This is a genomic window from Yoonia sp. D2-7, from assembly GCF_055809435.1.
Window position 1 is genome coordinate 2,291,270 of sequence record NZ_CM147912.1, and the last position, 57,296, is coordinate 2,348,565.

The 57,296-nt window shown below is 55.8% G+C and carries 55 protein-coding genes, 1 tRNA gene and 1 riboswitch (2 of these 57 running past the window's edge); of the genes, 13 read left to right on the forward strand and 43 right to left on the reverse strand.

Features of this window, described 5'->3' with window-relative positions; all coding sequences use genetic code 11:
- The 5 genes from urtE to urtA form a co-directional block, all read right to left on the reverse strand.
- Positions 1-679 carry the 5' portion of an urea ABC transporter ATP-binding subunit UrtE gene (gene urtE / locus AC0L7R_RS11215; RefSeq protein ID WP_247126817.1) on the reverse strand. Its footprint begins 17 nt before the window's first position, so only the first 679 of its 696 coding nucleotides appear in the window; the start codon lies at positions 677-679; the stop codon falls past the left edge of the window.
- A 2-nt stretch (positions 680-681) separates the two neighbouring features.
- Entirely contained in the window at positions 682-1,422 is a 741-nt protein-coding gene (urtD, locus tag AC0L7R_RS11220; protein ID WP_348107753.1) for an urea ABC transporter ATP-binding protein UrtD, read from the reverse strand.
- Positions 1,419-2,594, reverse strand: coding sequence for an urea ABC transporter permease subunit UrtC (gene urtC, locus AC0L7R_RS11225; protein WP_473656962.1), 1,176 nt, complete (start codon positions 2,592-2,594; stop codon positions 1,419-1,421). Before urtC ends, urtD begins: the two co-directional genes overlap by 4 nt.
- Positions 2,595-2,596: 2 nt before the next feature.
- Entirely contained in the window at positions 2,597-4,522 is a 1,926-nt protein-coding gene (gene urtB / locus AC0L7R_RS11230; RefSeq protein ID WP_473656964.1) for an urea ABC transporter permease subunit UrtB, read from the reverse strand.
- A 72-nt stretch (positions 4,523-4,594) separates the two neighbouring features.
- Positions 4,595-5,875, reverse strand: a complete 1,281-nt coding sequence (gene urtA / locus AC0L7R_RS11235; protein WP_473656965.1) for an urea ABC transporter substrate-binding protein — start codon at positions 5,873-5,875, stop codon at positions 4,595-4,597.
- 137 nt (positions 5,876-6,012) lie between these two features.
- Between urtA and AC0L7R_RS11240 the strand changes: the two genes are divergently transcribed.
- Positions 6,013-6,237, forward strand: a complete 225-nt coding sequence (locus AC0L7R_RS11240; RefSeq protein WP_473656966.1) for a hypothetical protein — start codon at positions 6,013-6,015, stop codon at positions 6,235-6,237.
- 508 nt (positions 6,238-6,745) lie between these two features.
- Here the strand turns inward: AC0L7R_RS11240 and AC0L7R_RS11245 are convergent.
- From AC0L7R_RS11245 to AC0L7R_RS11285, 9 genes are all read right to left on the reverse strand, one after another.
- Positions 6,746-7,756, reverse strand: a complete 1,011-nt coding sequence (locus AC0L7R_RS11245) for an XdhC family protein (RefSeq protein ID WP_473656968.1) — start codon at positions 7,754-7,756, stop codon at positions 6,746-6,748.
- Positions 7,749-8,201 carry a CoxG family protein gene (locus tag AC0L7R_RS11250; protein WP_348107757.1) on the reverse strand — a complete coding sequence of 151 codons (453 nt, stop codon included), beginning with the start codon at positions 8,199-8,201 and terminating at the stop codon, positions 7,749-7,751. The genes AC0L7R_RS11245 and AC0L7R_RS11250 overlap by 8 nt, the downstream gene beginning before the upstream one ends.
- 137 nt (positions 8,202-8,338) lie before the next feature.
- A complete protein-coding gene (locus AC0L7R_RS11255) occupies positions 8,339-9,121 on the reverse strand; it encodes an XdhC family protein (protein ID WP_473656969.1) in 783 nt (260 codons plus the stop codon).
- Positions 9,118-10,299 (reverse strand): VWA domain-containing protein, encoded by a 1,182-nt coding sequence (locus AC0L7R_RS11260; protein ID WP_473656970.1) that lies wholly within the window; start codon positions 10,297-10,299, stop codon positions 9,118-9,120. The genes AC0L7R_RS11255 and AC0L7R_RS11260 overlap by 4 nt, the downstream gene beginning before the upstream one ends.
- On the reverse strand, positions 10,296-11,171 hold the full coding sequence (locus tag AC0L7R_RS11265; RefSeq protein WP_473656971.1) for an AAA family ATPase: 876 nt from the start codon (positions 11,169-11,171) through the stop codon (positions 10,296-10,298). The genes AC0L7R_RS11260 and AC0L7R_RS11265 overlap by 4 nt, the downstream gene beginning before the upstream one ends.
- Positions 11,172-11,216: 45 nt before the next feature.
- Complete coding sequence (locus AC0L7R_RS11270; RefSeq protein ID WP_473656972.1) at positions 11,217-13,643, reverse strand: aerobic carbon-monoxide dehydrogenase large subunit; 2,427 nt, start codon at positions 13,641-13,643, stop codon at positions 11,217-11,219.
- Entirely contained in the window at positions 13,640-14,134 is a 495-nt protein-coding gene (locus AC0L7R_RS11275) for a 2Fe-2S iron-sulfur cluster-binding protein (RefSeq protein ID WP_473656973.1), read from the reverse strand. Before AC0L7R_RS11275 ends, AC0L7R_RS11270 begins: the two co-directional genes overlap by 4 nt.
- Positions 14,135-14,145: 11 nt before the next feature.
- Entirely contained in the window at positions 14,146-15,000 is an 855-nt protein-coding gene (locus AC0L7R_RS11280; protein ID WP_473656974.1) for an FAD binding domain-containing protein, read from the reverse strand.
- A gap of 135 nt (positions 15,001-15,135) precedes the next feature.
- The gene (locus tag AC0L7R_RS11285; protein ID WP_473660402.1) at positions 15,136-16,233 is read right to left on the reverse strand and encodes an MHYT domain-containing protein; all 1,098 of its coding nucleotides are present in this window, start codon (positions 16,231-16,233) and stop codon (positions 15,136-15,138) included.
- A gap of 314 nt (positions 16,234-16,547) precedes the next feature.
- Between AC0L7R_RS11285 and AC0L7R_RS11290 the strand changes: the two genes are divergently transcribed.
- Positions 16,548-16,964 (forward strand): c-type cytochrome, encoded by a 417-nt coding sequence (locus AC0L7R_RS11290; protein WP_473656975.1) that lies wholly within the window; start codon positions 16,548-16,550, stop codon positions 16,962-16,964.
- 70 nt (positions 16,965-17,034) lie between these two features.
- Here the strand turns inward: AC0L7R_RS11290 and AC0L7R_RS11295 are convergent, their stop codons facing one another.
- A complete protein-coding gene (locus AC0L7R_RS11295) occupies positions 17,035-17,364 on the reverse strand; it encodes a phasin family protein (RefSeq protein WP_473656977.1) in 330 nt (109 codons plus the stop codon).
- A 156-nt stretch (positions 17,365-17,520) separates the two neighbouring features.
- Between AC0L7R_RS11295 and AC0L7R_RS11300 the strand changes: the two genes are divergently transcribed.
- Entirely contained in the window at positions 17,521-18,234 is a 714-nt protein-coding gene (locus AC0L7R_RS11300; RefSeq protein ID WP_473656978.1) for a VIT1/CCC1 transporter family protein, read from the forward strand.
- Between the two features lie 2 nt (positions 18,235-18,236).
- Here the strand turns inward: AC0L7R_RS11300 and AC0L7R_RS11305 are convergent, their stop codons facing one another.
- The gene (locus AC0L7R_RS11305; protein ID WP_473656979.1) at positions 18,237-19,253 is read right to left on the reverse strand and encodes a substrate-binding domain-containing protein; all 1,017 of its coding nucleotides are present in this window, start codon (positions 19,251-19,253) and stop codon (positions 18,237-18,239) included.
- Between the two features lie 265 nt (positions 19,254-19,518).
- On the opposite strand from AC0L7R_RS11305, the gene hisD reads away from it, so the two are divergent.
- From hisD to AC0L7R_RS11335, 6 genes are read left to right on the forward strand one after another with little or no spacing between them, the layout of a single operon-like run.
- Positions 19,519-20,826: a histidinol dehydrogenase gene (gene hisD / locus AC0L7R_RS11310; protein WP_473656980.1), complete on the forward strand. Its 1,308-nt coding sequence runs from the start codon at positions 19,519-19,521 to the stop codon at positions 20,824-20,826.
- Positions 20,819-21,580, forward strand: coding sequence for an SDR family oxidoreductase (locus AC0L7R_RS11315; RefSeq protein WP_473656981.1), 762 nt, complete (start codon positions 20,819-20,821; stop codon positions 21,578-21,580). Before hisD ends, AC0L7R_RS11315 begins: the two co-directional genes overlap by 8 nt.
- Positions 21,577-22,557 carry an alcohol dehydrogenase catalytic domain-containing protein gene (locus AC0L7R_RS11320; RefSeq protein ID WP_473656982.1) on the forward strand — a complete coding sequence of 327 codons (981 nt, stop codon included), beginning with the start codon at positions 21,577-21,579 and terminating at the stop codon, positions 22,555-22,557. Before AC0L7R_RS11315 ends, AC0L7R_RS11320 begins: the two co-directional genes overlap by 4 nt.
- 59 nt (positions 22,558-22,616) lie before the next feature.
- Complete coding sequence (gene comD, locus AC0L7R_RS11325) at positions 22,617-23,123, forward strand: sulfopyruvate decarboxylase subunit alpha (protein ID WP_247126778.1); 507 nt, start codon at positions 22,617-22,619, stop codon at positions 23,121-23,123.
- Positions 23,120-23,674, forward strand: coding sequence for a sulfopyruvate decarboxylase subunit beta (comE, locus tag AC0L7R_RS11330; RefSeq protein WP_473656983.1), 555 nt, complete (start codon positions 23,120-23,122; stop codon positions 23,672-23,674). Before comD ends, comE begins: the two co-directional genes overlap by 4 nt.
- Positions 23,674-24,777 (forward strand): alpha-hydroxy-acid oxidizing protein, encoded by a 1,104-nt coding sequence (locus AC0L7R_RS11335; protein WP_473656984.1) that lies wholly within the window; start codon positions 23,674-23,676, stop codon positions 24,775-24,777. Before comE ends, AC0L7R_RS11335 begins: the two co-directional genes overlap by 1 nt.
- 31 nt (positions 24,778-24,808) lie before the next feature.
- Here AC0L7R_RS11335 and AC0L7R_RS11340 read toward each other — a convergent pair whose 3' ends face one another.
- The 10 genes from AC0L7R_RS11340 to AC0L7R_RS11385 form a co-directional block, all read right to left on the reverse strand.
- Positions 24,809-25,921, reverse strand: a complete 1,113-nt coding sequence (locus AC0L7R_RS11340) for a M24 family metallopeptidase (protein WP_473656985.1) — start codon at positions 25,919-25,921, stop codon at positions 24,809-24,811.
- Positions 25,922-25,947: 26 nt separating this feature from the next.
- Positions 25,948-26,508, reverse strand: coding sequence for a cupin domain-containing protein (locus tag AC0L7R_RS11345; protein ID WP_473656986.1), 561 nt, complete (start codon positions 26,506-26,508; stop codon positions 25,948-25,950).
- Positions 26,509-26,553: 45 nt separating this feature from the next.
- The gene (locus AC0L7R_RS11350; RefSeq protein ID WP_473656987.1) at positions 26,554-28,245 is read right to left on the reverse strand and encodes a dipeptide ABC transporter ATP-binding protein; all 1,692 of its coding nucleotides are present in this window, start codon (positions 28,243-28,245) and stop codon (positions 26,554-26,556) included.
- Positions 28,242-29,192, reverse strand: coding sequence for an ABC transporter permease subunit (locus AC0L7R_RS11355; protein ID WP_473656989.1), 951 nt, complete (start codon positions 29,190-29,192; stop codon positions 28,242-28,244). The genes AC0L7R_RS11350 and AC0L7R_RS11355 overlap by 4 nt, the downstream gene beginning before the upstream one ends.
- Positions 29,189-30,160, reverse strand: a complete 972-nt coding sequence (locus AC0L7R_RS11360) for an ABC transporter permease (RefSeq protein ID WP_247126764.1) — start codon at positions 30,158-30,160, stop codon at positions 29,189-29,191. Before AC0L7R_RS11360 ends, AC0L7R_RS11355 begins: the two co-directional genes overlap by 4 nt.
- Positions 30,161-30,303: 143 nt before the next feature.
- Positions 30,304-31,884 (reverse strand): ABC transporter substrate-binding protein, encoded by a 1,581-nt coding sequence (locus AC0L7R_RS11365; RefSeq protein WP_473656991.1) that lies wholly within the window; start codon positions 31,882-31,884, stop codon positions 30,304-30,306.
- A 334-nt stretch (positions 31,885-32,218) separates the two neighbouring features.
- Positions 32,219-32,980: an ATP-binding cassette domain-containing protein gene (locus tag AC0L7R_RS11370; RefSeq protein ID WP_473656992.1), complete on the reverse strand. Its 762-nt coding sequence runs from the start codon at positions 32,978-32,980 to the stop codon at positions 32,219-32,221.
- Positions 32,977-33,921 carry an iron chelate uptake ABC transporter family permease subunit gene (locus tag AC0L7R_RS11375; RefSeq protein ID WP_473656993.1) on the reverse strand — a complete coding sequence of 315 codons (945 nt, stop codon included), beginning with the start codon at positions 33,919-33,921 and terminating at the stop codon, positions 32,977-32,979. Before AC0L7R_RS11375 ends, AC0L7R_RS11370 begins: the two co-directional genes overlap by 4 nt.
- Positions 33,914-34,858, reverse strand: a complete 945-nt coding sequence (locus AC0L7R_RS11380) for an iron chelate uptake ABC transporter family permease subunit (RefSeq protein ID WP_473656995.1) — start codon at positions 34,856-34,858, stop codon at positions 33,914-33,916. Before AC0L7R_RS11380 ends, AC0L7R_RS11375 begins: the two co-directional genes overlap by 8 nt.
- A 9-nt stretch (positions 34,859-34,867) precedes the next feature.
- The gene (locus AC0L7R_RS11385; RefSeq protein WP_473656997.1) at positions 34,868-35,770 is read right to left on the reverse strand and encodes an ABC transporter substrate-binding protein; all 903 of its coding nucleotides are present in this window, start codon (positions 35,768-35,770) and stop codon (positions 34,868-34,870) included.
- Between the two features lie 100 nt (positions 35,771-35,870).
- Here AC0L7R_RS11385 and AC0L7R_RS11390 point away from each other — a divergent pair, with 100 nt between their 5' ends.
- A complete protein-coding gene (locus AC0L7R_RS11390; RefSeq protein WP_473656998.1) occupies positions 35,871-36,173 on the forward strand; it encodes a DUF2218 domain-containing protein in 303 nt (100 codons plus the stop codon).
- Positions 36,174-36,221: 48 nt separating this feature from the next.
- Here the strand turns inward: AC0L7R_RS11390 and AC0L7R_RS11395 are convergent, their stop codons facing one another.
- The 11 genes from AC0L7R_RS11395 to AC0L7R_RS11445 form a co-directional block, all read right to left on the reverse strand.
- Complete coding sequence (locus AC0L7R_RS11395) at positions 36,222-37,076, reverse strand: ABC transporter permease subunit (protein ID WP_473656999.1); 855 nt, start codon at positions 37,074-37,076, stop codon at positions 36,222-36,224.
- Positions 37,073-37,939, reverse strand: coding sequence for an ABC transporter permease subunit (locus AC0L7R_RS11400; protein WP_473657001.1), 867 nt, complete (start codon positions 37,937-37,939; stop codon positions 37,073-37,075). The genes AC0L7R_RS11395 and AC0L7R_RS11400 overlap by 4 nt, the downstream gene beginning before the upstream one ends.
- A gap of 3 nt (positions 37,940-37,942) precedes the next feature.
- Positions 37,943-39,037 (reverse strand): ATP-binding cassette domain-containing protein, encoded by a 1,095-nt coding sequence (locus AC0L7R_RS11405; RefSeq protein ID WP_473657002.1) that lies wholly within the window; start codon positions 39,035-39,037, stop codon positions 37,943-37,945.
- Between the two features lie 64 nt (positions 39,038-39,101).
- Positions 39,102-40,163, reverse strand: a complete 1,062-nt coding sequence (locus AC0L7R_RS11410) for an extracellular solute-binding protein (RefSeq protein ID WP_473657003.1) — start codon at positions 40,161-40,163, stop codon at positions 39,102-39,104.
- A gap of 79 nt (positions 40,164-40,242) precedes the next feature.
- Entirely contained in the window at positions 40,243-41,388 is a 1,146-nt protein-coding gene (locus tag AC0L7R_RS11415) for an iron-containing alcohol dehydrogenase (RefSeq protein ID WP_473657004.1), read from the reverse strand.
- A 3-nt stretch (positions 41,389-41,391) separates the two neighbouring features.
- Positions 41,392-42,759, reverse strand: a complete 1,368-nt coding sequence (locus AC0L7R_RS11420) for an aldehyde dehydrogenase family protein (RefSeq protein ID WP_473657006.1) — start codon at positions 42,757-42,759, stop codon at positions 41,392-41,394.
- Between the two features lies 1 nt (position 42,760).
- The gene (locus AC0L7R_RS11425; RefSeq protein WP_473657007.1) at positions 42,761-44,125 is read right to left on the reverse strand and encodes a glutamine synthetase family protein; all 1,365 of its coding nucleotides are present in this window, start codon (positions 44,123-44,125) and stop codon (positions 42,761-42,763) included.
- Positions 44,126-44,196: 71 nt separating this feature from the next.
- Positions 44,197-45,234 carry a TRAP transporter substrate-binding protein DctP gene (locus tag AC0L7R_RS11430; protein WP_473657008.1) on the reverse strand — a complete coding sequence of 346 codons (1,038 nt, stop codon included), beginning with the start codon at positions 45,232-45,234 and terminating at the stop codon, positions 44,197-44,199.
- Positions 45,235-45,280: 46 nt separating this feature from the next.
- A complete protein-coding gene (locus AC0L7R_RS11435) occupies positions 45,281-46,606 on the reverse strand; it encodes a TRAP transporter large permease subunit (RefSeq protein ID WP_473657010.1) in 1,326 nt (441 codons plus the stop codon).
- On the reverse strand, positions 46,606-47,175 hold the full coding sequence (locus AC0L7R_RS11440) for a TRAP transporter small permease subunit (RefSeq protein WP_473657011.1): 570 nt from the start codon (positions 47,173-47,175) through the stop codon (positions 46,606-46,608). Before AC0L7R_RS11440 ends, AC0L7R_RS11435 begins: the two co-directional genes overlap by 1 nt.
- A complete protein-coding gene (locus AC0L7R_RS11445) occupies positions 47,163-47,918 on the reverse strand; it encodes an N-formylglutamate amidohydrolase (protein ID WP_473657013.1) in 756 nt (251 codons plus the stop codon). The genes AC0L7R_RS11440 and AC0L7R_RS11445 overlap by 13 nt, the downstream gene beginning before the upstream one ends.
- 114 nt (positions 47,919-48,032) lie before the next feature.
- Between AC0L7R_RS11445 and AC0L7R_RS11450 the strand changes: the two genes are divergently transcribed.
- Positions 48,033-48,905 carry a MurR/RpiR family transcriptional regulator gene (locus tag AC0L7R_RS11450; RefSeq protein WP_348107625.1) on the forward strand — a complete coding sequence of 291 codons (873 nt, stop codon included), beginning with the start codon at positions 48,033-48,035 and terminating at the stop codon, positions 48,903-48,905.
- Positions 48,906-48,966: 61 nt separating this feature from the next.
- Here the strand turns inward: AC0L7R_RS11450 and gcvP are convergent, their stop codons facing one another.
- From gcvP to AC0L7R_RS11475, 5 genes are all read right to left on the reverse strand, one after another.
- Positions 48,967-51,810: an aminomethyl-transferring glycine dehydrogenase gene (gene gcvP / locus AC0L7R_RS11455; protein WP_473657014.1), complete on the reverse strand. Its 2,844-nt coding sequence runs from the start codon at positions 51,808-51,810 to the stop codon at positions 48,967-48,969.
- Between the two features lie 16 nt (positions 51,811-51,826).
- Positions 51,827-52,186, reverse strand: a complete 360-nt coding sequence (gcvH, locus tag AC0L7R_RS11460) for a glycine cleavage system protein GcvH (protein ID WP_473657015.1) — start codon at positions 52,184-52,186, stop codon at positions 51,827-51,829.
- 18 nt (positions 52,187-52,204) lie between these two features.
- Positions 52,205-53,326: a glycine cleavage system aminomethyltransferase GcvT gene (gene gcvT / locus AC0L7R_RS11465; protein ID WP_473657016.1), complete on the reverse strand. Its 1,122-nt coding sequence runs from the start codon at positions 53,324-53,326 to the stop codon at positions 52,205-52,207.
- Positions 53,327-53,487: 161 nt separating this feature from the next.
- A riboswitch (glycine riboswitch) is annotated at positions 53,488-53,573 on the reverse strand.
- A 412-nt stretch (positions 53,574-53,985) separates the two neighbouring features.
- Positions 53,986-54,061, reverse strand: a tRNA-Thr gene (locus AC0L7R_RS11470).
- Between the two features lie 27 nt (positions 54,062-54,088).
- A complete protein-coding gene (locus tag AC0L7R_RS11475; protein WP_473657018.1) occupies positions 54,089-55,759 on the reverse strand; it encodes an ABC transporter permease subunit in 1,671 nt (556 codons plus the stop codon).
- Positions 55,760-55,841: 82 nt separating this feature from the next.
- Here AC0L7R_RS11475 and AC0L7R_RS11480 point away from each other — a divergent pair, with 82 nt between their 5' ends.
- On the forward strand, positions 55,842-56,717 hold the full coding sequence (locus tag AC0L7R_RS11480) for a hypothetical protein (protein ID WP_473657020.1): 876 nt from the start codon (positions 55,842-55,844) through the stop codon (positions 56,715-56,717).
- 11 nt (positions 56,718-56,728) lie between these two features.
- On the opposite strand, the gene AC0L7R_RS11485 is transcribed toward AC0L7R_RS11480, so the two are convergent.
- Positions 56,729-56,986 carry a DUF2312 domain-containing protein gene (locus tag AC0L7R_RS11485; RefSeq protein WP_183529531.1) on the reverse strand — a complete coding sequence of 86 codons (258 nt, stop codon included), beginning with the start codon at positions 56,984-56,986 and terminating at the stop codon, positions 56,729-56,731.
- Between the two features lie 129 nt (positions 56,987-57,115).
- Here AC0L7R_RS11485 and AC0L7R_RS11490 point away from each other — a divergent pair, with 129 nt between their 5' ends.
- Positions 57,116-57,296: the 5' portion of a hypothetical protein gene (locus AC0L7R_RS11490; RefSeq protein ID WP_247126717.1), read on the forward strand. The gene runs 35 nt beyond the window's last position; 181 of the gene's 216 nt are visible here — the first part of the coding sequence; its start codon is at positions 57,116-57,118; its stop codon lies off the right edge, out of view.

Consider the following 57,296-nt stretch of genomic DNA (forward strand, 5'->3'; position numbering starts at 1 on the left):
GATACAGCTCTTCGCGGGTCAGCGCATCTTTGCGTTTGTTAAAGATCACCTCGCCCCGTTGCAGAACAAGAAATTCCGCGCCGAGATCGTGCGCAAAATCGAAGAATTGCTCGACCAGAATGATCGCCATATCGCCTTCTTCGCACAGGATCTTGATGACGTTCCCGATCTGCTGGATGATGTTCGGCTGAATGCCTTCGGTCGGCTCGTCCAACAGCAAAACGCGTGGTTTTGAGATCAAAGCACGCGCAATCGCAAGTTGTTGCTGTTGACCACCGGACAGATCGCCGCCGCGCCTGTCGATCATGTCTTTCAGCACCGGAAATAGTTCAAAAATACGGTCCGGCACTTGGTGTTCACTGCTTGGCAAGCACGCAAATCCGGTCTGCAAATTTTCGCCAACGGTCATCATCGGAAAGACCTCGCGCCCCTGTGGGACGTAGGCGATACCAGCGCGCGCTGCATCGTAAGCGCTAGGATGATCCAACGTTTGACCGTCCAATGTGATCGTCCCGTCCGCGTAGGGATGCCGCCCAGCAATTGCACGCAAAAGGCTCGTTTTACCGACGCCATTGGTGCCCATCACGGTGGTCACTTCACCAACCTTTGCGGTAAGATCAATGCCGTTCAGAATTTGGCTTTGTCCGTATTTCAGGGTCAGGCCTTTTATTTCTAACATTCTTAGCGTCCCAAATAGACGTCGATAACGTCTTGGTTTTGTGTCACGTGGTCCAACGATCCTTCAGCAAGCACCGATCCCTGATGCAGCACCGTGACTTTGCAATTCAGGCGGCGCACGAATTCCATGTCGTGTTCGACGACAACGACTGCCCGCGTTTTCGCAGCCCGCACCAATAGGTCTGTCGTATGTTCACGTTCGGCAGGCGTCATGCCCGCGGCGGGTTCGTCAACGAGCAGCAGGCGTGGGTCTTGTGCAAGCAGCATCCCGATTTCAAGCCATTGTTTTTGACCATGGCTTAGGTCACCCGATGTTCGGTCCAGCGCGTCGGTCAAGCCGATCTCGTCACTGATTTCCAGCACACGTTCAGCGCGTGAATCTTCACCGCGCTTGAACAGAACTTCAAACGGTCCACGCGGATTTTTCAGAGCCATCGTAATGTTCTGCCGCACTGTTTGGGCTTCGAAAACCGTCGGCTTCTGGAACTTACGCCCAATGCCTTCGCCCGCGATTTCGCTTTCATTCATGCCGACCAAGGACACAGACTTTTCGCCCCACAGGACGTGTCCTTCGTCAGGCTTGGTCTTTCCTGTCACGATGTCCATGAACGTCGTTTTACCCGCACCATTTGGCCCGATCACGGCACGCAATTCGGGTTCAGCAATCTGGATCGACAGGTTGTTGATGGCTTTGAACCCGTCAAAACTGACGCTGACACCGGATACTTCAAGAAGTGTATTCATTGCGCTTCTCCTTTCTTGGACGGCAGCAGATCAAACAATCCGCCGATGCCTTTGGGGAAGAACAATGTGACAGCGACGAAAGTCACACCCAGCAGGACAAGCCACCAGTCGGTCCATTTAATCTCGTAGAAACCAAGGTTAACGTTTGGCGCGCTGCCCCCCGTGAACCACGATGACATCAGCGATACGACAGCCGCCCCGATGACCGCGCCATACAGGCGGCCCCTGCCCCCGATCGCGACCCAAACCGCCAAATAGATCGACGCAATCGGCGCAATTTCGGCGGGGTTAATGATACCTGCCTGCGGGTAATACAGCGCCCCCGCAATGCCCGCGACCATCGCCGTGACCGTGAAAACGAACAGTTTGTAGCTTTCGACGTGATAGCCCAAGAACCGCACACGTGATTCATTGTCGCGGATCGCGTGAATGACCGATCCGATCTTACCGGATGTGATCCACGCAAAGAAAACATACCCTAATGCCAGCGCCAGCGCAGATGCCCAAAAGAACCACAGCGATAGCGTCGCTTGCGATACCTCGGTCAAGCCGGGAATGTTCTGCAGACCGGATAGCCCGTTATTGCCGCGCAGACCCGTGTCGTTCTGGAAGAAATACAGTGACAGCGCCAGTGTCATCGCCTGTGTCAGGATCGACAGATAGACGCCCGTTACGCGACTGCGAAAGGCGAGCCAACCAAAGACCAGCGCCAGCAAACCCGGCACTAAAACCACCGCCAGCAATTGCAGCGTCAGCGAATGCGAGAACGCCCAGATCGCAGGGAATTCGGAACTACCTACGACACCAAAGATTTGCGTGCCGACGGCTTCGGTGATTTCGTCCGGCGTTGGTGGGATCACGCCTGTCTCCAACGACGTTACGACGATGTCGCGCGTCCGTTCATACATCAGCCACATGCCGATTGCGTAACCGCCGATGCCGAAAAACGCGAAATGCCCTAGGCTTAGGATGCCGCAGTAGCCCCAAACCACGTCCATCGCGATGGCGACAAGACACAGGCACAGCGTTTTACCCAGCGTTTTCAGGAACGATGTTGAGACGATAGACGCCCCAAAAGCTTCGGACATGACGGTCACGCCAAGCGTGAAAAGCGCAAGCGCCAGAAGGAACCAAAGGACAGATGGGTTGCGTGCGATAAATGACTTTTCCATGATCAATCTCCTGCCGCCCGACCTTTGAGGGCGACAATGCCCTTGGGTCTGAATTGAATGAACAGGATCACAAACAGGATCATGTAGGTTTGCGCGGCCAGCGTGTTGGATGGGTTGAACCATTCAATGCCTTTTTGACCAAAGCCGATCATCGCAGCACCTGCCAGTGTGCCCCAGACGTTACCGACACCGCCAACGACCACGGTCATGAAGCTTTGCACGATGTAATCTGATCCCATCTCAGACGTCACCTTGGCATAAAGCCCGATGGCGACACCTGCGATACCCGCGATGCCTGATCCCAAGCCAAAGGTCAGCATGTTGATCTTGGCGGGATTGATCCCCATCGACGCTGCCATGCCTGGGTTTTGCGTCACGGCACGAACCTCAAGGCCCAATCGCGTGCGTTTCAGGATATAAAGGATCAGTCCGAGGAAAATCAGCGCGAGCACGAAGATCGCGATACGGATGTAGCTGATTTGGATCACGTCATTGACGACCCAAGCACCAGCAAGCCAGTCAGGCGACGTCAGCGGACGCGCCTGTGTACCGAAGATGTTCTTGGCAAGCTGTTGCAGCGCCACTGAGATACCGAAGGTCGCCAGCAGTGTTTCCAACGGACGGTCGTAAAGCCAGCGGATCACCAGCCGTTCCATCGCCACGCCTGCGGCGAAGGTCACAGCAAAAGCCACCGGAAGCGCCACAATGATCGACACCGTGTAATTCGGAATGAATAACTGTACGACGTAACCTGTATAAGCCCCCATCATGATGAATTCACCGTGGGCCATGTTGATGACGCCCATCACGCCAAACGTAATCGCAAGGCCAATGGCGGCCAGAAAGAAGATCGAGGCCAACGACAGCGCGTCCAACGTAAGGTCGGCCACTTGAGCAGTGCCAACGCGGGTTTCTACAGAAGCTAACGCTGCCTGCGCAGCATCGGTTATGCCGGCGTCATCTTCGTCGTAGGCTTCGTAAAACACATGTGAATTCAGCGCGACGTCGCGGGTCAGATCTGTGATCAATGTCGGGGCAATGCCCGCCGTCGACAACGCAGCATAGGCTCTTTCGCGCAACGCGGGGTCCGACAATTGCGCCAATGGCACACCACCCACGCGGCCGTCGGTGATGTTCGCCTCTAGCGTTTGACGAATTTCTGCAGGGGTTTGCTTGGCCGGTGCCAACCCAGCATCGACCAAGATCGCATACGACTCTTCCGGTGCATCAAACGGATCGATGATCGTCGCAATATTAACGTCGGGCGCCTCTGCAGCAACGCCCGTCTTGCTGCTTAGAATTTGGTTGAGGACAGCACGCGCTTCGACTGTTGTGTCTTTCGACAGGCTTTCAATTGCAGCGATACGCACATCGGTATCATCAGCAAACCGGGCCTGCATGAAATTAGCGACTTGGACTTTGCGTGCTTTCAAAACCGCGTCCGCTTCACCTTCTATCGACGCAAGTAACGGGGCCAATTGGCTGGCATCAGGTCTGCGGGCGATGGAGGCGACGGCTGCAGTCCGGCGGTCGAGATCAGGATCGCTCAGTTGGAACTGGACAAGTGCTGTCCCGATCAAGCGACGCACGCCACCGTTTGGTTTAATCTGGCTGTAATTATCGGCGGGCGCGGTACCGGTGTCATCGGTATCCACGGACGCCCAAGTCAGAACATCATCGTCTTCAGCACCGAAATAGAACAGACCATCTTGGCCCTGCCAAACTTCCTTTTCAGCCCATTTTTCAAGGAACACTGTGACCTGCGGCAATCCGCTGGCGGCCAAATCATCCAAAACCACACTCACCGAATTACGGGACGGTTTGGCGACTTCTTCGGCGTGCGTTTGGAGGATGGATTGAAGGTCTTGCGCGGTAGCGACGCTAGCAAAAGAGACGAACATCAAGACTGCGGTCAGAAAACTGCGCATGATCAACTTTCGGAAATTCAGGGGGGTATTACGAAAAATGCAGGCGGGATGTCCCCGCCTGCATTGGTCAACTTAGTAGTTGGATGTCAGCTGAACACAGGTCTCTGTTTCAGTGTTGTACATGCCGCATTCCAGATCTTTCCAATCGGATTTCAGAACAGCGGATGCTGGCAAGAAATCTGTCCAAGCATCGCCTGGGACTTCAGCAGTCTGGCTGATGATGTCGAACTGACCGTCTGCTTGGATTTCACCAATCAGAACTGGTTTTGCGAGGTGGTGGTTTGGCAACATCACCGCTGTACCGCCAGTCAGGTTCGGGAATTCTTGACCGTACATGGCTGTGCGAACCGCATCCACGTCAGTTGTTTCTGCCGCTTCAACCGCGTTCACCCACATGTTGAAACCGATGTAGTGGGCTTCCATTGGGTCGTTTGTCACACGCTCTTCACCAGCAAAAGCTTTCCATGCTGCGATGAATTCTTCGTTCGCGTCGCTTTCTGCAGACTGGAAGTAGTTCCATGCAGCCAAGTGACCAACAAGGTTAGATGTGTCCAAACCGGACAGCTCTTCTTCACCAACAGAGAACGCGACAACAGGGATATCGTCTGCAGAGATACCAGCAGCGGCCAGTTCTTTGTAGAAGCCGATGTTTGCGTCGCCGTTGATTGTGGAAATTACGCCAACCTGCTTACCGTCTTCGCCAAGTGCGACAACGTCAGCAACGATCGTGGTCCAGTCAGACTGACCAAATGGTGTGTAGTTTACAAAGATGTCTTCAGCAGCGATGCCTTTATCCATCAGGTAAGATTCAAGGATGTTGTTTGTTGTACGCGGATACACATAGTCAGTGCCCAACAGCGCGAATTTTTCAACACCAAGCTCTTCGAGGAAATAGTCAGTCGCTGGGATCGCCTGCTGGTTTGGCGCAGCGCCTGTGTAGAATACGTTTTTGGAAGACTCTTCGCCTTCGTACTGAACTGGGTAGAACAGCAGGCCATTCAGTTCTTCGATCACAGGAAGAACGGATTTACGGGAAACAGATGTCCAGTTGCCGAAGATTACGTCAACTTCGTTCACTGTCAAAAGCTCACGTGCTTTTTCAGCAAACAGTGGCCAGTCGGATGCAGGGTCAACAACAACCGCTTCCAGTTCACAACCCAACAGACCGCCTGCAGCGTTTTGCTGGTCGATCAGCATCAACATCGCGTCTTTCAATGTTGTCTCGGAAATCGCCATGGAGCCGGACAAAGAGTGCAGAACGCCAACCTTGATGGGATCTGCACATTCAGCAGCAGCCGCACCAGCAAGGCCCAGCACGGAAATGGATGTGAGCAGAGTATTTCGAATAGTCAAAGGATTAACCCCCAAGTTGTTTCGCTACGCTCGAGCCTTCCATCGCTAGGCAATGGTGGATCAGAGTGATAGTCAGGGACCGCAGCTCTTTTGTTGCAGCCATGCGAAGGTCGTTATCTGCCAGGATGCACCTTCGCGTGGCACTGAATGCCCTTTCGGACATCGAGACCTTCACCATTGGTTCCGCGAAAATGAAGATGATCCTGCGTGAACGGGTAGCAATTCGCGGCGCTTTGCTGAAAATTTCACCAACGTTAACCTTATCGGCTAAAAAAAGTGCACAAATCCATCATGCAGATAAAGCGCCTGCGCCTAAAATTACCGCAGTTTCGAATGCGATCGCACTGCTTCGCAGCATTTAATGTTTCCGCATCGCCAGTGATTTCACTGCTCCAACCCCCTCATTGCGGCCTTCGGATCATGGGACGGTAAAGGAACCTTGGCTTCAGGCATTAAAACCGCAAATCAGCTGACCCTAAAGTTAACCAGCTATCCCTTCGCGCGGGAAACTATCTATTCGCGGTGTTTAAAATCGCCGCGCATCTGCGATGTTAAGGACATGAGCCAATAAGTAGTTTCGGAGAATTCGCCCCAAAGCGATCACATCAATAAGGACCTAGAATCGACGCAGACACATAGGTTTCTAGGGACCTGTTTGATAGTATCTCCAACGTTACCCCGCCAGAAGCAGCGGGGACCGGAAGAAATGAACAACAACTCACACGCAGACGTCATAACCAAGGGACGGGGGATCGACGTTTGATAGGAACAAGAGCGGGGACGACACCCTCTTGATCCACGAGGAAGGGCACGATTGACGCAGGTACCGGCGTGGATCGTGCCCTTACCTATTTTCAGCACATTGGTTTGTTAAGCGTCGACACTGTCGGCCCGCGCGACCACTTGCGCGGCCCTGTCAGGGGCAACCCCAAAACCAGCGTCGTCATCGCACGTCAAACACCGCTCTACAGCGGCAGGCCTATGTGCCACGACTTGCGCCAACGCTGAAACAGCAATCAACGGCGCTTCGCGTAGTGACGGCACAAGCCCGATTGGCCCCTGAACGCGGTGCGCATCGACAGCAATCACGCCCATCGCAATAAGGCGTTCGATACGCGCCTCATGTGTTCGTCTGCTGCCAAGGCTACCAATGAAGCAGGCCGATGACCTCAACGCGGCCTGCAACAGCGCAGGTTCCCAATCGTGGTCGTGGAACAGCGTTAGAAAGGCCGCGTATGGGTCCAACCAGTCAGTCCGCACCGCAGCCTGTGTCGATTTCAAATGAACACCGTCTGCGCCAGCGATTGTCGCCAAGGCATCCAGATCCTCTTCGTCAGGAGACATAAGCCGGACCTGAAAACCGGAAGCCACACCAAGCTCAGCCATCGCGCGGAAAACCGCGCCGCGTCCGGCCAGCACCAATCGAAACTGCGGTGCATACCGGAACGACAGCGTCGGTGCCCCATCGACCGGCAAGGTAATCCGCAAAACTGTCGGGCGACGGTTTTCAAGATCGCGATGTGCCGCACTAAGTGCGGCAATGTCTGGCGTCGGATCAATCAAGACATCCAAAGCGCCACCGCATGGCAGAGACAGGTCCGCAAACTGCGACCCCTTACCATACCGAACCAGTTTCTTTTCGGACGTGCGCAGCGCCTCTATTGCCTGAAACTGGATATCTTTGTCGATACAGCCGTTCGACAGATAACCAACCATTGCGCCCGTCTCGTCGACAAGCGCTAATGATCCTTCATCGCGTGCCGCCCCACCTTCGATCCCCACCGATGTGATCAGGGCAAACGCCCTGCCCTGTGCCGTTAAGCGTGCGGCATGGGCGATCACATCGCTAGGGTGTTCGATATATGAAATGGCGTTAGGCAACGGGTTCTTGATCCATCACATCAGCAAAGGATTTAAAGAACTTTGCGGCCAGTTTCTTGGCAGTGCTTTGGATCAGGCGGCTCCCCAATTGGGCAAGCTTACCGCCGATTTCAGCCTTTGCTTCGTAGCGTAGAATTGTGGTGTCACCATCCGCCGTCAGCGTCACATCCGCGCCGCCCTTTGCGTGGCCCGCAGCACCACCGTTGCCTTTGCCCGTCAATGAAAACGCATCAGGCGCGCCGGTTGTATCAAGCACAACATCGCCGCTGAATTTCGCCTTCACGGGGCCGACTTTCAGCACAACTTTGGCTTCGAGTTCATTGTCGGAATGCTTGATCAGCTCTTCGCAGCCCGGAATGCATTGCTGCAGAATCTCTGGGTCATTCAGCGCGGCATATACGCGGTCTTTTGGGGCGTTGATGACGATCTCATCGGCGAGTTCCATGTTTATATCCTATTCTAACAACAAGGGAATTTGATTTGAGCAAGCTGTTCGACCTGCTCTGGTGTCGGGGCCGCGCGTGCACGGAGACGGGTCAGCTTTTTCCAAAATCTCTTCATTTCAAAACCTCCGGTTTGCCGCTAAACAGCATAAGCTTTGACGGACCTGCGCCGTACGCTGACCAACTCTGCCAAGATTGACAGCGCGATTTCTTCGGGGGTCACTGCCCCGATATCCAGACCAGCGGGGGCTTTGACCGCGTCAATCGTTGACCTGTTCAGCCCTGCCGCCTCAAGCTTGTCGGCCAATGTCGCAAATTTGCGTTTGCTGCCGACAAAAGCCACGTGCTGCGGATCCGCCTGCAAGGCATCAGTCAGCGCGTTCATGTCACCTTGGCCTTGCGTGGCAATGACCACGACCTTCTGCCGCGCTGTGGTGGACCCATCAGTGATCTCGGCGACTGGCGTCCAATGAAATTGCGGCGCGATCCGGATCAACGCCTCGGCCACAGGTGATCCGCCCAGCACAACCAATTGCGGCATTGGCAGGCACGGCTCAATAAAGATGTCGACAGTGCCGCGCGACGGGCAGCCGTTGCGCGCAAATTTGGTCCCGTCAACTTCATCACCTGCCGCCACACCGCGTTCTTCAAGCAGGTCTTCGGGGGCTACAGACACAAGCTGCGGTTTGCCCGAATGAAGGGCATCCACCGCGGCGCGTTTCACCGCGCCGCGCGTACAGCCGCCGCCCAACCAGCCATGTAGGATTGTCCCATCGGCACCCAACAACGCCTTCGCACCCGGCTTTGCAGCGGTCGCGCCAGCCGTCCGCACGATCGTCGCAAACGCAAAAGGTTCGTCATTCGCCCGCAGTTTTTGGGCGACATCGGCAAGGTCCACAGATTGGATTTCGGCAGGTGTCATATTCTCGTCAACTCCTGTTCCAGTGCCGCGAGATCGGCCAAGGTATTTGCAGGCGCGAACAGGTCCAGATGGTGCAGCGCGGCTGCCATCCCTTCGGCCACCGGCGCGTAATCACGCCATGCCTTCAACGGGTTGAGCCAGATAACCCTGCATCCACGCTTTTTGATTTTCGCCAAGGCTGCATCCATAATTTCAGGCGCAGAGGTGTCATAGCCATCCGACAAAATCAGCACGACGGACCGACCGTCAACGAACCGTTTCGCATAGGTATCCGCGAAAAGACCCAGCGACGGTCCGATCTTTGATCCCCCGCCAAAACCATCGGCCATCAACGACATCCGCCCAATTGCGCGCATCGCGTCCTTGTCGCGCAACGCTTCGGTTATCCGCACAAGACGGGTATGAAACAGGTACGCATCAGCCGCCGTATCCGCCCGCATCAACCCCGACAAAAACGCGAGAAAGACCTGCGCATAGACCGTCATTGATCCGGATACATCGCAAAGCGCCACGATCTTGCGAGTCCGGTCGGGGCGTTTCTTGCGCAGCAAACGCACAGGTTCGCCGCCCGTCGCAAGGCTATGCCGGATGGTTTTGCGGAAATGTAGCCGGTCACCTTTACGGGCCGCGATCCGTCGCCGCGACCGTCTATCGCGAAGTGCGGCACCCAACCGCCGCGCCACTGCTTCCGCCTCTGCAATATCCTCTGGCCGCACAAGATCACGCAGGTCCTTGCGAGACATGTTCCGCAGTTCCGTCGCGATCAGCTTTCCCGTCCCATCGCTATTCGCATCGCCCTGCCCGTCATCCGGCGCAGTGGCCGTCCCGCTGGCACTTGCATCTTCGCACTGCCCGTCGCGCGATGAATGCACATCGTCACAGGCCGTCGCAGTCGGTGTTTTGATAACTTTCTGCTTCACCCGCCCCGCGTCCATCCAGTAGGCATCAAACAACGCGTCAAAACGTGTCGCTTCATCCTTGCAACCCGTGCAAACAGCCCGCAACGCGCGACGCGTTTCTTCGGGCACCGCTGCGTTCACATGCGTAAGCGCCGCCAGCGACAAATCTGCTTCGGCCACCCCCAACCGCAGCCCGTTTTCACGCAAATGCGCAATAAAGCCCGACACACGGGCCGCGGGCCCCGGATCACGTCCTGCAAAGCGCGTTACACGGGTCATGCGGCGCGTCCTGCGATGCGACCTGCAACTTCTTTCGTGATCTGGGCTTGGTCGTTTTGTGTCTTCAACAAGGTCGTCAGTGTCGATTGCAATACCACCGGATTATCAGTCAAATCCGCAATGCCAAGCCCCATCAAGGCCGCAGCAAAGTCGAGCATTTCCGCCACGCCTGGTGTCTTGTCCAATTCTTCTTCACGCAGCTTTTGCACAAACCCGATCACTTGGCGCGCAAGGTGGTCCTCAACATCGGGGCACCGCGCCTTCAGGATCGCAAGCTCCGTTTCGCGGTCGGGGTAGTCAACATACGTATACAAACAGCGACGACGCAACGCGTCAGACAGATCGCGCGTGCCGTTGGATGTTAAGATCACCATCGGCTTGGAAGTTGCTGTTATCGTTCCTAATTCAGGGATTGAGACCTGATAATCCGACAGAATTTCTAGCAAATACGCTTCAAACTCTTCATCAGCCCGGTCGATTTCATCAATGAGCAATACAGGTGGCACATCCTGCGTGATCGCCGCCAACAACGGTCTTTCCAACAAAAAATCACGCGAAAATATGCGATCCTCAACAGCCTTGCCTGTCTCGCCATCCTCTGCAGCAGCGCGGATTGTCAGCAATTGCCGCTGGTAGTTCCATTCGTAAATCGCCTGCGCCGCATCCAGACCTTCGTAGCATTGCAACCGCAACAACTGCGTTGCTTTGACAGCCGCTAAAGTTCGCGCAACTTCGGTTTTGCCGACGCCAGCTGCACCTTCCAACAACAACGGCCTGCCCAACGCCAACGCCAATTGCAACGCAACGGCTAGGTCATCAGAGGCAACATAACCCTGTCGCCCAAGGGCGTTTTGTAAATCTGTCCAAGTCATATGCGCGTGCGCAGGGTCGACGCGATGCCGACCCCGCACCCTTTCCTAGTCGTGCAAGCCAAGCTTGTTGGCTGTCTGCCAAATCCGCCAATGATCATGCGGCATGTTGGTGTGCGTGTTGCCAAACGGGCGGAACGCATCCTGCACAGCATTCGAGAAACACGGCACACCACCCACATGGGGGCTTTCACCTACGCCTTTGGCCCCAATCGGGTGATGCGGGCTTGGGGTCACGGTATAGTCGGTTTCATAATTGGGGACCTCCCAAGCCGTTGGCAGGAAGAAATCCATCAATGTGCCCGTCTTACAGTTGCCCATATCGTCGTAAGCAATTTCCTGCCCCAACGCGACGGCAAGTGCTTCGGTCAATCCGCCATGAACCTGCCCTTCGATAATCATCGGGTTGATCCGCGTGCCGCAGTCATCCAGCGCATAGAAACGGCGGATTTCAGGGACACCTGTGTCCACATCGATGTCCATCACACAGACATAAGCGCCGAATGGATAGGTCATGTTCGGTGGATCGTAGTAGCTGACCGCCTCTAGCCCCGGTTCAATCCCCGGAATTGCTTGGTTATAGGCAGCAAAGGCGATTTCCTTCATCGTCTTGAACTTTTCAGGCGCGCCTTTGACCACGAAACGGTCCACATCGAATTCCACGTCATTGTCATGTACTTCAAGCAGATAAGCCGCGATCATCTGCGCTTTTGCGCGGATTTTCCGCCCAGCCATGGCCGTCGCAGCCCCCGCAACCGGCGTAGATCGTGACCCGTAGGTTCCAAGCCCATAAGGTGCCGTGTCGGTGTCGCCTTCCTCAATCGTGATGCTGTCCGCTGGCAGACCAATCTCGGACGCAAGGATTTGCGCAAACGTTGTCGCGTGTCCTTGCCCCTGTGAAATCGTCCCAAGCCGTGCAATCGCGGACCCTGTCGGATGAATGCGAATTTCACAGCTATCAAACATGCCAAGGCCCAGAATATCACAGTTCTTGACCGGACCTGCGCCGACGATTTCAGTGAAGAACGACAGACCGATCCCCATCAGTTTGCGGGTCTTACCCGCTTTGAAATCTTCGACACGCTGCGCCTGTTCGGCCCGCAGACCTTCGTAATCAACAGCTTTCAGCGCCTTATCCCACGCGGTGTGATAATCACCGGAATCGTATTCCCAACCAAGGGCGGCCGTATACGGGAACTGTTCCTTTTTAATAAAATTGATCCGGCGCAGTTCAGCTGCATCCATGTTCAACTTGATGGCCAGAACCTCGATCATCCGCTCGATGAAATACACAGCTTCGGTCACGCGGAAAGAGCAGCGGTAGCTCACTCCACCCGGTGCCTTGTTTGTGTAGACGCCATCGACCTCGAGATATGCGGTCGGGATGTCGTAAGACCCCGTGCAGATATTCATGAAACCTGCAGGGAACTTCGTCGGATCGGCGCAGGCGTCAAAGCCGCCGTGGTCCGCAGTCACGTGACAATTCAGCCCTGTGATCTTGCCTTCTTTGGTGGCGGAAATCTTGCCTGTCATGTGATAATCACGCGCAAACGCGGTGGTCATCAGGTTGTCCATGCGGTCTTCGATCCATTTGACAGGTTTGCCTGTCACGATGGAGGCAACGACCGAACACACATAGCCCGGATAGGCGCCAACCTTGTTGCCAAAGCCCCCGCCGATATCAGGAGAAATCACGCGGATGTTGTGTTCTTCGATCCCTGAAATCAGCGATACGATCGTCCGGATTGCGTGCGGCGCTTGGAATGTGCCCCACAGCGTCAGCTTGCCGTTCACCTTGTCCATCGACGCCACACAGCCACAGGTTTCCAACGGGCATGGATGCGTGCGGTGGTAATACATGGATTCTTCGGCGACGATGTCGGCCTCGGAAATCACTTGTTCGGTCGGTTCTTTGTCGCCCGCATCCCATGTGAAGATATGGTTGTGGTGCTTGCGCGGACCATGCGCACCGTCCGGAATTGACCCGTCTTCAGCCACCAGATCTTCGCGTAGAACGACGTCAGATTTCAGTGCCTCGAACGGGTTCACAAGAACCGGTAGTTCTTCGTAGTCCACTTCGACAAGTTCGATCCCGTCAGCGGCGGCATAGCGATCTTCGGCCACAACAAACGCGACTTCTTGGCCTTGGTATAGCACCTTGCCGTCCGCCAGAACCATTTGCTTGTCACCGGCAAGCGTCGGCATCCAATGCAGACCAAGCGGCTCAAGATCAGCAGCTGTCAAAACAGCCAGAACACCCGGGACTTTTAGCGCTTCTTCTGCGTTGATCCCTTTAATGCGTGCGTGGGCGTAAGGTGACCGGACAAAGTCGCCAAACAACATTCCGTCCAATTTCACGTCATCGACGTAGTTGCCTTTGCCTTGTGTGAAACGGGCATCTTCAACGCGCTTCCGTGAACAGCCCATGCCTTTCAGATTAGCGACCCGTTCGTCGCGTGTGACTTCGTCTTTCATTCTGCGGCCTCCTTGGCTGCATTCATCTCAGCGGCGGCGGCTTGGATGGATTTCACGATGTTTTGGTAGCCTGTGCAGCGGCAAAGATTGCCAGCCATGCCAAAGCGGATTTCTTCTTCCGTTGGATTAGGAATGTCCTCTAACAGCTTGGTTGCACGGGTAATCATGCCCGGTGTGCAGTAGCCGCACTGAAGCCCGTGGTGTTCTTTGAATGCGGTCTGCAACGGGTGCAGGTCATCCGGTCCGCCAATGCCTTCGATGGTTGTCACCTCTGCGCCGTCTGCTTGTGCGACGAACATCGTGCAGGATTTCACCGACTTGCCGTCGATCGTCACGGTGCAAGCCCCGCAGTGGGACGTTTCACAGCCGATATGTGGCCCCGTGATGTTTAGCCGCTCGCGCAGTGTGTAGATCAGCAGTTCGCGCGGTTCGGCGAGAAATTCCTCTGCCTTCCCATTCACGTTCAGTTTGATGTGCATTTTGTCTGACATGTTCTGCCCCCTTACGCCCGCGACCAAGCGCGTTCGATGGCACGGCGCAAAATGACGCCCGCCACGTGTTTCTTGAATGCGATTGGACCGCGGTTGTCTTCGGTCGGATCAATGTCGTCCAACATCGCGGCCATTGCGGCCTTGATCGCTGCATCGTCCACCGTCGTGCCAACCAGTGCTGCCCCTGCCGCTTCAGAGAAGATCGGCGTATCACTCAGGTTCGTCATCGCCACACTTGCGGCCGTACAAGTGTCGCCGTCTTTGACGATCTGCACTGCGGCAGCAGCTGTCGCGTAATCGCCGATTTTGCGCTTTTGCTTTTCATAAGCATAGCCACCCTTTGGCATTGGGATTGTCACAGCTGTCAGGACTTCTTCGTCATCGCGTGCGGTCATGTAGGCCGCTTCGTAAAATTCGCGTGCAGGTACGTCGCGCTCACCGTCCGCGCCGATCAAGGTAAAGCTGGCATCAAGGCACTGCATCAGTCCCGGCATATCGTTGCCCGGATCGCCGTTCGCGACATTGCCGCCAACAGTCCCCATGTTGCGCACCTGAGGATCGGCAATCTGCAACGCCGCTTCCTGCAGGATCGGTGCGGCCGTCTTAAGGCCATCGTGATTGATGATATCGGTCTGTGTGATCATCGCACCGAGGCGGATGCTGTCGTCGGTGATGGTGACTTCCGACAACCCGCCCACGTCTTGCAGGTCGATCAGATGTGGCACGTCAGCCATACGCAACTTCATCATCGGGATCAGACTGTGACCGCCCGCCATGACGCGTGCATCGTCCCCATGTTCCTCAAGAATGGCCAATACTCCGGCCATATCCTTGGGTCGATAATATTCGAATGCCGCTGGAATCATCGGCTCTCCTCCCTAAAAGCAAATGTTCTTCTTGCTGTGAGGTGAGCATGCGGCCGTATACGCTGGCTCGTGAAAACCCATGAAAAACAGGTTTATTGCACGAAGTGCGCCGAATTCCGCACGAATGGCGCGGGCCTACGCCAGCAGCGCGTCTTGCGTGGCTTTCAATTTGGATCGGCTCACCGGCGCTGGCGGGATCGTGTCCGTATCAAACAGACACCGCCCCTTGTCTTTGGACCGTTCAAAGCGGGCGACCTTGGACGGGTTCACCAAATAGCTGCGATGCGTCTGGATAAAGCCCGCAGGCAACAGGCGCTTCGTGGCTTCAGTAATCGGCCAAACGCAAAACAGGCGATCCTGTTCGGTGTAGATCTGCGTGTAATGCCCGTCTGCGCGGACAAAGACGACATCACTAGGCGCGACAAAGATTTTGCCCCCGTCGCGTTCACACGGGATTTGCAGACCGACTGGTGTCTGAATATCCGCATCGTCGACGGGATTGATCGCGTCCGCGACAGGACTGGCGACGAGGTAAGTCGTACTGACCCACAAGAAGCCGCCAAAAATCACAAAACTGGACACGATAACGCCAAGCGCCAAAACTTCGTTGCTCATGCTTGGGCCAAATTCAGCAACTTGCGGGACGGCTACAAATTCCGTGCCCGCCATTGCCAGAAAATGCACTGACCCAACTGCGACAGCAAAACACAGCGTTCCAAGAAAGATATTGCGGTTCGTCCGATGCCCGTAAGCCACCCGAAACGCCAAAATACACAAAACAATCGCGACAATCGACGATTCTGCGATCCCAAGCGGCGTGTAAATCGCGCGGCACAATTCTAACCCCGCCATCCCGATGTAATGCATGACCAGAATGCCCACGCCGACAATGGCACCCGCTGTGCCAATCACCAAAGGCGTGCGGTCGGTAAAATGCAGCAAGATTAACGCGGCACCCACGATCAGGATCGCGGTCAATGCCGAAATCAGCGTGATCGCTGCGTCGTAATAGAACAACACGGGCAACTGCAGGCCCAGCATCGCGACAAAATGCATCGACCAAATACCGCCGCCTAACGCAATCGCGGCCAAGGCCACAGACACTTTCTTTTGGGTCAGGGATTTCTGCGACAGATTGCGCGTCAAAGACAAACCCGTGAACGCCGCAGCAGTTGCAACGAGGCACGACATGATGACTAAAAAGAAGTCATGACTGAAGCTTAGCGTTTCCATTGCGGACAAAATGACCAAAGAAATGGCACTTGGCAATTATCGATTTTTTGATCGACCTGCTAAAGCCTATCTTTCTATCCTTAATTCAACACATGAAGGTGCTATCGCAACACACGGGCATTACTATAAAAATTGCAGATGCCGCAAATCCACTCGCATGTCGTGAATCGTAGAATTCCAATACGCTGCAGATGCTTGCGGTCTGAGCAGTACCTTGAGGTAAATCAAAGCTGCATCATCGCATCAACACTATGATCGTAGGAGAAAGCAGCGCCAAACGGACTGTTTTCAAAGAACAATACAGGGCGAATGACATGACCATGATGAAAGCAGTTACCACAACGATTGCAGCGCTATCGCTTAACGCTTGTGTTGCGGATCAGAACAGCATTTCGGCGGATAGCGCCCGTGGAAAGCAGTTATTCGATGATCAATGCGCGATCTGTCACGGGGCGAACGGTGAAGGCGCAGGACCGGCATCGCTTGGCCTAGGTGCGCCGCCACCAAGTTTGCAATTCCTTGCGGCATCGAACGACGGCGTTTTTCCTCGGAACTATGTGCTGAGCGTCATCCAAGGTCTTGATCGTCACACGGATCCCACCGCCGCGATGCCGATCTTTGGTGACGCCGATATGGGCCGGCCCATCACGGTCAACACCGACGGCGCAACCGAAACCCTGCCGTCAGACATGTCGGCGCTTCTCACCTATCTGAAAACGGTGCAGCGATAAGTTGTTTTAAGCATAAGCGTAAAAGGAACTGGCCAACCTGCTGGGGTTTTCGGCCTATTCCATGTTGATACTAGACTGGCGTATGTTTTGTCCCGCTTAGGACAGGACAACAAAGGCCCGCGCTTACCAATCGCCCCGCTTCCGCCGTGTAGTCTTGATAGGCCTTCTGGACGAACGCGATCTGAATATCGCGCGCGTCTTCGATAGTTTTGCAGCGCAACAACGCATTTTGCGTTTTCAGATCTTCGGCCAAACGGTCCGAGATGAATGAAACGAAATCTGCATGCATTTGCATGGCTTGCGAAAACGCGCCTGTCCCCATCCAGTCCATTGCCCCAAACATACCGCCGGTCGCAACGCCGCTGAAATCCTTCGAATTTTTGTGCGTTTGTTCCGTCATCGCAATCTCCCCCATGTTGATTTGATACAAGCACTATGACGCAACCGTCGTCGGCCCGCGTTGACTTGCATCAACGTCGCCTCGTCAGATCATGTCATAGTGACATCAAGTGCCGTCCGCCTGTGACGGCAGCGCTCACTACGGAAAGGAACCACGATGGCGCTTGAGCATGGACATTCGCATTCCGAAATTGCGGCTCGCTTGAATGCTCGCAATGGCGGTGGCGGGCTTAGGGATGCAATCTTTGGTGGCATTGACGGAACGGTCACGACGTTTGCAATTGTCGCGGGCGTGCAAGGTGCGGGCCTACCGGGCGGGATCGTTGTTGCACTTGGTATGGCGAACGTCGTCGCGGATGGTTTTTCCATGGCGGCAGGCAATTACGCGGGCACGAAGGCCGTCGCTGATGATCGTGAAAGGCTGCGCAAAGTTGAAGAACGCCACATCATGCTTAACCCAAAAGGCGAACGCGACGAACTGGACCAAATTCTGGGGCGCAAAGGATTACATGGTGATGTTAAGGCGCAAGCCGTCGACATGATAAGCCGCGACAAGGATCAATGGATCGCCATGATGTTGACGGACGAATACGGACTGCCGCCGACGGACCCTGCCCCGTTAAGGGCCGCGGTCATCATTTTTGGTGCGTTTGTAATGGCCGGGTTGCTGCCGCTTCTTCCGTATCTGGTTGGCCTCACTGATCCTTTTGTGTGGTCCATCATTGCCTCTGCCTTCACCTTCTTTGGTATCGGCGCAATCAAATCACAATGGGCATTGGCACCGTGGTGGCGGTCAGGGCTTGAAACATTCCTCATCGGTGGCACGGCAGCTGCGTTGGCGTTTGCTGTTGGACGCTTGTTCCACCCCTAAGCTTAGACGGCCGCCAGCGATTCCCGCATCACAATGGAAACGTTCAGCTGACGTCGGACAGTGTTCGCATTGCCGTCGATCAGCTTGACCAGTTCGCGCGCAGCTGTCCCGCCCATTTCACGATGCGGGACGTGCACGGTCGTTAATGTCGGGGACAAATGCTGCGCCAGTTCAATGTCATCAAATCCGGTAATGGAAACGTCGTCGGGTACGGAATACCCCAACTGCCGCGCCCGCAACATCGCCCCTGCAGCAAGAACATCGTTTCCACACATCACAACGCTCGGCGGCATCTCAGACTTCATCAGGGCTTCAAAAGCGTTGGCACCGTTGTCAGTGTCGTACGGCGTTTGAACAATCGGCAAATCATCCAGATCAAATCCGTTGGCCACCCAACTATCCCGAATACCGGTCAATCGCTCTGCGGCGCGATCGTTGCCATCGGCGATCCCCGAAATCACTGCAATACGCTTATGACCCATCGAAATCACACGGTCCGCTAACATCCGCATCGATGCGCGATTATCAAATCCGACCGACGAACGTGACGAATCTGGTCTGTAAGCCCATGCAAGCATTGTTGGGATACCGCGTCGATCCAAGTAGTCGTAAACTGCCTTTTCGCGTTCATACCCAATCAGCAACAGACCTTCCGCACCACGTGCAACGAGCGCACGGATTTGTTCAGCCTCGAGTTCCGGTCGATACGCGCTGCTCGACACAAGCAGGTTGTAACCAAGGTCATGCAGCGTTTCCTGAAAAGCCTGAAGCCCCCGCGCAAAAATGGCGTTTTCCATCGTCGGGATAATGGCACCAATCGTATGGGTGCGCCGCGCTGCCATCGCGCGCGCATTGAAATTGGGCGTATAGCCCAAGGCCTCGACCGCTTGCATCACCTTATCACGGGTCGGCTTTGAAACCTTGTCCCCTGCGTTCAAACACCGCGACACCGTTGCAGTCGAAACGCCAGCCGCACGCGCGACATCATCAAGCGTAGGAATGGAATGGGATGTGGACATGGCGGTTCGTTCCCTGATTTCAGCGGGTCTATAACATGGTTTGCGAAAAACTGAACATGGATGCAACGACAATGTAAGCGCTTGCATGAATCAGATGAAAGCGCTTACATCGCAACATGGATAGTAGATCGCAAACATCGTCACGCACCGTCCCCCATCCTTTCGGGGGCGTCACTATCGTCTGCTCCCTTTGCTTCGTCATTCTTCACGCCCTTGCGGCTCTCACACTTTTCTTCCCAAAATTCACAAATAGGATCGCTAACTTATGACCCGTGAATATCTCAAAAAAGCGTCGCTAACGTCTGCCTCCGGCGCGTCAGATGTGCATGACACTGTCGTTGGCATACTGTCCGACATCGAAAACGGCGGAGACGCAAAGGCGCTTGAATACGCCGCAAAGTTTGATCGCTACGACGGCGACATCATGTTGAGCCAAGAAGCCATCGACGCTGCATGTGCGTTGGTTCCTGAGAAACTGAAAGCAGACATTCGATTTGCACATGATAACGTCAAACGCTTTGCCGAACTTCAAAAAGGCACAGTCGCAGACGTCGAAATGGAAATTTCACCGGGTTACGTCGCCGGTCAGAAAGCGATCCCGGTTGATGCGGCGGGCTGCTATGTTCCCGGTGGACGTTACAGCCACATCGCCTCTGCAATCATGACGGTCACAACTGCGAAAGTCGCCGGTTGCAAGCATATCACCGCATGCTCTCCTCCCCGCCCTGATGTCGGCGTGGCCCCTGCGATTGTGTACGCGGCGCATATCTGCGGCGCTCACAAAATCCTAGCTATGGGTGGCGTGCAGGGCGTGGCTGCCATGACCTACGGACTTTTTGATCTGCCGAAAGCCAATATTATCGTAGGCCCAGGCAATCAGTTTGTTGCTGAAGCCAAACGCATTCTTTTCGGGCGCGTGGGGATCGATATGATCGCGGGCCCAACTGACAGTCTGATCTTGGCCGACAAAGATGCGGACGCCCATATCGTCGCTACAGATTTGGTGTCACAGGCGGAACACGGTTATAATAGCCCCGTATGGCTTGTCACCGACGACCGCGCTCTTGCGGAAAAAGTCATGGCTATCGTGCCTGATCTGATCGCAGACCTACCCGAATTAAACCGTGAAAACGCATTCGCCGCTTGGCGCGACTATGCAGAAGTTATCGTCTGCAATGACCGCGTCGATATGGCCGCGTGCAGCGATGAATACGCCCCCGAACACCTGACGGTCCAAGCATCAGACCTCGACTGGTGGCTTGATAATCTGACCTGCTACGGATCGCTATTCTTGGGGGAAGAAACCACCGTATCATACGGTGATAAGGCATCAGGCACGAACCACGTTTTGCCGACGTCTGGTGCGGCCGGATATACGGGCGGGCTTTCGGTGCACAAGTACATGAAAATCGTCACATGGCAGCGCGCCACGCAAGAGGCATCCAAAGATGTCGCCATCGCCACAGCACGGATTTCACGGCTCGAAGGTATGGAAGGCCACGCCCGCGCCGCTGACGTACGGCTGGCAAAGTATTTCCCCACCGAAAACTTCGATTTGAGCGCCCATGATTGATCCCAATTCGCTCTTTGACCTTAGCGGAAAGGTCGCATGTGTGACAGGGGCCAGTTCCGGTCTAGGTCGCCGCGCCGCACTGGTCTTGGCAGAGGCTGGCGCACGTGTCGTCGGCGTCGCCCGCCGTGGCGAAGCACTCGACGATCTTTGCCATGAAATTGGCCCACCTGCAGCGGCGGTCATTGCGGATGTCGCGGATCGGGATGGTATTGCGGATGTGGCCGCTGCGATTGCGGCGCCCTTTGGGTCGCCCGACATTGTTGTTCATGCTGCGGGGCTGAACACTCGTGAAGCCGCTGATGATGTCACACCGGACGGTTGGGACAAAACCATTGCGATTAATCTGAACGCGCCATTCTTCCTCAGTCAGGCGCTGGTTCCTGCGATGAAAGAAAAACGCTGGGGGCGGATCGTCAACTTCGCGTCCCTGCAGACAACCCGCGCGTTCCCCGGCGGGATTGCATATGGCGCAACCAAAGGGGCCATCGGGCAACTTACGCGCGCCATGGCGGAAAGCTGGTCACCCTTTAACATCACAGCCAACGCGATTGGGCCCGGGTTCTTTCCAACCGAATTGACGGCAGCGGTGTTCGACGACGCAGACCGCGCCGCGCGCAACGCGGCCCAGACCTGCATGGGGCGCAACGGCGGTGTCGAAGACATCGATGGGCCGATCCTGTTCTTGTGCTCTGACGCGTCGTCCTACGTGACGGGGCAGGTATTGATGGTTGATGGAGGGTTTACCGCAAAATGAAAGCTTTGGTTTATGACGGGGTTGAAACCCTTAATTTCCGCGACGTCCCTGATGCAGTCGCCGGAACCGACGAACAGCTGATCCGTGTTGAGGCGGTCGGCATCTGCGGGTCCGACATGCACGCCTATCTTGGCCATGATGCGCGTCGCCCTGCCCGGCTGATCCTTGGCCACGAAGCTGCAGGTACTATTGTGGGTGGTGATCACGACGGCATGCGCGTGACGGTCAATCCGCTAGTGTCCTGTCTGGTCTGCCCTGCCTGCAAAGCGGGTCGCGAAAACCTGTGTCCGAAGCGCGAAATCATTTCGATGCCGCCACGCGAAGGCGCATTTGCGCAATTCATCGCCATGCCCATGCGTAATCTGGTCGAAGTGCCCGACAACATCGCCTTGTCCAAAGCGGCGCTTGCTGAACCCTTGGCCGTCAGCTGGCACGCCGCACGTTTAGGGATCGACGCCTTGCATCCATCGATGGATCGACGCGCCATCGTCATTGGTGGCGGCGCAATCGGGCTTGCTGCGGCACTTGCGTTGCAAGCGATGGACATGCCGGACGTCACAATCATCGAACCCAATGATGCGCGTCGCGCCTATCTTAACGATCATTGCGGCCAAACTGCCGTAGCAGAAGCATCCGGTCCCGCCCCGCTTGTCGTCGATGCCGTTGGGTACGGTGGAACACGCGCGACTGCATCTAATCTTGTGGAACCGGGCGGTGTCATCGCTCATGTCGGATTGGGCGATGATGCACCGGGGTTCGACGTCCGTCGGGCCACGCTTCAGGAAATCACTTTTATCGGGACGTATACCTACACCGCGCAAGATTTCAGGGACACAGCCGCCGCGATCTACGACGGACGTCTTGGTCCACTGGACTGGACGGACAACCGACCTTTGTCCAACGGCGCGCAGGCGTTTCGGGATCTACGTGCGGGTCGCGTTGCAGCACCTAAGATCGTTCTCAGCCCATGGGACTGATCTGACCCGCTCTGACAAAAACATCTCTTTTCTACTCAAGCCTGAAAGGTTCCAACCTCATGAACATCGACAAGAAGATCTGCGACGATCTTGTTGCGAACGACGTGTCATTTGTCACGACCGTGCCATGCAAACAATTGGCAGGTGTGATTGATGAAGTCGAAAAGCGCGACGATATCTTCCACATCCCATCCAACAAAGAAGACGAAGGCATGGGCCTGTGCGCCGGTGCGCATATGGCAGGCAAACGCCCTGCGATCATTATGCAGAACACCGCGATTGGTGTAACGATCAATACGCTGGCCACACTGATCCAATACTACCGGATGCCTTTGCCGATGATCATCTCCTACCGTGGAGAATTGCGCGAACCCGTCGCGTGTCAGGTGGAAATGGCCGTGCATACAAAAGCGCTGCTGGCGCAGATGAACATCCCGACGTACCACTTCCATTGGCAAAAGGACGTCGAAGAATTCGACAACATCCTGAAGTATACCTTCATGTGCAACAAACCTGTGGCGATCCTGACCGACGCCAACTTCTGGGGGGGCTACGGGGACCAATGATCCGTTCTGAAATCTTAAAAGAAATCGCACCTATCATCCGTGATCACCTCGTGGTTTGTAACATCGGACTACCAAGCCAAGAACTGCATATGATCGACGATCAGCCGACCAACTTTTACATGTTGGGCACAATGGGTCTGTCGTCTTCTATCGGCTTTGGTCTGGCCTTGTCGCAACCGAAACCTGTCATCTCTATTGATGGCGACGGGTCGGTTTTGACGAACCTAGGCACATTGCCCACAATCGCGAACAATGCCACGGGCAACTACACCCTGCTGATCATCGACAACGGGTCTTACGGATCAACAGGCGACCAGCCAACCTACGCAGGCCAAAAGACGAACCTGACTGATGTTGCGCGGGCATGTGGCTGCGACAACGTCGTCGAAGTGCAGGACAAAGACCTCAGTCCAGTGCTGCAGGACGCCATCGACAGCGACGAGATGACCATCATCGTGTGCAAATGTGACAGCGGCAATATCAAGCTGCCCGTGATCACCATGGACCCCGTCGTCATCAAAGACCGCTTTATGAAGGCCGTGGCGTCCTAATGTTCAACGCTGCCGCGCATATCCATTCTGCAAACGATGCGCGGCGGCTGGCCAAACGCAGGCTCCCTTGGATGGTGTTCGACTATATCGACGGGGCCGCGGGGGCGGAAGTGGGGGCAAAGCGTAACCGTGCTGCCTTGGATGCGATCACGCTAGAACCCCGTATCTTGCGGGACGTCAGTCAGCGCAATCTCGGCACATCCATTTTCGGGACGTCCGCGCATCGACCATTTGGCATCGCGCCAATGGGTATGTGCAATCTCAGCGGACCGGACGCGGATATGATGCTCGCACGGCTCGCTGCGCGCTACCACGTGCCCCATGGGGTATCGACGGTCGCATCAACCCCGCTGGAAAAGATCATCGAAACGGCCGACGGGCACGCGTGGTTTCAGCTGTATTTTAGCGGTGACGGGCAAGGCACATTCAAGCTTGTCGAACGGGCGCGCGCTGCAGGCTACGAAACTCTGGTCTTAACCGTCGATGTGCCAGAAGTCGGGCGTCGACCACGCGAATTGCGTCACGGTTTCAAGATGCCGTTCACAATCGGCCCACGCCAATTCATCGATTTTGCCCTGCACCCTCGTTGGTCATTAAGCCAACTGGCCACGGGGAAACCGCAAATGGCGAATTTTGAAATGGACGGCTATGCTTTCGACCGGACCGAAAGTCGTGCGAAGGCCGACTGGGACACCCTTTCGCGATTGCGCGACATGTGGTCCGGAAACCTGGTCGTCAAAGGCGTCGTGAATGTCGAAGATGCCGTTGCCCTAAAGAATGCGGGCGTGGACGGCATTCAGGTGTCCAGCCACGGGTCACGTCAGCTCGAAAGCGCCCCTGCCCCGATAGATCGGCTGCCGCACATCCGCACGGCGGTCGGCAATGAATTCCCTTTGTTCTACGACAGTGGCCTACGCTCTGGTGAAGACGTTCTGAAAGCCATGAATGTTGGTGCGGATTTCACGTTCTTTGGACGGTCCCTGCAATTCGCAATCGCTGCAGCCGGCGAAGCGGGATTGAACAAGATATGGGATGTTTTCAGTGAAGAACTGTCTTCCGCAATGGCACAAACCGGCGTGATCGACCTTTTGGGCAAATCATAGGTTTCGTCCAGCGCGGTGACGTCACGACCCCCTAGCGGGGTGCGATCTGTAACACCTTCCGGGACAAACCGGACAGAACTTCTGGCCCATCAGGTCCAAGATGAACGATGTCCTCTAGCCTGATGCCGAAAGCGTCCGTCAAATAAATACCCGGTTCAATCGAAAAGACGTTTCCAGCGGTCAGGGCCTGATCATTACTCGCCGTCATATAGGGCGGTTCATGCACATCAACGCCTAACCCGTGCCCCGTCCGATGTGAAAACGCAGCACCATAGCCTGCAATTTCAATCACGCCGCGCGCGGCACCATCAATTGCGCTGCACGCAACACCGGGTTTGGCCGCAGACAACGCCGCCTGCACCGCATCTTCCACAATACCCGCGACCTGTGTGAACTCAGGCTCAGGCGTATCCCCGTACCACGCACACCGCGTCATATCAGACGGATAACCGTTCAACCGGCAACCCGCATCAATCAGCACAGCCATCTCGGGTTGCAACACATCCGCACCCGTATGGTGATGCGGGAAGGCACTGTTTGGACCAAAAGCCACGATACAGAACGCCGGCTCTGCCCCATGGGCGCGGTAGTGTTCGACGATGATCGTTTTGACGTCGTTTTCAGACATACCGGTGCGCAACGACGCAAAGGCCAGTTCAAATGCGCTGTCGTTCAGGCGGGCGCAGTCGCGCAGCAGCTTGTGTTCATCGGCATCCTTTTCCGCCCGCAACAGTCCGATCGTGTCTTGGGTAAACCGGCGAGTTGGGGCGTCAAGCTGATCGAGTAGCAAGAACGCGAAATCCGCCCGCATCATTTCATCAAGTACGACGCTGAGGCCGGAACGTTTGACGTCAAGTTCAGTGACCAACGCAGTCAGCGCATCCAGCGGGCCGTCCGTATCGCTCCATTCATAAAACGGGACGCTGTCGCATTGGGTGCGCGCGGCGTCGGCGTTCAACTTTGGCATCAGGACACCAGCGTTATCAGCCGTCACCAAAGCCATCACAGGGCGTTCATCGCCATGCGGGTTCAGCCCTAACAACCACTGCATGTGACTGCTGGGACCGATAGCGACTAAATCGGTGTGCGTGTCGGCCATACGCTGACGCAACCGTGCCAATCTGTTGTCTGTGATGTCAGTCATACGACCCTCCAGTTGCGATAAACGCCCTAGCCGTCTTGGCCGGGCAGCCAGTTTTTTGTCGGTCCTTGCAGCACAACCAATGTGCCCGTCCACATCATCCGGGCTGGCGTGTCGCCCAGCGTTTTCCAAGCGTGCGGGGTCATGCCGTTGTAATGCAGACTGTCACCCTCGCGCAGGGTAAAGGCCTCTCCGTCCAGTGTTTTCTCGATAGAGCCGCTAAGGATATAAATGAACTCCTCACCCTCGTGCTGGAACGTCTCAGACACAAATCCGGGTGGGCAGTTCATGATATAGGCAGACAGTTCGTGACCAGGAAATTCGGAGCTTAACGCCTCATACGTCACGCCCGAATCCGAAATCGAAAACTTCGGCCGTTTATCCGCATAAGACACCGCATCCCCCGGTTTCGGGCGGGCCACAAAGTAATCCAGCCCCAGATCCAAAGCATGAGAAATCTGCGCGAGCGTGCCCAGCGACGGCGTCGCATTGCCGCGTTCAACCTGCGACAGATACCCCACGGATATGCCGGCGTTGTCGCACAATTCCTTCAGCGTCAGCTTGCGCTGCTGCCGGCATTTGCGGATCATCTGACCCAGCTTGGCTGGTTCGATACTCCCCCCCCCGATCATGGCTTACCCCGACAACTGCGCGAGCCGTGGCATCAGCTCTAGCAGCTTCTTAGTGTAGTCCTGCTGCGGATTGGCGAACAGCGTCTCGGTGTCTTGCACTTCGACCAATTGGCCTTGTTTCATCACACCAACGCGGTCGCACATTTGGCGGACAACCGGCAGATCGTGGCTAATAAACAGCATGGTCAGGCCAAGGTGTTCTTGCAAATCCTTTAGAATGTTCAGAATTTGCGCCTGAATAGACACATCCAAAGCGCTGGTCGGTTCGTCACAGATCAGGAACCGTGGCTGCGTGGCCAAGGCCCGCGCGATGGAAATCCGTTGGCGTTGCCCGCCCGAAAATTCGTGCGGATATTTCGCCGCAGCAGCACGGGTCAGCCCGACACGATCTAGCAATTCCTGCACCCGCCCGCTGATCTGGTCAGGCGGCAGGATTTTGTGGTGCACCAGCGGTTCGGCAACGATGCTTTCGACCTTCATCCGTGGATTAAGACTGGAAAACGGGTCTTGGAAGATCATTTGGATTTGGCGACGATACCCTGCAATTTCGGCAGGCGTCATCGCAGTCACATCATCACTGTCAAACTTGATACGGCCACCGTCCACATCAAGCAGCGTGCCGATCATCCGCGCAACGGTGGATTTACCAGACCCGCTTTCGCCGACAAGCCCGAAGACCTCTCCGTCTTTGATATCGAACGATACCTCGTCCACAGCCGTAAAATAGGTCCGCCACGACGGCAGGATCGCTGATTTTTCGAGGAATTTCTTCGTGATCCCCTCGACCTCAAGCAGCTTGCCGGATTTCGACGGTTCTGATTTGGTCCAGTTCCGCGCGAGGTCTTCAATCTTGAACGTCGTCTCACGGCCACCATAACTGACCTGCGGGAAACGGTGCAGTTTGACCTGCGGACGCGGCACGGCGGAAATCAGTGACTTGGTATATTCATGCTTCGGCGCGCTGAGAACTTGGTCGGTAGACCCGTTTTCCACGACTTGCCCGTTGTACATCACCGTGACTTGTTCGGTGGTATCCGCGATCACGCCCATGTCGTGGGTCACAAGGATCACACCAACTTGGGTCTCGCGGGCCAGTTCCTTGATCAGATCAAGCACTTGAGCTTGGATCGAAACGTCCAGCGCGGTTGTCGGTTCATCAGCCACGATGACGGACGGCTCTGAACACAGCGCCAATGCAATCACCACACGTTGCCGCATACCGCCAGAAAATTGGTGCGGGTACTGGTCAAAGCGGGTCTTGGGATCGGGGATCGACACTCGATCAAGCAAAGCCAAGGCACGTTCTTTGGCTTCTTTGGCGGAAACCTTGAGGTGCAACTGGATCGTCTCAACCAGTTGTTCACCAATGGTAAACAGCGGGTTGAGCGACGTCAGCGGATCCTGAAAGATCATCCCGATCTCACGGCCCCGAATGGCGCGTTGTTCTTCAACGCTCAGGTTGTCGATACGACGCCCCTTCAGCCAAATCTCACCAGACGCGATACGCGCAGGATCATCCAGCAGGCCAATCACGGCATTACCGGTCATCGACTTGCCCGCCCCGCTTTCGCCAACCACGCCACGGATTTCACCGGGACGGATGTCGTAGGTCACGTTGCGCACAGGCTTGAACAGGCCGTGCCGGGTCGGGATTTCGACGGTCAGGTCACGGATGGAAAGGACAGGTTCGGTCATTTTAACCTCGGGTTCAAAGCGTCACGCAGCCAGTCGCCCAGCATGTTCACGCTCAGGGCCAGCGCAAGCAAAGTGCAGGCTGGGAAGAACAGGATCCACCATTCGCCTGAGAACAAGAAACCTTGGCCGACGCGGATCAGCGTGCCCAAGGACGGCTGCGTGGCAGGTGCGCCGACGCCCAGAAAGCTCAGCGTGGCTTCTGCGATGATTGCAAGTGCCAGTGAAATCGTAGCGATCACCAACACGGGCGACAAAATGTTCGGCAGGATGTGGCGTAACATGATGATAAAAGGCTTTCGCCCGATCAGCCGCGCAGCCGATACGTAGTCTTTGCCTTTTTCCACCAGCGTAGCCCCGCGCACGACGCGGGCAAACTGCACCCAATCGGACAGGCCAATCGCAAGGATTAGGACCCAGATCGCCATTTGGTCCCGGTTTTCAACAGGCGTGATCCCCTTGGCGATCCCGAAGATCAGCATCGCCACCAAGATCGACGGGAACGTCAACTGCACGTCGGCTGCCCGCATGATGAAACTGTCGGCCCAGCCGCCAAAATAACCCGCAAGCAGGCCCAAGAAAATGCCAAGCACGACGGCAAACAACACAGCAGCGAAGCCCACGAATAGTGAAATCCGCATCCCGTAAAGAATAGTAGAAAATACATCGCGGCCCTGATCGTCGGTGCCTAGCAAGAAAGTTTCGCCAGTGAAGGCATTCGGCTCCGTCGGTGGCGTAAACCCGTTCATCAGGTTCAATGACGACGGATCAAACGGGTTGGTGGGTGCTATCAGCGGCGCAAACACCGCCGACATGATCAGCAAAGTGGCAACCACCGCAGACACCATCGCAACGGGGGACCGTTTAAAGGCGTAGAACAAGTCGCTATCAAGCGCGCGGCGCAGACGTGACGGCACGACCTCGGTTGTGGAATTCGGGTGATCAGTCATTTCGCGGCCACCCTAAGACGAGGATCAATGAAGGCATATAAGATATCCACCAGAAGGTTGATGACGACAAACATCACCGAAATCATCATCAGATACGCGGCCATCACCGGAATATCGACAAACTGAATTGCGTTGATGAACAACAAGCCCAAACCGGGCCACTGAAACACGGTTTCAGTAATGATCGCAAAAGCGATAATCGCGCCAAGCTGAAGACCGATCACCGTAATCACCGGCACCATGGTATTCTTCAAGGCATGGCGAAAATTGATGACCCGTTCGCTCAGGCCACGAGCGCGGGCAAACCGGATGTAGTCTTGACGCAGGACCTCGAGCATTTCGGATCGGACAAGACGCATGATCAGTGTCATCTGGTACAGGCCCAGCGTGATCGACGGCAGGATTAGGGCTTTCAAACCGGATTCCGTCAAGAAACCAGTGGTCCACCAGCCAATCTGCACAACTTCGCCGCGGCCAAAGCTCGGTAACCATCCGAGTTCAACAGAGAACAGATAGATCAACAAAATCCCGATCAGAAACGTCGGCAAGGACACCCCGATCAATGAGGCGGACATGATAAAATTCGCAACAAACCCGTCGCGGCGGATCGCGGTGAACACACCCAGTGCAATCCCTACGACGATGGCGAAAATGGCGGAAAGTGCGGCCAACTCCAGCGTTGCGGGGGCGCGTTCCATGATAATTTCGGATACTTCGCGGCCTTGCCGGTAGCTGACGCCGAAATTGCCCTGCACGGCTTCGCCCAAGAATTTCACGTATTGCACGGGGATCGGTCGATCCAGACCAAGCTGCGCGCGCAGACGTTCGATGTCTTCCATCGTGCGTTCTTGACCCAGCATGTTGTCAATGGGATCGCCCACAAAGGTGAACATTGAAAACGCAATTGCCCCGGTGATGATCAACACCAAAAGGGACTGGAATATGCGTTTAAGGATAAACGGCAGCATCGCGAAGGCCTTGCTTTGCCAGCGCAGCCCGACGGGCCGCTGGACAAGTTTGGAAAGGATTGGAAACTGGACGGGGGCAGCCTGCCCCACCTGTCCAGTCGAAAAGGCGCGCCCACATCAAACGGGCGCGCCGTCATGCGAAGTTACTGCATAGTGAAGTATTTGACGCGTGGCTGATCCTCTGGATCGACCTCGATGCCAACGTTTTCAGCCATACCCCAGTTCAGCACCTGGTGGTGGATCGGGATGTAAAGCTGCTCGTCTTGGATCACACGCCAGATGCTGGCGATGTCCGCGTTACGCGCGTCAAGATCGGTGTTGGATGCAAGCGACTTGATGGTTTCGTCCAGCTCATCGTTGTCGTAGCCAGTGCCGTTCCATGTCCCGATGTCGTCTTCACGACCGTGCACGAGGAAGTTGAAGATGTATTCAGAATCGTAAGTTGGAACACCCCAACCCAGCATGTAGAAATCCGTCGCACCATCGGTGATTTTCGGGAAGTGCTGCGCCTTCGGAATGGCATCAAGGTTCACGGTGACACCGATCTGCCCCAACATGCCAACAGCCGCCTGACAAATAGCTTCATCGTTGATGTAACGGTCATTCGGGCAATCCAAACGGATAGAGAACCCATCTTCGTAGCCAGCTTCAGCCATCAGCGCCTTGGCGCCTTCAACGTCAGTGACGCTTTCGCCGTCCATTTCAGCAGTCCAGCCGTTTACGAATGGCGGGGCAATCATGCCTGCTGGTTCGGACTGACCACGCATAACGACCTGTTGAATCGCATCGCGGTTGATCGCCATGGACATCGCTTTACGAACGCGAACGTCAGCCAACGGGTTTGCACCATCAACGTCATCAGCTTCGATATCGTCAGCACCTTGGTTCATACCAAAGAAGATCACGCGGTTCTGTGGGGCTTGCTTCACAACAAGACCTTCAGCATCGCCTACGCGCGCCAAATCCTGAACCGGCATATCCTGCAAGAAGTCGATTTCACCAGACAACAACGCAGCTACGCGGGTCGCGGCGTTCTGAATTGGTGTGTAGACAATTTCGCTGACTTCCAGCGGGAATTCGTCGCGACCCCAGTAGGCTTCGTTGCGGGCCATAACGGTTTTCACGTCTGGCTCACGGCTGACAAGCGTATACGCACCAGTGCCGTTGACGTTTGTCGTAGCAAAAGTGATCTCGCCGCCTTCAAAGTCTTGCACGTTGACGGTGTCGTTCGCCTCTGTCCAATCCTTGTCCATCATGAACAGGTTGGTCAGGTTGGATGGCAGAATCGGGTTTGGGCCGTCTGTTTCGATCTCAACCACGTAATCGCTGACAGCGCGAACAGCAGTGATCGAACCAATCAGTTCTTTCATGTCAGAGTTTGGCTGCTTTGCACGCTCAAAGCTGAAGACCACGTCTTCTGCTGTGAAATCAGCGCCATCGTGGAATTTCACACCTTCGCGCAAATTGAAAACCCACACATTCGGGTTGTCAGCACTTGGCGCCCAGTCAGTCGCAAGTGTTGGGACAAAGTTCCCGGCAGTATCGCGAATGATCAGCGGCTCATACATCTGGTGACGCATGGTGTGGCTGGGGCCTTCGTTTTGAGAATGCGGATCAAGCGTCAGCGCGTCGCCCGCACGGGCCCAGCGAAGTGTTTCAGCATTGACCACAGCGGCGGACGACATCAGTGCCGCAACCGTCAAAAGGGCAGTTGTTTTTTTCATAGTAACCTCTCCGTTCGTGTTGGTTTTTAAGCAGACAGTTTTGTTGGTTTGGGAACCGGCTGCAAATCCGGTCGTATGACGCGTCTTTTTCGGAATCGCGCGTCTTAATGGGGTAAATCTTTGATTTATATTATTATTTCAGCCCCTAAGTATCGATACCCAATTGGGCGTGGGGTGACGGTAGAAATAAAACTTAGGATTTACAATAATTATTTTTGTGGCGTTAGGAACGACCGATCCGCAGATCGCTATCTACCTGTGCAAAGCCTGCCAGAGCTTCGGCAGTGTGGCAAGCATGATCAGTTGCAAAAGACCCTTTAAACTCGCCTCGCCTTTAACTTGGCACCACGACGTCATGACCGGCGACTTGTTTCATTGCCAGACCGGTTTCGAATAGATCGCTCAACATCGGGCCAGTCATGGTCAGGATGCGCGGGCCAGTGACGACCAATCGTCCGTCTTTCAAGGCGACGATTCGGTCCGCATAGCGTGCTGCGACCCCAAGGTCGTGCAGCACAATGATGACGCTACGTTGGGTTTGGCCGGGTCTGGTCAGCGCATGCAGCCGATCCATGATGTCGCGTACATGACGCGGATCAAGCGCAGATAACGGTTCATCCAACAGCAACCACGGCGTTTCTTGGGCCCATGCCATTGCAAAAAACGCCCGTTGGCGTTGACCGCCAGACAGGGAATCCAATCGACGGTCTGCCAAAGCACCCAAATCAAATGCCGCGATCGCGTCGGCTATCTTGCGGTGATCTTCTTCTTTGGGGCGTCCTTGGTGATGGGGCCAACGTCCGAAGCTCACTAGTTCACGCACGCTAAGCCGTGCGGTGACCTGTTCGTTCTGCGCAAGCAACGCCACGCGGCTGGCCCGTTCGGCTGGCCGGGCGTTGATCATGTCGCTCCCTTCCACCGTAACCTGCCCCTGCGTTTTCTTGATCAGTCCAGCCATCGCGGTCAGCAGGGTCGATTTCCCCGCACCATTGGGACCGATGAGGGCAGTAATCCCACCCTGCCCGAACTTCAGCGACACATCCTTCAAGATGTCCGTTCCGTTCTTTGTGACCGTTAAGTTTTCGACGTGGATCATGGTTGAGACCTGCGCAAAACGAGGAAAAGGAAAAGACCGCCGCCCACAAATTCAACCACAACAGTCAGTGTGGATTGCAACCCGAGCAGGCGCTCAAAGACGAATTGTCCGCTGACGAGGATGGTCGCCCCGATCAGCGCTGCGGCGGGCAAAAGGTGCGCGTGACGCCATGACGGAAGGACCGCATGGGCCAGACTGGACGCAAGCAGGCCCAAGAATGTAATCGGCCCGACAAGCGCGGTTGAAGTGGCCACCAACAACGCCACAAGGCCTAATGCCATGAACACGACGCGGTCATAATCAACGCCCAGCGGCAGCGCCACGTTTCGCCCAAGCGCGACCACATCTAGATAGCGTGCGATCTTTAGCGCGCCGAAAAGGCTTGCTCCAAGAATCACAACAGCAACCGCCAATTGGGTTTCGTCAACCACCCCAAAAGTGGCAAAGGTGGCCTGCTGAACGATTGAGAATTTGGATGGATCCAACATGCGTTGCGCCAATCCCGCCAAACCCCGAAGCAACACGCCAAGAATGACGCCCGTTAACACGAGACGCAAAATGTCTTCTGCGCCATTGCGCAAAAGAACGCTGAACAGCGCAACGGCCGCGATCACAAGGATAGCCGTTTCCATGCCGAACTGCGCCAAAGACGGCAGGGCAGCAAAGCCGACCCCGCCCAATGTCAGGACCAATGCCGTTTGAATGAATACAAACAGGGCGTCAAAGCCGACAATCCCGGGGGTGAGCATGCGATTGGCCGCGATGGTTTGAAACAATACCGTGGCCGTGCCAATCGCGGCACCAACCACGCAGAGTGCAGCCACTTTAGTAAATCGCAACGACAGGATGAACCCCATCGGCGAACGCAAATTCCAGAATAGAAACAGACCGCAAGCCGCAATCAGCAGGCCGATCAGGAAGAACAGACGACGCTTAACCATGTGATTGCCTCGGGGCCGCGTGCAACAGCCACAGGAAAATACCCGCACCGATCACAGCGAAAACCGTTCCAGCGGGAATCTCATAGGGGAAGCGAATCACGCGACCAATGATGTCACAACCCAGCACCATGCAACCGCCCAACCATGCCACAAGCGGCAAGTTCCGGCGCAGATTATCGCCCCGCCAGCGCGACACGATATTGGGCACAACCAGTCCGACAAACGGGATAGACCCGACACTGACCACGACGACGGCCACGATGATCGACACAAGGATCAGCCCCGCCAATAAGGTTTGGCGGTAATCCAACCCAAGGCTGCGCGCCGCGTCTTCACCAAGGCCGAGCATGGTAATGCGATCCGCCGCGAACCAGACCAGCGCGGCCATTGCTGCGACAACCCAAAGCAGTTCGTACCTGCCCTGCAGCACGCCCGAAAACTCGCCGCTTTGCCAAACACCGATGTACTGCACAAGGTCTGTCGTCCAGGCCAACCACAACACGGCAGCACCGATAATGCCGCCGTAGATCAGTCCGACCAATGGCAACAACACGGGATCACGGCGTGGCACATGGCGGGCCAGCCAAAGAAATCCTAGCGTTCCGATTAAACCAGTTGCGGCTGCGACCGACATTTTCATCAACAGCGCGGCACCGGGTGCGATCAGCGTTACGATAAGAAGGCCAAGCATTGCGGATTCCGGTGTGCCAACCAAACTGGGCTCTACCATCCTGTTCTGCACCGACATCTGTACCACCACACCCGCCAGCGCCAATCCGGCCCCCGCCAGAAGTGCGGCGAACGTGCGTGGCAAACGACTGACCAGCATCACCATTTGCCGATCAAGATCGCCTGCAAAAATATCGGCGACCCCAATTAAACAACTCGCCCCCACAAGAAGGGCGAGCGTCAGGGCCGCATAGAGCCTGTATTGCACGGGCCTGCCTTAGCTTGGGTCAGCGGAAAACGCGGCAACAACCTCGTCAATCGTGCCCGTCATGGACTGGTATCCACCACCCACGAGGTACAGACGCGCAGAATCGAGGTACACAATCTGATCATTCTGACCTGCCGTCGTGCCTGCGACCAACGGGTTATCCAGCGTCACAGCTGCCGCTTCCCCCTCTTGGCCAATGGCCGCGCCACGATCGACAACGAAAATCCAATCAGGGTTTACTTCCGCAATGAATTCAAAAGAAATCGCTTCGCCATGGGTTTCGGCGTTCAGCTCGGGGAACGCTTCCGGCAATCCCAATGCAGTATGTAGCCAGCCAAATCGGGAATCGTCACCATAAGCGGACACCTTCCCGCCGTTGGTCAGGACAATCAATGCGTTGCCTTGCCCATCCGTCACGCTGCGCGCGTTCTCAATGGCGACATCAAGATCGGCCAGCAGCGCGGTCGCCGTGTCTTGCTGCGCGAACATCGTGCCGTAGGCCGTGACACGCGCCTGCGCATCCTCCAGCAGATTGTCGCCAGAGATGGTCATGTCGATGGTTGGTGCAATAGCGGACAATGGTTCAACCTGCGACTGCGACCGCCCACCAGCGATGATAAAGTCCGGAGCCATGACAGCCAAGGCTTCGAAATCAGGTTCAAACAGCGTGCCCACCGTCGGCGTACCGTCGAACACGTCCTTAAGGTAGGCCGGCGGCGCGATGACCGGAACGGCAGCAACAGGAACGCCAAGTGCTGTCAGCGTGTCCAATGCAGCAAGGTCAAATGTCACTACGGATTCGGGCGCCACCGGAACTGTCACCGCCCCAACTGCGGTTTCAATCTCGGTAGTTTGGGCCAGAGCCAGCACAGGCATAGCGGCGAAACCCGCCGCGACGATCATCGTTTTCATGGTGAACCTTTCAGGTAAGAGAACGTCGGGCGGCGGCTAGACATTATTGAGTGAATCAGTCAGGTATAATTTCCGACACAAATACTCAGGATAAAATCACATGCAAGTCGAAATGTCAGACCGCGGACAATTCCCGACCACACACGCAAGCCGATACCTTCAGCAATTGTGCAAACACTTCGCCCACAAAATTGAAGTACAGTTCGATGAAACGTCCGGCACTGCACAGTTCCCGTTTGGTTCAGCAACGCTGACAGCAACACCCGTGCGGCTCGATGTCGTTTTGACAGCAGCTAACGAAGAAGGTCTTGAACGATCACGCAGGGCAATCGACAGCCATCTAGAAACATTCGCTTTTCGCGAAGGGTATACCAAAATGAACTGGGTCTCATTGTTGGACTAGCCGGGGTTCGCCGCCTAGGCGTAACCGCTCTTCTCTTTTTCACCAGCCCTACGCCTTGCGACCCTGAAACAACAACGACAACACCCCAAGCAACGCGGACACCATTATCAGCAGCAACGACACCGCGTTCAGCACCGGCGTTGATCCCTGTTTCAGCTTATCGAACATCGCGATGGTCAGCGGTGAATCCGATCCCACCAGCATCAATGTCGTGTTGAAATTCTCGAAACTCATCAACACTGACACAACGGCTGAGGCCACAATCGCAGGCAATAAAAATGGAAGCGTGATCTGCCGGATAGCGCCCCATTTGCTGGCACCAAGGTTCAACGCAGCTTCTTCCAAACTGGGGTCGAATTTCTGCAGACGAGCCGAGATTACGAGCGTCGCAAAGGTTGTGATGAACGAAAATTGACCAAGGATCACGAGGATCAGACCCGGACGCAATCCGTCGAACCACAGCCCTGTCGCGTCTTCCAACGCATTCGCGATGGAACTGGAAAAGACGAGGATGGAAATGCCAAGGATCACACCCGGAATGATCAGCGGCAGGAGCATGAGCACATACAGAAACGCTTTGCCGCGGAAATCATGGCGCACAAACAGGAATGCGTTGCAGGTGCCCACGAACACCGCGAGGCCCGACACCCACATCGCGACAAAAGCCGATGTGCCGATCGAACGCACAATCGCCCGTTCATTGAACACGCCGATAAACGGCGCCTCGGTCCCGAAGAACCAAGCAAGGGTAAAGCCCTCCCACGGCAACGACGGAAACACGCTGTTGTTGAATGCAAAGACGCAGACCACCGTCAACGGCAGCGCCAGATAGATAAAGAACGCGGTGACATAGGCGCGGTAGCACCATTTCGCGAAAGCGGGTTGGGGGACTGTCGGGATCATGCGCGCCCCATCGTATCAGTCAGCGATTGGCGCGACAGTTTCAGCCCAGCGAACACAACCAGCGATGACAGACCCAGCAACAAGAACCCGAAGGCCGACCCCAATTCCCAGTTAAACCGCGTGATAAATTGCGTGTAGATCATGCCGGTGAACCATAGACTGTCTTTGCCGCCCAACAGGATCGGGGTCAGGTAATTGCCAAGCGAGAGCATAAACACCACGATACAGCCCGACACGATTCCGGGCATCGCGTGCGGGATCACAATCTCGCGCATGATCGACGTACTTGTTCCGCCCAGATCGTACCCCGCCTCAATCAGGCTATCGTCAAGGCTATCAAGCGTGGTGACAAGCGGCACCACCATGAACAGGATCGACGTATAGACCAGCCCCACCATGATTGCGGCGTCATTATACAACATCTCGACCGGTCCATCGACGATGCCCAACGATTGTAGCAGGTTCGAAAACACACCCGTTTCGCGCAACAGGATCATCCAGCCAAATGTGCGGACAAGCTCGGAAACCCAGAACGGGATCATACACATCAAGAACAACGTGGTTTTAGTGCGGCCACGGGACAGCTTTGCGATGTAATAAGCAATCGGGAAACCAAGGATCAGCGTCAGTAACGTCGCAAGGATCGACATAATCGCCGTCCGCGCAAAGGTGCGCCAATAAAGTGGTTCGTTAAAGAACGCAGCATAATTGGCAAAACCGGTTTCATATTCGCGTGGTCCGACTTTTTCGCTGATCGAGACGATGAACAGCCCCACATGCGGCAGGATAATCAGCACGACCAACCACAGCAGGATCGGCGCAAGCAGCAGGTAAAACCCGAGGCGGGATGTGTCAGATGTCATCGTCTACGTCCCTGTCACAGCATAGCAGCGGGCCTGGCGCGGATCCCATTTGGTGAACACGCTATCCCCGCGTTGCAGGCGCGCGAAATCGCCGGTTTGCGGAAGTGCGACCTTGAGCATACCGCCTGCCCCGTCCTTGACGGTGACACTGGAATTCGCACCGTTGAACAACACCGATTCCACCGTACCCTGCGAAACGTTCACCCCGTCACTTTGTGTCGTCAATTCAATCACTTCAGGGCGTAGAAACACCTGTACACCCTGCCCCACGGTCAATCCGCTTGCGGGCGCATCGATCTTCATGTCGGTCCCGTATTGCGACACGATGTGCAGCAGCGATCCATCCACGCCTGTAACCTTCGCGTCGATCTTGTTGGCCTCGCCGACAAAGCCCGCGACAAACGCCGTGTCGGGCGCGTGATAGACGTCGTGCGGCGTGCCGATCTGTTCGAATTTGCCGTTGTTCATCACGGCGATATTGTCGCTCATCACCAACGCTTCGGATTGGTCGTGAGTGATGTAGACAAAGGTGGTGTTGAACGCGGCTTGCAGCGATTTCAACTCAACCTTCATATGCTCGCGCAGTTTGAGATCAAGCGCACCAAGCGGTTCGTCCAGCAGCAGAACATCGGGTTCCAGCACCATGCAGCGCGCAATCGCGACCCGTTGTTTCTGACCACCCGAAATCTGGTCGATCCGCCGCTCAGCCACGCCGGGCAGACCGACACGGGCAAGCACCTCTTCGACGCGGGTCTTGATCTCGGATTTACCGACACCGCGTTGTCGCAGACCAAAGCCCACGTTGTCGCCGATATTCATCGTTGGAAAGAGCGCCAGATGCTGAAACACCATCGACACGGGCCGTTTGTTGGGTGGCACGCCGATCATCGATTTGCCCTTGATACGTAGATCACCACTCGTGGGCGATTGAAAACCCGCGATCATCCGCAGCAAGGTCGTCTTGCCACACCCAGACGGGCCAAGGATGGAAAAGAATGATCCTTGCGGCACGTCAAAGCTGACGTGATCCACAGCGCGGAACGCATCGAAATCTTTGGTCAGGTCACGGCAAACAAGATCGGGATGGGGATCGGACAAAGGGCACCCTCGCAGTGTAAAAAGAGGGCGCAGCGATGCGCCCTCTGTGTTTAGTTTCAAACGCTTAGTTCGCGGCGTTAATCCGGTCGAGCGTCGCACCTTCCAGTGTTTCCAGACCCGCAGGTACAGGCGGATACCACTTGATGTTGTCGATTGCGGCCTGATCAAAGCTGCCTTGATAGCGTGCCTTCAGATCAGCGCTGACGTTTGCATCACCATCAACCGCGGCGGTAAAGTTACCGGCCGTGTTCGTGATCATCGCAGCGATTTCGGGCTGCATCACAAAGTTGATCCAGTCGTAAGCCGCATCATCCGCACGACCCCGCGCAGGCAGAACAAACGTGTCGATCCAACCCAATGCACCGGCTTCTGGGGCCACGAATGTAATATCGGGATTGTCCGCGTTCAGCTGCCAACCGCCTGTGTCCCACGCCATCGACGCGACAACTTCGCCAGAGCGCAGCAGGTTCTTGATCTCGTCGCCGCCATCCCAGTAGGTTTTGACGTTGGCCTTGCATTCGGTCAGTTTCGCTTCGACCTGATCCAGAATGCCCTGATAGGCGTCGGTGTCGCCGTAGGCGGCAAACGGATCAAGCCCCATCGAATAAGCAAAGCCGATCAATGTCGGACGCTTCAGGCGGTAGGATACTTTACCAGCAACCGACGCATCACACAGGTCCGCATAATCGGTCACTTCGCCCGCCATCGCCGTGTTCACGACAAGGCCGCTGGTGCCCCAAACATGTGGCAGGCCGTAGACTTCACCGTCGAATGTGGTGTTCGATGCAGTGGCGGAAAGCATCGACGGAATGAACTGATCAGCCGTAACTTTGGACATATCAATCGGCTTGTAGATTCCGAATTCTTCCTGTGCGCTGGTGATCCGGTCTTGGCTTGGTTGCGCCAAATCAAAACCGCCTCCGTTTGTGGCCCGCAGCTTCGCGATCATTTCTTCATTGTTGGATGTTGTAACCTCAACCGTGTGACCGGTTTCGGCCTCGAACATGGCGATCACTTCTTCGGGGGCGTAGCCGCCCCATGTGAGCAACCGCAGCGTATCGGCCTGTGCGCCTTGTGCGGCCAGCGCCGTGACGACAGCGATGGTGGAAACGAATGAAACTTTCATGGTTCTTCTCCCTGTTAATATGGTGTCGCGTTGTCTTTATGTTTGATTTGTAACGGTTTTTTGTCGTGATGCCTGAAATCTATAGACAGGCCTGCAAAAGGGCCCGTGTGTTTTCCTCGGTCATCTCGACGGGGTTGCCCCCGGTGCTCGGGTCGCTAAGTGCGCCTGCAACAATCCGGTCGATATCGGGATCGGTGACACCAAGTGCGGTCAGTGACTTGGGGATCCCAAGCGATGCGTTCAATTCGTCCACGTAGCCGCAGAACCCGTCAAACCCGCCGGCAATCCCGAGATAATCGGCGGCCTGCGTCATCACGCCCGTGATTGCGGGACGGTTAAATTGCAGGACGGCTGGCATGCAGACCGCATTCGTCGTGCCGTGGTGTGTGTGATACATCGCGCCAATCGGATGCGACAGCGCATGGATCGCACCAAGCCCCTTTTGAAACGCCGTGGCCCCCATCGCGGCGGCAGACATCATATGCGCCCGCGCTTCGATATCACTACCGTCGGCATAAGCGCGCGGCAAGTAGTCTTTGACAAGACGCATCCCCTCTAACGCCATACCCTGCGACATCGGATGGTAATGCGGCGAACAGAACGCCTCCACGCAATGGGCAAAGGCGTCAAGCCCCGTGCCCGCCGTGATAAACTGCGGCATCCCCACCGTGAGTTCGGGATCGCAGATCACGACCGTTGGCAGGAACTTAGGGTGGAAGATGATCTTTTTCTCTTGGGTTTCCGAATTCGTAATGACCGACGCGCGGCCCACCTCGGACCCTGTACCAGCTGTCGTCGGCACCGCCACAATCGGCGCAATCGCGTCCGCATCCGCGCGGGTCCACCAATCGCCGATATCCTCAAAGTCCCACAGAGGCCGCGTTTGCCCCGCCAGAAACGCCACGAGTTTCCCCAGATCAAGCCCCGAGCCGCCGCCAAAGGCCACAACCCCGTCGTGCCCGCCGTCGTTATAGGCTTTCACACCTGCGGCCGCATTCTCCTCGTTCGGGTTCGGGTCCACATCCGCGAAGATCTCGCGACCCAGCCCCGCCTCCTCTAGCAGATCAAGCGTGCGCGTGGTGATCTCCATATCGGCAAGCCCGCGATCCGTAATCAACAGCGGCTTGGTGATACCCGCCGCATGGCAAGCATCGGCGATTTCCGAAATGCGCCCAGCGCCGAAACGAATGGCGGTCGGATAGGACCAGTTAGCAGTCAACGTCATGTCTCAGGCTTTCTTTAGATGGTAGGATTTTGGCCGTGTCAGATTGTGGTAGCCAATGATCGACAGGCCACCACCGCGCCCTGTGTCTTTGCACCCAGTCCAGCACAGACCCGGATCAAGATAATCGGCACGGTTCATAAACACCGTACCCGTCTCAATCTGATCTGCAATCGTTTCCGCGCGGGAGGCATCGTTTGTCCAGATAGATGCCGTGAGACCAAAGTTGCTGTCGTTCATCAGGCGGATCGCCTCTGCGTCGTCTTTAACGGGCATGATGCCGACCACGGGACCAAAGCTTTCGTCGCGCATCACGCGCATATCATGGGTCACGTTGGTCAGGATTTGCGGGGTGAGATATGCGCCGCCATCGTCCTCGGCAAACTGCGCGATGTGGGCTGTAGCCCCGTCCGCGATCGCCTCGGCGGACTGCGCGCGGACCTCATCGGCAAAGCGTTTGTGCGCCATTGGCCCAAGCGTCGTTTCAGGGTCGAGAGGATTGCCCAGCTTATAGCCATTCACAATCGCCACAGCCTTTTCGACGAACCTGTCGAAATGCTGCTCTGCAACATAAATCCGTTCGATCCCGCAGCAGCATTGGCCCGCATTGAACATCGCCCCGTCGATCAGCGTATCCACCGCCGCATCAATATCCGCGTCGTCACACACATATCCGGGGTCTTTACCGCCCAGCTCTAGCCCGATGCCCGTGAACGTGCCCGCCGCCGCCTGTTCCATTGCTTGCCCGCCACCCACAGAGCCTGTGAAATTGACAAAGCCGAAGGATTTGGCAGCGATCAGGTCGGACGTGGTTTCGTGGTCGAGAAACACGTTCTGAAACACGTCCTCCGGAATGCCCGCCGCGTGAAACGCCTGCGCCATACGTTCGCCAACCAGCGGCGTCTGGCTTGCGTGTTTCAGCATCACCGCGTTGCCTGCGATCAGTGCAGGTGCGACGGTGTTGATCGCCGTCATGTAGGGGTAATTCCACGGGGCCACGACAAGCACGACACCGTGCGGCACACGTTTGATCACGCGCCGGAACGCGGCGCTGTCTTCGATTTCAATATCAGCGAGCGCCTCTTGTGCGATCTCGGCCATGTAGCTCGCGCGTTCGTTAAACCCGCCAAATTCGCCGCCGTAGCGCACAGGCCGGCCCATTTGATGCGCAAGTTCAGGCACGATTTCTTCGTTCATCGCACCCACATTCGCAACACCGGCTTGCACAAGGGCAATCCGTTCCTCCAGAGGCCGCGCCGCCCAATCGGATTGCGCGGCTTTGGCGCGTGCGACTGCAGCAAAAGCCTCATCAGCCGAAAGGGTCGGCCGTTCCGCATAGACGGAGCCATCAATCGGGGAAATACAACGGATCATCTTAAGCCCTTTCAAAGCCGCGTGCGATTTCCCAATCGGTCACAACGCGGTCAAATTCTTCTTGTTCCCATTCCGCGCAGCGCGTGTAGTGATCCACCACATCATCACCCATCGCAGCGCGTAGCATTTCCGACCCGCGCAAGGTTTCCGTCGCGGCCCGTAGGGTTTGCGGAATATCCTGCGCCTTGGCGTCTTCATAAACATCGCCGCGCGTGGGTGCCGAAAGCTCCATCTTGTCCTCGATGCCCTTGATACCAGCGGCCAGCATCGCGGCTTGTGCCAGATATGGGTTCAAATCCGACCCACCGATCCGGCATTCTGCCCTGATCCCTTTGGTGCCGTCACCACACAGGCGGAACCCAGCGGTGCGGTTATCCACCGACCAAACGGTTTTCGTGGGCGCAAAGGTGCCCTTAGCAAAGCGTTTGTAGCTGTTGACATAAGGGGCCAGAAAGAACGTGTAGTCAGGGGCATAGGCGATCAGACCCGCCATGTAATGCTGCATCACCTGCGACATACCAAGATCGGCATCCGGATCGTAGAATACCGGTGCCCCGTCTTTCCAAAGCGATTGATGAACGTGCGACGATGATCCCACCTTGGTGTGATCCCATTTCGGCAGGAACGTCGCCGCGTGGCCCTGTTGCCATGCGATTTCCTTGATCCCGTTCTTCGCAATCGTGTGGTGATCGGCGCAATCAAGCGCGTGGGCGTAGCGGATGTTCAGCTCTTCCTGACCGGTCTCCGCCTCGCCTTTGGAATTCTCAATTGGCAGGCCCGCCGCATACAGATGGTTACGGATCGGGCGCATCACGCTTTCTTCTTTGGTGGTCTGAAGGATGTGGTAATCTTCGTTATAGCCACTGATCGGTGTCAGATCGCGAAAGCCGCCCTTGCGGATGTCGTCGAACGATTTCTCGAACAGGAAAAATTCCAACTCGGTCGCCATCATCGCGTCAAAGCCCAGCTCTTTCAGGCGGGCGATTTGAGTCTTGAGGATCTGGCGCGGTGCATGGGGCACCGGTGCGTGTGTATGGTGATCAAGGATATCGCAAAGCACCATCGCGGTGCCTTCCAGCCATGGCACGCTGCGCAACGTGGTCAGGTCCGGGGCCATTACGTAATCGCCGTACCCTTTTTCCCAACTGCTTGCGGCATAGCCATCGGGTGTGGCCATCTCAAGGTCGGTTGCCAGCAAATAATTGCAGCAATGGGTTTCCTTGAACGATGTCTCAACGAAATTAACCGCATGGAACCGTTTGCCAAGCAGCCTGCCCTGCATGTCAGGAAAACAGACAAGGACCGTATCAATTGCACCGTCCTTGACCGCAGCCTTAAGCGCCTCAAACGTAAGATTTCCAGCCATGATATGTGTCCTTGTCGATGTGGAAACCACCCCGCAGATCATGCGGGGTGATCAGTTGACGATGCGGTGGCTTACTCGAAATTGTAAGGGGCACCGGCCTGATTGATGACGCTGTTATATTCTTTGAAGATGTTGACGATCTTCTGGTGAACTTCACCTTCTTCCGCCACTTCTTCCCAGAATTCTTTCGCTGCGTTCTCGACTTCGGCCCATTCGCCCGCAGGGACTGACCGCAGTTGCAGCTTGTCGCCATTGGCCCGCAACGCGGCTTCGCCACCCCAGTACCACTGGTTGCGGTAGGTGTGCCCGGCTTCGGTCGCAGCCATGACGATAGCCTTAAGGTGGTCAGGCAGGTCCGCCCAGCGTTCTTCGTTCACGAACCACGACCCGATCCATGCGCCTGAAATATTGTTCGTCAGGAAATAGTCGGTCACGTCGGCCCACCCGACGGTGTAATCCTCGGTGATGCCCGACCACGCCATGCCGTCCAGTTCGCCGGTTTGCACGGCAACCTCTGCATCCTCGTATGGGATATTTACAGGCACCACACCGAATTTTGACAGGAACCGGCCCGCCGTCGGGAAGGTGTAAAGTTTCAACCCTTCAAGATCGGCAACGCTGGTGATTTCTTTGGTGGTGTTAAAGTTACAAGGGTCTTGGCCCGCCGCTGACAGCCACTTGACGCCAACCTTGGCGTATTCTTCTTCCCAGATTTCCTTAAGACCGTATTGGTTAAACAATACCGGCACATCGAGGATATGTTTCGTCGCAAACGGGAAATACCCACCAAACTGCTGCAGCGGTGTAGGTGAGGCCATAGAGTCATCGTCAGAATGCACGCCATCAATCGTGCCGCGCTGCAACGCTTGGAACAACTCACCCGTTGGCACGATCTGATCAGCATAGAACAGTTCGACTTCCAGCTCACCGTTTGCCGCAGTGTTGATGTAATCAATCACCGGCTTGGTCACATGTTCACCTAGCGCGGACCCCGCATAGGTCTGGAACCGCCATTTGATCGCTTCTTGTGCGCGGGCAATCGATGGTGCCGCCAACGTTGCGGCACCGGCGAGGCCCGCATTGCGAATAAAATTACGTCTTGTCGTCATAATAGTCTCCTTGTTGGGTTAGGCTCCATTGGTGGAGTTCTTGATCTTAATTTCCGTAAACATAATTGGGCAGCCACAGGGCCAGTTGCGGGAACACCATCACGAGTATCAGCGCACCGACCATCACCATCACGAAGGGCCCGATGGACCGGTAAATATCTTGAATGCTGATCTCTGGCGGGGCCATCGCCCGCATTAGGAACAGGTTGTAGCCAAACGGCGGCGTCATATAGGCGATCTGACAGGTGATCGTGTACAAAATGCCGTACCAGATCAGATCAAAGCCGAGCTCGCCCACGAGCGGCACGTAAAGCGGGGCGACGATAACCAGCATCGCTGTGTCATCAAGGAACGTGCCCATCACGATGAACGACAACTGCATCAGAATCAGGATCACCCAAGGGTTCAGGCCAAGACGTTCTGTGAACAGGCTCTCGATCGCCTTGACCGCACCCAGACCGTCAAACACAGCACCGAAAGCCAACGCCGCAAGGATGATCCACATAAACATGCAGGTGATGCCCAGCGTATTGCGGACCGAATTTTCGAACACCTCGCGGGTCATACGCCCTTTGAACACCGCCGCGAGAAACGCGGTGATCGCGCCAATCGCAGAGCTTTCCACAAGCGATGTCCACCCGTTCACGAAGGGGACCATCATCACCGCAAAGATGACCAACGGCAGCAATCCGGCCAGCAACAGGCGGTATTTCTCGGCCTGCGGAATGTCGCGCTCTGCGGCAGGCAATGCGGGCCCGAGATCAGGGTTCTTCCAACAACGTACCACGATATAGATGATGAAAAGTGCCGCCATCATCAGACCTGGCACCACACCAGCCAACCACAACTGCCCCACAGGTTGCCGCGCAATCATCGCGTATAACACCAGCACAACAGACGGTGGCACGAGAATACCCAACGACGATCCCGCCTGAATGACACCCGTCACCATGCGTTTGTCGTAACCGCGTTTCAGCAGTTCAGGCAGCGCAATCGTCGCCCCAATCGCCATCCCCGCAACGCTAAGCCCGTTCATCGCGGAAATCAGCACCATCAGGCCAATCGTCCCGATCGCAAGCCCACCACGCAGTCCGCCCATCCAGACATGGAACATCTTATAAAGATCATCGGCAATCTTGGATTCGCTCAACACGTAGCCCATGAAAATGAACATCGGCAGCGTCAGTAGCGGATACCACTTCATCAGTTTCATCGCGGCAGCAAACCCGATGTCGTACCCGCCTTTATCACCCCAGAGCAGCAACGCCGCGACCACAGCGACAAACCCAATAGCGCCAAACACTCGCTGACCGGTAAGCAACATCAGCATCATCGTCGAGAACATAAGGGTCGCGATCATCTCGTAAGGCATCAGATGTCAGCCCCTTTAAGACGCAGGATATCTTTGAAAAATTCGGAAATGCATTGCAGCAGCATCAGCACAAAGCCCACGATCATCACTACTTTGATCGGCCACATGTAGGGGCGCCACGACGACGACGACCGTTCCAGCGTACCGATCTCTTCGGTGCCGATCACGACGCCTGCAAGGAACGAAAACGGCGCGTCTTTCCAATAGCCCAACGAATAGGCCGTGGAACTCACCGCGCCATAGATCAGCACACACAGGTAAAAGATCAAAAACAGGACTGTGATCGCATCGAACCACGCTTTGCGTTTCACCGACCAATCGCCATACAGCAGGTCCATCCGCACGTTCGACCCAAGCTGCAAGGAATACGGCCCGCCGAGGATGTAATACCCCACCATCACAAACTGGGCCAACTCAAGCGTCCAAAGTGTTGGCAGGAAGAATGTCTTGCTGATCGACGACCACAGCAAAATCCCCATGAGAACAAAAATCCCGAACATCGCAACGCGGCCGATCCGGTAGTTCACAGCATCCACGCCGCGAATATATCCGCGCATCACCCCTTGCATGCGGCGGCCTCCACAGCGTCGATGGCATTACTAACCCAGCGCGTCAGCGTTGCAGCCATCGCAGTTTGAGATTTCGCATCTGCAATCAGATCGTTGCGCACCTCGATCATGACATTCAGGTGGCCCTGCTTGATCGCGTGCTCTTTCAGGGTATGCGTGACCCCGTCTTCGGGACCGTAAGGCGCGTTCCGGCGCACGTCAAAGCTGTCAGCAACCTCCAGCATCGCATCCGCCAAGCGGCTGTCACTGTCATGCAGCACCCCGATTTCGACGTCCCGCGCCTGTCCGTTGTAGACCGGGGTGAAGCTGTGAATAGTCACGATAACCGGACCCGTCCGCTGCGCAATCTCATGCGCAAGCGTGTCTTTGAACGGCGTGTAAAACTGCGCCACACGGGCGTCTTTTTCCGAAGGCGACAGGCCAACATTGCCGGGCACATCAAATGCTTCGCTGCGGATTGGTATCGCGTCTGTAGCCTCCGGCGGGCGATTACAATCGTAGACAAGGCGCGACACCTTCGAAGCAACAAGCACCGCATCAAGGTCTTGCGCCATCGCCTTTGCCACAGCCATCGCACCGGGATCCCACGCGACGTGGCTTCGCTTTGCGGCAGAAACGATCCCGAGGTCGTTGAACGCTTCGGGAATAAACGGGCTGGCATGTTCGCAGACTAAAACCACGGCAGAGCTTGCCGTGCCGCGCACGACCTCAACACAACCTGAATCGTCTGTCCGTAAATTCATCGCAACCCCCAGTGATAAAGTGCTTGCCATACCCCCGCGATGTCAACACAATTGTGAAATATTTATCACACATCAGTTTGCGCTGTTATTTTTGTGAACAAAATGGGGGCAACGATGACCGAGGCTGCACAAACAATATCAGATCGCATCCACGAAATGCTTGATCAGCTCACGCGCGCAGAGCGACAGTTGGCCCTGTCCGTACTCGAAAACTATCCGGCATCTGGTCTCGGGCCGCTCACGGCGTTGGCCAAGAACGCCGACGTGTCTGTGCCCACAGTCGCACGCATGGTGCAAAAACTCGGATACAAAGGGTATCCGGAATTCCAGTCGGGCCTACGCGACGAATTAAAGGCACGCGTACAAACCCCCATCGCCAAACACGACACGTGGGCCGAGGCGGCACCATCCGAGCATATCCTGAACAGGTTCACCGACGCTGTGATCGACAATATCCGTCTGACACTTGGCCAAATTGATCCCGATGCATTCGATCACGCCTGTGAACTGCTCGCAGACAAGGATCGGCATCTTTATATCGTTGGGGGCCGCATTACCCACACGTTGGCCGAATATCTGTTTTTGCATATGCAGGTCATCAGGGCGAACCTGACGCACGTCCAATCCACTTCAAACACATGGCCGCACTATTTACTAAACGCAAAGAAGGGCGATGTATTTGTGATCTTTGACGTGCGCAGATACGAAAACAACACGCTGAAACTGGCCGAAATGGCACATGAACGTGGTGCATTGATCATCTTGATGACCGATCAATGGCTGTCGCCCGTGCACCCGCTTGCCACGGTCTGTCTGAGCAACCGGATCATCGTGCCGTCCGCATGGGACAGCGCGACAACCACGATGCTGTTGATTGAGACGATGATTTCGTCTGTGCAAACCTTAAACTGGACCGAAACAAAGGCCCGCATCGAAGGGCTTGAAGATATGTTCGACCAGACAAAACTGTTCCGGAAGTTCACCTAGCTCCGCGTCAAACACCGCGACAATCGCACAACTGTCGCGGCCAACAATTCAAACGCTGAACCTATTCAGCCGCGTCCAGATAGTCGTCCATAGGCGGGCAAGTACAGGCAAGGTTGCGATCGCCCCAGACATTGTCGACACGGTTGACCGGCGGCCAGTATTTGTCGATCCGGAACGCACCCGGCGGGAAACACCCCGCTTCGCGCGAATAAGGCCTGTCCCAGTCTGTGATCAGGTCTTCCATCGTGTGCGGCGCGTTCTTCAAAGGATTATTTTCCGGATCAGCATTGCCGTCCTCAATGTCCTTGATCTCTGCGCGGATGGCGAGCATCGCATCGCAAAAACGGTCGAGTTCGGCCTTTGTCTCGGATTCGGTGGGTTCGATCATCAAGGTGCCCGCAACAGGCCAGCTCATTGTGGGGGCGTGGAAACCACAATCGATCAACCGCTTGGCGATGTCATCCACCGTCACATGTGCGCTGTCTGCAAAAGGACGTGTGTCGATGATACACTCATGTGCGACGCGGCCTGATGGGCCCTTATATAGCACCTCGAACGCCCCCTCGAGCCGTTTGGCAATGTAGTTGGCGTTAAGGATCGCCACGCGCGTCGCTTGCGTCAGCCCGTCGCCCCCCATCATCAAACAATAGGCCCACGAAATTGGCAGCAACGACGGCGACCCGAAAGCCGCGGCAGATACTGCGCCCTCGCCCGTTGTCGGATCGCCAGGCAGATGCGGGATCAGATGGGATTTAACTCCGATGGGCCCCATGCCCGGACCACCACCGCCATGTGGAATGCAGAACGTTTTGTGCAGGTTCAGGTGGCTGACGTCACCGCCCAGATCACCGGGGCGGGACAGACCCACCATCGCGTTCATGTTGGCCCCGTCAATGTAGACCTGACCGCCGTGGTCATGCACAATTTGGCATACCTCGATCACAGTTTCCTCGAACACGCCGTGGGTTGACGGATAGGTGATCATACAGCCCGCAAGGTTATCCGCGTGCTGCTCAGCCTTTGCGCGGAAATCATCGACATCAATATCACCGTTATCGGCGGATTTGATCGGCACAACTTTCCAACCAACCATTTGGGCGGACGCAGGGTTAGTGCCATGCGCGGACATCGGGATCAGGCAAATGTTACGGTGCCCCTGCCCGTTTGCTTGGTGATAACGGGCCATAGACAATAGCCCTGCATATTCGCCCTGTGCACCCGAATTGGGCTGCATCGAAATCGCGTCATAGCCCGTCACGTCACACAGCTTCGCCGACAGATCGTCGATCATTTCCATATAACCGGCCGCCTGATCGCGTGGGACATAAGGGTGCAGCAACGAAAATTCATCCCAAGACACCGGCATCATTTCAGCGGCGGAATTAAGTTTCATCGTGCAAGACCCCAACGGGATCATCGCACGATCAAGTGCCAGATCACGATCCGCCAGCCGCCGCATATAGCGCATCATCTCGGTTTCAGCGCGGTTCATGTGGAACACCGGATGCGTCAGGTAATCAGACGTACGGATCAGCTTTTCTGGGACGTGGTAATGCGGCGTGTAATCCTTGTCCGCGCGCTCGATCCCGAAGGCGCGCCAGACGGCCTCAATCGTGGCGGGACGCGTGCGTTCATCCAACGTGATCCCCACCTGCGTTGTGCCAACAGCACGCAGGTTGATCCCTTCATCAACTGCCGATTTCATGACAGCCGCTTGCAGCGGTCCAACCTCAACGGTGATCGTGTCAAAGAACGTGGCTGGGCGTACGTCAAAACCCGCGCCCTTGATCCCCTCTGCCAGTCGCGCCGTTTTGCGGTGAATACGCTGCGCAATCGCCTTCAGCCCCTCTGGCCCATGGAACACTGCATAAAAGCCCGCCATCACGGCAAGCAACGCTTGGGCGGTACAGACATTCGACGTCGCCTTTTCGCGCCGGATATGTTGTTCGCGCGTTTGCAACGATAGCCGGTATGCGCGGTTGCCGTGACTGTCGATGGACACACCCACAAGCCGCCCGGGCATAGAGCGCGCGTAGTTCTGCTTGGTAGCCATGTAGGCCGCGTGCGGGCCGCCATAGCCCACAGGCACACCAAAACGTTGCGTGCTACCTACGGCAATATCTGCCCCCATCGCACCCGGTTCTTTCAGCAACGTCAGCGACAACGGGTCAGCCGCGATGATACCAATCGCCTTTGCGGCATGCAGTTTGGCGATTTCAGGCGTGAAATCACGGATGTGTCCGTAGGTGCCCGGATATTGGAAAATCGCGCCAAAGACGGCGTCAGCGTCCATATCGTCAGGCTTTCCGATAGTGATCTCGATACCCAGCGGCGCCGCACGGGTTTTCATTACCGAAATGTTCTGCGGATGGCAGTTTTCGTCGATGAAAAAGCCCTTCACCTTTGTTTTCGCGACACGCTGCGCCATTGTCATCGCTTCAGCGCAGGCCGTGGCTTCGTCCAGCAAGGATGCGTTCGCAATCTCCAAACCAGTCAGATCGGACACCATTGTCTGGAAATTCAAAAGCGCTTCAAGACGTCCCTGCGAAATCTCTGGCTGGTAAGGTGTGTAAGCCGTGTACCATGCCGGATTTTCAAAGATGTTGCGCTGAATAGCGGGTGGCGTCACCGTACCGTGGTACCCCTGCCCGATCAGTGATGTCAGCACCTTATTCTTAGACGCCGTGACCTTCATGTGATGCAGCAATTCGCGCTCTGACATCGGTTTCCCAAATTCAAGCGGCGCATCCTGACGGATCTTGGCTGGCAACGTGTCGTCGATCAGCGTTTCCAGATCCTTCGCCCCGAGGACATCCAGCATGTCGGCCATTTCCGAAGGCGTTGGCCCAATGTGGCGGCGGTTGGCAAAATCATATGGTAAATAGTCGGTCGGGGTGAAGGTCATGTCAGGCTCCGTAGGGTTAGGCGATCAAGGCGTTGTACGCAGCTTCATCCATGTATTCGTCCATCTGGGACGCATCAGACGGTTTGATTTTGAAAAACCAGCCCGCGCCGATTGCATCTTCGTTCGCAAGGGCGGGATTGTCCGCAAGCGCACTGTTCACTTCGATGATTTCGCCATCAATCGGTGCCATGATGTCGGAAGCGGCTTTGACGCTTTCGATCACGACAATTTCTTCGTCTTTGGTCACGGTTGTCCCGACATCAGGCAGTTCAACAAAGACGATATCGCCCAGTTGGGTCGTGGCGTGTTCGGTGATGCCAACGACAACAATATCACCTTCAGGGCGCAGCCATTCGTGTTCTTCAGTGAATTTCATGTATCTTCTCCGGTTCGTTTAACGTTTGAAATTTGCAGGTGTGAAAGGAAGTGCCGCGACCGTCAGTGGCAATCGTTTGCCGCGCAGTTCGCCATAGACCGTTGTTCCGATGTCCGCCTGTGCGACCGGCAGGTAGCCCATCGCCACAGGCCCACTGACAGTCGGACCAAAACCACCGGATGTGATCGCCCCAATCGGCGTCTCGTCCTCAATATGTGCAAACAGCGGCACGCCCTCGCGCATCGGTGCGCGTCCTTCAGGCAGCAACCCCACCCGTTTGCGATCCGCCCCGTCAGCCAGCTGGGCCAAGATGACGTCAGCGCCTGGAAACCCACCAGCGCGATCACCGCCACTGCGACGCACCTTTTGGATGGCCCAGTTCAGTGCCGCTTCAGTCGGGGTCGTGTCCGTATTTATATCGTGCCCGTAAAGGCAAAGCCCGCCTTCCAATCGTAGACTATCTCGCGCACCAAGCCCAATCGGGGCCACGTCGTCGTGCGCCAGCAGCGTTTGCGCCAATGTCGTGGCCTGTGCGGCGGGCACTGAAATCTCATAGCCGTCTTCACCGGTATAACCCGACCGCGACACCCAACAATCCGCACCTGCCAGCGACGCCGTGATCACATCCATGAAACGCATATCCGCGACCTTTGGATCAAGGGCTGCCAACACTGTTTCAGCAGCCGGCCCCTGCAATGCAAGCAAGGCACGATCCGTAACTTCGGTGACGCTGACATCGGCCAGGTTGGACTTGAGGTACGCAATATCATCCCGTTTGCAGCCTGCATTCACGACCATGAAGATATGATCACCCCTATTGGCAAGCATCAGGTCATCCATGATCCCGCCCGTGTCATTCGTAAGAAATCCGTAACGTTGACGATCCGGGGCTAGACCCAGAATGTCGACAGGTATCAACGTCTCTAAGGCCGTCGCGGCGGCGGCATAATCCGCCCCCTTGATGATCACCTGCCCCATATGACTGACGTCAAACAATCCAGCTTTGGTGCGGGTGTGCAGATGTTCTTGCATGACGCCCATCGGGTATTGAACAGGCATCGCATAACCCGCGAACGGCACCATCTTTGCGCCAAGCGTTTCGTGAAACTTATGTAGCGGGGTTTGCAATAGATCAGACATCGTAAGCCTCTTATCAATAACGGCCATCTCGATATGCTGATATCGCACGGCACCACTCTGGCACGAAAGCACTGCTTTCGCCTGTGATGCCCCCTCTGTCCGTGTGCCTGAGATTGCTATCCCTTCGGCGGGCACATTGCGTGCCACTCTCCAGAGTATTCGTCTCAACGTCGGTCCGTTTGCCTGAGAGTTTCCGGGGCGGTTGCTCCTTCGGCACCAACTTTTCTGGTTCTCCCGACGTCAAGTGCGGGCACTTTCACGTTTTCCGTGACAACAGGCAAGAGGTTATTTTGGTGATTTTGAGCCGAGGCGGTAAGTCTCGTTTTCACAAACGACAGACTGACACACCAAACACGAAATCGAATTGGGAAATGAACGGCCAACCCGCAGCGCCAAACCTTTGATGCTCAAGATTGTCCTCGTGGCTATCGCATGCCAAGCCAGATGAAAGCTTTCAGGAAATGCTATTCCGTTTTCACTATTTTCATAGACATTGGCGCTGAAGACATCACTTTCCCGACTCGGGATACCCCCAATGGCACCCCCAAACTGGGGGTATCGCATCAAACGCCGCTGGACGGCATCGGACAAACGATATCGACAAAACCTTTGTATGTAAGGCCTAACCGGATGTCATTGGATAAAACTGGATAGTGAAATGGTGCCCCCACACGGACTCGAACCGCGGACCTACTGATTACAAATCAGTTGCTCTACCAGCTGAGCTATAGGGGCACTGCGGCTGCTTTTAGAAAAGGATTCTCACCTCCGCAACCCCTCTTTTTGCGCTTTCGCAAGAAAAATGACTGCAAGCAATCCGACGCAGGTAATCATCAGTGCTGCGGGTGCGGCTTCACTGATATTTTCGAGCGATGCCTTCGCATGGACGCGGGTCGCCAAAGTGTCGTAACTAAAGGGTCTTAAAAGCAAAGTTGCCGGTAGCTCCTTCACCGCGTCCACGAAAACCAGCAGCAAAGCTGACCCGACAGAGGCCCGCATCAAGGGCAAATAAATGCGTTTCAAAACGCCGCCGGATGACTGTCCAAGCGACCGTGCAGCCATCGGAAGGCTCGGTGACACCCGACCGAACGCTGCGTCAGCTGTCCCCTGCGCGATCGCGAAGAATCGCACAACGTAAGCAATGACCAAAACGCCAGCTGTTCCTGTCACCAACAGCCCCGGATCTCGTCCCGTCAACGCCAGCACCGCGTCCGCGAAACGGTTATCCAACGCCGCAAGTGGCACCAAGATGCCCAAACCCAGCACGGCGCCCGGTGCCGCGTAGCCGATCGCCGTCACTGGCATCAGCAACCGTGGCAGTTTTCGCCGCGACAGACGGACCCCGTACACCATGAACAGACCACCCAAGACCGTCAGGATCGCGGCGAGGCCTGCGACGGTGACAGTATGCAGCAACGCCTTGCGCAATCCCGGTGCCACCCATTGTCCGGCGTCTAACGCGTGAGACGTCAAAACGGACACAGGCAACACGAACCCGACCAAGATAGGCAACAGACACACCAAGAACGCAAACGCCCCCTGCCCGCCTGAAAGCTGTGTCAATGACACTGGTCTCTGACCACGGGCCGAGGCGAAGAATTTACTACGGCGGCGGCTTAGCTTTTCAAGCGTCACAAGAAACACGATCATACCGAGCACGCAGGTCGCCAATTGCGCCGCACCGCCAAGGTTCCCGCCCTGCAGCCAAACCGTAAAAATCCCAGTCGTCAGAGTTTGCACGGCAAAATAATCCACGGTGCCGAAATCATTGACGGTTTCCATCATGACAACAGCAACGCCTGCGGCAATGGCCGGACGGGCAAGCGGAAGACCCACGCGGAAAAACCGCCCAAAAGGACCAACACCCAGGGCACGGGCAACTTCAAACCCTGCCCCCGATTGTTCGCGGAATGCGGCGCGGGCCAGCAAGTAGACATAAGGATATAGCGACGCCGATAGAACGATGACCGCAGACGATCGCGTGCGGATCGCTGGAAAGGCGTAATCCGCCGCGTTTTCCCACCCCATCATGTCACGCAACGCGGATTGAACTGGCCCCGCGTACTCCAAGAAATCGACCAAGGCGTAGGCACCAACGTAGGCCGGAACGGCTAAGGGCATCAGCAACGCCCATTGCAACCACGACCGACCTGGAAAGCGGTACATCGCCACGATCCATGCGGTGATTGTACCAACAACGGCCGTCAACGCACCGACGCTGAGCATCAAGATGACAGTATTGCGCAGATATCGCGGGAATGTCGTCGATATCAGATGCGGCCAGATGTTATCGGTCGGTGTCAAAGCAAACCAGACAACGGCTGCAATCGGCAAAACAACCAAGACGGCGATGATAAGGGCACCCATCGACCAGCGATCGATCCCACGACGATTTGCCTTCAGCGGCAATAACTGACGGATTTGCTCAGACATAAAAAGCCGATAGCTGAAAGCAGTTTAACTGTCCAGAAATTGGACTATGATAAACGGACGCAATACCAAAGGCTCGGATCACATGGAAATCGTATATCACATCGGTGCAAACTGCACGGACGAGGATCGTTTGCTTAAATCGTTGCTACGCAACGTCGATGTCCTATCCCAAGATGGGGTCAAGGTACCGGGGCCGAGCAAATACAGGCGGCTTATCCGCGAAACGATCCAAGGGTTGGACGGGGCGACGCCGGCGCCCGAAACGCGGTCTATCATGCTCGATGCGATCCTTGATGATGAACCGACAGAGCGGCTAGTTCTGTCGAATTCGAACTTTATCTGCATCTCCAATCGGGTGTTCGATAAGGGCGTGTTCTATGCTTTGGTGGAACCGAAGGTGCGCGGATTGCTTCAGCTGTTTCCGGGGGACGATATTGAATTGTGCATCGCCCTGCGCAATCCGGCGACATTCATTCCGGAAAACTTTTCGAAATCGAAGTTTGACGACCTCGGGACCTTCATGAGGGGAATGCAACCGATCGACGTCCGGTGGTCAGATGTGATCAAACGCATCCAGTACGTCGCGCCGCATTGCAGGCTATCGGTCTGGTGCAACGAAGATACGCCGCTGATCTGGGGCCGCTTGATGCGCGAAATTGCGGGCGTTCCAGATAGTGTGCCATTGATCGGAACTTACGACCTGCTGGCCACGATTATGGAAAAAGAAGGCATGCAGCGGATGAAGGGGTATTTGAAAAACAATCCGCCCCCCACGCCACAGCATGAACTCAAGATCATTCTCGCATTCTTGGACAAATATGCGCTGGATGACGCACTGGACGAAGATATCGACCTGCCGGAATTTACCCACGAACTGGTTGACCAATTGTCTTACCAATATGATGCGGACGTCGATTTCATTCGGTCCATGCAGGGCGTGAACTTCATCACGCCCTAACAAATGACGGATTACATGCCCAATGCGGCCATGTACATTTCCATGACGGCTTCTTCTTCGGCCAGATCGTTTGCGTCCCGTTTGCGGATCGCGATCAGCTTGCGGATCACCTTGGTGTCGTACCCACGGCCTTTTGCTTCGGCCATGATCTCTTTCTGGCCGTCAGCGATGTCTTTCTTTTCGGCCTCAAGGCGTTCGTAACGTTCAATGAACTGGCGCAACTCTTGGCCGGCAACGGTGCTGGCGGTATCGGAAATAACGTCGCTCATGATGGTCTCCTCTGGGCGTCACAAATAAGGCGTATCGCCCTTCCCTAGCGACCCGCGCCCGGCATCGCAACCCTTGCAAGCGCAAGCCCTGAGCGTTAGGGCTGCCCCGGTCAAACAAAGGGGAATACGATGGAATGGTTGGTATGGATCGGCGCTGCGATCTCGATGATTGGGCTGGTCGGCATCGTCTATAGCATCGTCGCCGTAAACGCGGCCCGCAAAGCGGGCTTGGACGATGACGCGCTGCGGCTCAAACTCACTAGTATCCTGCCGATCAATATCGGGTCCCTGCTGTTTTCGATCTTAGGCC

Excerpts from the sequence above, each read along its gene's own strand:
- urtD (WP_348107753.1), bottom strand. The coding sequence starts at position 1,422 with ATGAATACACTTCTTGAAGTATCCGGTGTCAGCGTCAGTTTTGACGGG.
- urtC (WP_473656962.1), bottom strand. The coding sequence starts at position 2,594 with ATGGAAAAGTCATTTATCGCACGCAACCCATCTGTCCTTTGGTTCCTT.
- urtB (WP_473656964.1), bottom strand. The coding sequence starts at position 4,522 with ATGCGCAGTTTTCTGACCGCAGTCTTGATGTTCGTCTCTTTTGCTAGC.
- AC0L7R_RS11250 (WP_348107757.1), bottom strand. The coding sequence starts at position 8,201 with ATGGAACTCGCCGATGAGATCGTCATCAACGCCCCAAAAGACCGCGTA.
- AC0L7R_RS11255 (WP_473656969.1), bottom strand. The coding sequence starts at position 9,121 with ATGACACCTGCCGAAATCCAATCTGTGGACCTTGCCGATGTCGCCCAA.
- AC0L7R_RS11260 (WP_473656970.1), bottom strand. The coding sequence starts at position 10,299 with ATGACCCGTGTAACGCGCTTTGCAGGACGTGATCCGGGGCCCGCGGCC.
- AC0L7R_RS11265 (WP_473656971.1), bottom strand. The coding sequence starts at position 11,171 with ATGACTTGGACAGATTTACAAAACGCCCTTGGGCGACAGGGTTATGTT.
- AC0L7R_RS11270 (WP_473656972.1), bottom strand. The coding sequence starts at position 13,643 with ATGAAAGACGAAGTCACACGCGACGAACGGGTCGCTAATCTGAAAGGC.
- AC0L7R_RS11275 (WP_473656973.1), bottom strand. The coding sequence starts at position 14,134 with ATGTCAGACAAAATGCACATCAAACTGAACGTGAATGGGAAGGCAGAG.
- AC0L7R_RS11280 (WP_473656974.1), bottom strand. The coding sequence starts at position 15,000 with ATGATTCCAGCGGCATTCGAATATTATCGACCCAAGGATATGGCCGGA.
- AC0L7R_RS11285 (WP_473660402.1), bottom strand. The coding sequence starts at position 16,233 with ATGGAAACGCTAAGCTTCAGTCATGACTTCTTTTTAGTCATCATGTCG.
- AC0L7R_RS11290 (WP_473656975.1), top strand. The coding sequence starts at position 16,548 with ATGACCATGATGAAAGCAGTTACCACAACGATTGCAGCGCTATCGCTT.
- AC0L7R_RS11295 (WP_473656977.1), bottom strand. The coding sequence starts at position 17,364 with ATGACGGAACAAACGCACAAAAATTCGAAGGATTTCAGCGGCGTTGCG.
- AC0L7R_RS11300 (WP_473656978.1), top strand. The coding sequence starts at position 17,521 with ATGGCGCTTGAGCATGGACATTCGCATTCCGAAATTGCGGCTCGCTTG.
- AC0L7R_RS11305 (WP_473656979.1), bottom strand. The coding sequence starts at position 19,253 with ATGTCCACATCCCATTCCATTCCTACGCTTGATGATGTCGCGCGTGCG.
- hisD (WP_473656980.1), top strand. The coding sequence starts at position 19,519 with ATGACCCGTGAATATCTCAAAAAAGCGTCGCTAACGTCTGCCTCCGGC.
- AC0L7R_RS11315 (WP_473656981.1), top strand. The coding sequence starts at position 20,819 with ATGATTGATCCCAATTCGCTCTTTGACCTTAGCGGAAAGGTCGCATGT.
- AC0L7R_RS11320 (WP_473656982.1), top strand. The coding sequence starts at position 21,577 with ATGAAAGCTTTGGTTTATGACGGGGTTGAAACCCTTAATTTCCGCGAC.
- comD (WP_247126778.1), top strand. The coding sequence starts at position 22,617 with ATGAACATCGACAAGAAGATCTGCGACGATCTTGTTGCGAACGACGTG.
- comE (WP_473656983.1), top strand. The coding sequence starts at position 23,120 with ATGATCCGTTCTGAAATCTTAAAAGAAATCGCACCTATCATCCGTGAT.
- AC0L7R_RS11335 (WP_473656984.1), top strand. The coding sequence starts at position 23,674 with ATGTTCAACGCTGCCGCGCATATCCATTCTGCAAACGATGCGCGGCGG.
- AC0L7R_RS11340 (WP_473656985.1), bottom strand. The coding sequence starts at position 25,921 with ATGACTGACATCACAGACAACAGATTGGCACGGTTGCGTCAGCGTATG.
- AC0L7R_RS11345 (WP_473656986.1), bottom strand. The coding sequence starts at position 26,508 with ATGATCCGCAAATGCCGGCAGCAGCGCAAGCTGACGCTGAAGGAATTG.
- AC0L7R_RS11350 (WP_473656987.1), bottom strand. The coding sequence starts at position 28,245 with ATGACCGAACCTGTCCTTTCCATCCGTGACCTGACCGTCGAAATCCCG.
- AC0L7R_RS11355 (WP_473656989.1), bottom strand. The coding sequence starts at position 29,192 with ATGACTGATCACCCGAATTCCACAACCGAGGTCGTGCCGTCACGTCTG.
- AC0L7R_RS11360 (WP_247126764.1), bottom strand. The coding sequence starts at position 30,160 with ATGCTGCCGTTTATCCTTAAACGCATATTCCAGTCCCTTTTGGTGTTG.
- AC0L7R_RS11365 (WP_473656991.1), bottom strand. The coding sequence starts at position 31,884 with ATGAAAAAAACAACTGCCCTTTTGACGGTTGCGGCACTGATGTCGTCC.
- AC0L7R_RS11370 (WP_473656992.1), bottom strand. The coding sequence starts at position 32,980 with ATGATCCACGTCGAAAACTTAACGGTCACAAAGAACGGAACGGACATC.
- AC0L7R_RS11375 (WP_473656993.1), bottom strand. The coding sequence starts at position 33,921 with ATGGTTAAGCGTCGTCTGTTCTTCCTGATCGGCCTGCTGATTGCGGCT.
- AC0L7R_RS11385 (WP_473656997.1), bottom strand. The coding sequence starts at position 35,770 with ATGAAAACGATGATCGTCGCGGCGGGTTTCGCCGCTATGCCTGTGCTG.
- AC0L7R_RS11390 (WP_473656998.1), top strand. The coding sequence starts at position 35,871 with ATGCAAGTCGAAATGTCAGACCGCGGACAATTCCCGACCACACACGCA.
- AC0L7R_RS11395 (WP_473656999.1), bottom strand. The coding sequence starts at position 37,076 with ATGATCCCGACAGTCCCCCAACCCGCTTTCGCGAAATGGTGCTACCGC.
- AC0L7R_RS11400 (WP_473657001.1), bottom strand. The coding sequence starts at position 37,939 with ATGACATCTGACACATCCCGCCTCGGGTTTTACCTGCTGCTTGCGCCG.
- AC0L7R_RS11410 (WP_473657003.1), bottom strand. The coding sequence starts at position 40,163 with ATGAAAGTTTCATTCGTTTCCACCATCGCTGTCGTCACGGCGCTGGCC.
- AC0L7R_RS11415 (WP_473657004.1), bottom strand. The coding sequence starts at position 41,388 with ATGACGTTGACTGCTAACTGGTCCTATCCGACCGCCATTCGTTTCGGC.
- AC0L7R_RS11420 (WP_473657006.1), bottom strand. The coding sequence starts at position 42,759 with ATGATCCGTTGTATTTCCCCGATTGATGGCTCCGTCTATGCGGAACGG.
- AC0L7R_RS11425 (WP_473657007.1), bottom strand. The coding sequence starts at position 44,125 with ATGGCTGGAAATCTTACGTTTGAGGCGCTTAAGGCTGCGGTCAAGGAC.
- AC0L7R_RS11430 (WP_473657008.1), bottom strand. The coding sequence starts at position 45,234 with ATGACGACAAGACGTAATTTTATTCGCAATGCGGGCCTCGCCGGTGCC.
- AC0L7R_RS11435 (WP_473657010.1), bottom strand. The coding sequence starts at position 46,606 with ATGCCTTACGAGATGATCGCGACCCTTATGTTCTCGACGATGATGCTG.
- AC0L7R_RS11440 (WP_473657011.1), bottom strand. The coding sequence starts at position 47,175 with ATGCAAGGGGTGATGCGCGGATATATTCGCGGCGTGGATGCTGTGAAC.
- AC0L7R_RS11445 (WP_473657013.1), bottom strand. The coding sequence starts at position 47,918 with ATGAATTTACGGACAGACGATTCAGGTTGTGTTGAGGTCGTGCGCGGC.
- AC0L7R_RS11450 (WP_348107625.1), top strand. The coding sequence starts at position 48,033 with ATGACCGAGGCTGCACAAACAATATCAGATCGCATCCACGAAATGCTT.
- gcvP (WP_473657014.1), bottom strand. The coding sequence starts at position 51,810 with ATGACCTTCACCCCGACCGACTATTTACCATATGATTTTGCCAACCGC.
- gcvH (WP_473657015.1), bottom strand. The coding sequence starts at position 52,186 with ATGAAATTCACTGAAGAACACGAATGGCTGCGCCCTGAAGGTGATATT.
- gcvT (WP_473657016.1), bottom strand. The coding sequence starts at position 53,326 with ATGTCTGATCTATTGCAAACCCCGCTACATAAGTTTCACGAAACGCTT.
- AC0L7R_RS11475 (WP_473657018.1), bottom strand. The coding sequence starts at position 55,759 with ATGTCTGAGCAAATCCGTCAGTTATTGCCGCTGAAGGCAAATCGTCGT.
- AC0L7R_RS11480 (WP_473657020.1), top strand. The coding sequence starts at position 55,842 with ATGGAAATCGTATATCACATCGGTGCAAACTGCACGGACGAGGATCGT.
- AC0L7R_RS11485 (WP_183529531.1), bottom strand. The coding sequence starts at position 56,986 with ATGAGCGACGTTATTTCCGATACCGCCAGCACCGTTGCCGGCCAAGAG.